At 71.1% G+C, this 57,016-nt stretch carries 50 protein-coding genes (1 of these 50 cut by a window edge); 28 read left to right on the top strand and 22 right to left on the bottom strand.

Annotated elements, in window-relative coordinates; translation table 11 throughout:
- Positions 1-646 carry the 5' portion of a class I SAM-dependent methyltransferase gene (locus B082_RS0112680; protein WP_026249728.1) on the bottom strand. The gene continues 80 nt to the left of window position 1, outside the view, so the window shows 646 of its 726 coding nt (coding positions 1-646); its start codon is at positions 644-646; its stop codon lies off the left edge, out of view.
- A 192-nt stretch (positions 647-838) separates the two neighbouring features.
- Here B082_RS0112680 and B082_RS0112675 point away from each other — a divergent pair, with 192 nt between their 5' ends.
- The 4 genes from B082_RS0112675 (at position 839) to B082_RS0112660 (ending at position 3,908) form a co-directional block, all read left to right on the top strand.
- Complete coding sequence (locus tag B082_RS0112675) at positions 839-1,309, top strand: hypothetical protein (RefSeq protein ID WP_018552172.1); 471 nt, start codon at positions 839-841, stop codon at positions 1,307-1,309.
- An 88-nt stretch (positions 1,310-1,397) separates the two neighbouring features.
- Entirely contained in the window at positions 1,398-2,396 is a 999-nt protein-coding gene (locus B082_RS0112670) for a phosphotransferase (RefSeq protein WP_018552171.1), read from the top strand.
- A gap of 148 nt (positions 2,397-2,544) precedes the next feature.
- Positions 2,545-3,168: an RraA family protein gene (locus tag B082_RS0112665; RefSeq protein WP_018552170.1), complete on the top strand. Its 624-nt coding sequence runs from the start codon at positions 2,545-2,547 to the stop codon at positions 3,166-3,168.
- A gap of 119 nt (positions 3,169-3,287) precedes the next feature.
- Complete coding sequence (locus tag B082_RS0112660; RefSeq protein WP_018552169.1) at positions 3,288-3,908, top strand: DUF4333 domain-containing protein; 621 nt, start codon at positions 3,288-3,290, stop codon at positions 3,906-3,908.
- Between the two features lie 51 nt (positions 3,909-3,959).
- Here the strand turns inward: B082_RS0112660 and B082_RS0112655 are convergent, their stop codons facing one another.
- Both B082_RS0112655 and B082_RS0112650 read right to left on the bottom strand, forming a co-directional pair.
- On the bottom strand, positions 3,960-4,205 hold the full coding sequence (locus B082_RS0112655) for a DUF397 domain-containing protein (RefSeq protein ID WP_018552168.1): 246 nt from the start codon (positions 4,203-4,205) through the stop codon (positions 3,960-3,962).
- The gene (locus tag B082_RS0112650; protein WP_026249727.1) at positions 4,202-5,068 is read right to left on the bottom strand and encodes a helix-turn-helix domain-containing protein; all 867 of its coding nucleotides are present in this window, start codon (positions 5,066-5,068) and stop codon (positions 4,202-4,204) included. Before B082_RS0112650 ends, B082_RS0112655 begins: the two co-directional genes overlap by 4 nt.
- A 133-nt stretch (positions 5,069-5,201) precedes the next feature.
- Between B082_RS0112650 and B082_RS0112645 the strand changes: the two genes are divergently transcribed.
- Positions 5,202-5,627, top strand: a complete 426-nt coding sequence (locus tag B082_RS0112645) for an ATP-binding protein (RefSeq protein ID WP_018552166.1) — start codon at positions 5,202-5,204, stop codon at positions 5,625-5,627.
- Positions 5,628-5,688: 61 nt separating this feature from the next.
- Here B082_RS0112645 and B082_RS0112640 read toward each other — a convergent pair whose 3' ends face one another.
- Together B082_RS0112640 and B082_RS36060 are read right to left on the bottom strand one after the other, a co-directional pair.
- Positions 5,689-6,123, bottom strand: a complete 435-nt coding sequence (locus B082_RS0112640) for an NUDIX hydrolase (RefSeq protein WP_018552165.1) — start codon at positions 6,121-6,123, stop codon at positions 5,689-5,691.
- 211 nt (positions 6,124-6,334) lie between these two features.
- The gene (locus tag B082_RS36060; protein WP_018552164.1) at positions 6,335-6,754 is read right to left on the bottom strand and encodes a hypothetical protein; all 420 of its coding nucleotides are present in this window, start codon (positions 6,752-6,754) and stop codon (positions 6,335-6,337) included.
- A 113-nt stretch (positions 6,755-6,867) separates the two neighbouring features.
- Between B082_RS36060 and B082_RS0112630 the strand changes: the two genes are divergently transcribed.
- Genes B082_RS0112630 through B082_RS0112620 form a run of 3 tightly spaced genes read left to right on the top strand, consistent with a single transcriptional unit; the run spans position 6,868 to position 8,277 of the window.
- A complete protein-coding gene (locus tag B082_RS0112630; protein WP_018552163.1) occupies positions 6,868-7,059 on the top strand; it encodes a ribbon-helix-helix protein, CopG family in 192 nt (63 codons plus the stop codon).
- Positions 7,049-7,393: a VOC family protein gene (locus tag B082_RS0112625; RefSeq protein WP_018552162.1), complete on the top strand. Its 345-nt coding sequence runs from the start codon at positions 7,049-7,051 to the stop codon at positions 7,391-7,393. The genes B082_RS0112630 and B082_RS0112625 overlap by 11 nt, the downstream gene beginning before the upstream one ends.
- Positions 7,393-8,277: a class I SAM-dependent methyltransferase gene (locus tag B082_RS0112620; protein ID WP_018552161.1), complete on the top strand. Its 885-nt coding sequence runs from the start codon at positions 7,393-7,395 to the stop codon at positions 8,275-8,277. The genes B082_RS0112625 and B082_RS0112620 overlap by 1 nt, the downstream gene beginning before the upstream one ends.
- A gap of 31 nt (positions 8,278-8,308) precedes the next feature.
- Here the strand turns inward: B082_RS0112620 and B082_RS0112615 are convergent, their stop codons facing one another.
- Complete coding sequence (locus B082_RS0112615) at positions 8,309-10,171, bottom strand: protein kinase domain-containing protein (RefSeq protein WP_018552160.1); 1,863 nt, start codon at positions 10,169-10,171, stop codon at positions 8,309-8,311.
- A 97-nt stretch (positions 10,172-10,268) separates the two neighbouring features.
- Positions 10,269-10,823: an ArsR/SmtB family transcription factor gene (locus tag B082_RS36055; protein ID WP_037710044.1), complete on the bottom strand. Its 555-nt coding sequence runs from the start codon at positions 10,821-10,823 to the stop codon at positions 10,269-10,271.
- 57 nt (positions 10,824-10,880) lie between these two features.
- Here B082_RS36055 and B082_RS0112605 point away from each other — a divergent pair, with 57 nt between their 5' ends.
- Positions 10,881-11,786, top strand: coding sequence for a S41 family peptidase (locus B082_RS0112605; protein WP_018552158.1), 906 nt, complete (start codon positions 10,881-10,883; stop codon positions 11,784-11,786).
- A 179-nt stretch (positions 11,787-11,965) separates the two neighbouring features.
- On the opposite strand, the gene B082_RS0112600 is transcribed toward B082_RS0112605, so the two are convergent.
- Positions 11,966-12,679, bottom strand: coding sequence for an HAD family hydrolase (locus tag B082_RS0112600; protein WP_018552157.1), 714 nt, complete (start codon positions 12,677-12,679; stop codon positions 11,966-11,968).
- 117 nt (positions 12,680-12,796) lie between these two features.
- Here B082_RS0112600 and B082_RS0112595 point away from each other — a divergent pair, with 117 nt between their 5' ends.
- Positions 12,797-15,379, top strand: a complete 2,583-nt coding sequence (locus tag B082_RS0112595; RefSeq protein ID WP_199783792.1) for a bifunctional FO biosynthesis protein CofGH — start codon at positions 12,797-12,799, stop codon at positions 15,377-15,379.
- Positions 15,380-15,496: 117 nt separating this feature from the next.
- Here B082_RS0112595 and B082_RS37930 read toward each other — a convergent pair whose 3' ends face one another.
- From B082_RS37930 to eccE, 3 genes are all read right to left on the bottom strand, one after another.
- A complete protein-coding gene (locus tag B082_RS37930; protein WP_078622562.1) occupies positions 15,497-16,858 on the bottom strand; it encodes a DUF4157 domain-containing protein in 1,362 nt (453 codons plus the stop codon).
- A 254-nt stretch (positions 16,859-17,112) separates the two neighbouring features.
- The gene (locus tag B082_RS0112585) at positions 17,113-17,883 is read right to left on the bottom strand and encodes a hypothetical protein (protein WP_018552155.1); all 771 of its coding nucleotides are present in this window, start codon (positions 17,881-17,883) and stop codon (positions 17,113-17,115) included.
- Entirely contained in the window at positions 17,880-19,058 is a 1,179-nt protein-coding gene (gene eccE / locus B082_RS0112580; RefSeq protein ID WP_018552154.1) for a type VII secretion protein EccE, read from the bottom strand. Before eccE ends, B082_RS0112585 begins: the two co-directional genes overlap by 4 nt.
- 317 nt (positions 19,059-19,375) lie before the next feature.
- Here eccE and eccB point away from each other — a divergent pair, with 317 nt between their 5' ends.
- The 11 genes from eccB to B082_RS0112525 all read left to right on the top strand — a co-directional run bounded on the left by eccB (position 19,376) and on the right by B082_RS0112525 (position 28,815).
- Positions 19,376-20,926: a type VII secretion protein EccB gene (gene eccB, locus B082_RS0112575; RefSeq protein WP_018552153.1), complete on the top strand. Its 1,551-nt coding sequence runs from the start codon at positions 19,376-19,378 to the stop codon at positions 20,924-20,926.
- A gap of 182 nt (positions 20,927-21,108) precedes the next feature.
- The gene (gene mycP / locus B082_RS0112570) at positions 21,109-22,248 is read left to right on the top strand and encodes a type VII secretion-associated serine protease mycosin (RefSeq protein WP_018552152.1); all 1,140 of its coding nucleotides are present in this window, start codon (positions 21,109-21,111) and stop codon (positions 22,246-22,248) included.
- Positions 22,249-22,404: 156 nt separating this feature from the next.
- The gene (locus B082_RS0112565; RefSeq protein ID WP_018552151.1) at positions 22,405-22,755 is read left to right on the top strand and encodes a WXG100 family type VII secretion target; all 351 of its coding nucleotides are present in this window, start codon (positions 22,405-22,407) and stop codon (positions 22,753-22,755) included.
- Positions 22,756-22,839: 84 nt separating this feature from the next.
- Positions 22,840-23,121, top strand: coding sequence for a WXG100 family type VII secretion target (locus B082_RS0112560; RefSeq protein WP_018552150.1), 282 nt, complete (start codon positions 22,840-22,842; stop codon positions 23,119-23,121).
- Positions 23,122-23,232: 111 nt separating this feature from the next.
- Positions 23,233-23,727 carry a hypothetical protein gene (locus B082_RS0112555; protein ID WP_018552149.1) on the top strand — a complete coding sequence of 165 codons (495 nt, stop codon included), beginning with the start codon at positions 23,233-23,235 and terminating at the stop codon, positions 23,725-23,727.
- Between the two features lie 31 nt (positions 23,728-23,758).
- Positions 23,759-25,216: a WXG100 family type VII secretion target gene (locus tag B082_RS0112550; protein WP_018552148.1), complete on the top strand. Its 1,458-nt coding sequence runs from the start codon at positions 23,759-23,761 to the stop codon at positions 25,214-25,216.
- Between the two features lie 53 nt (positions 25,217-25,269).
- Entirely contained in the window at positions 25,270-26,511 is a 1,242-nt protein-coding gene (locus B082_RS0112545) for a S8 family serine peptidase (protein WP_202454255.1), read from the top strand.
- Between the two features lie 54 nt (positions 26,512-26,565).
- Positions 26,566-27,321 carry a hypothetical protein gene (locus B082_RS0112540; protein WP_018552146.1) on the top strand — a complete coding sequence of 252 codons (756 nt, stop codon included), beginning with the start codon at positions 26,566-26,568 and terminating at the stop codon, positions 27,319-27,321.
- A 38-nt stretch (positions 27,322-27,359) separates the two neighbouring features.
- Positions 27,360-27,659, top strand: coding sequence for a hypothetical protein (locus B082_RS0112535; protein ID WP_018552145.1), 300 nt, complete (start codon positions 27,360-27,362; stop codon positions 27,657-27,659).
- 15 nt (positions 27,660-27,674) lie between these two features.
- Positions 27,675-28,412, top strand: coding sequence for a hypothetical protein (locus B082_RS0112530; protein WP_026249724.1), 738 nt, complete (start codon positions 27,675-27,677; stop codon positions 28,410-28,412).
- Positions 28,413-28,479: 67 nt separating this feature from the next.
- A complete protein-coding gene (locus tag B082_RS0112525) occupies positions 28,480-28,815 on the top strand; it encodes a hypothetical protein (protein ID WP_202454254.1) in 336 nt (111 codons plus the stop codon).
- Positions 28,816-28,929: 114 nt separating this feature from the next.
- On the opposite strand, the gene B082_RS0112520 is transcribed toward B082_RS0112525, so the two are convergent.
- Positions 28,930-32,898 (bottom strand): type VII secretion protein EccC, encoded by a 3,969-nt coding sequence (locus B082_RS0112520; RefSeq protein ID WP_018552142.1) that lies wholly within the window; start codon positions 32,896-32,898, stop codon positions 28,930-28,932.
- A 201-nt stretch (positions 32,899-33,099) separates the two neighbouring features.
- Between B082_RS0112520 and eccD the strand changes: the two genes are divergently transcribed.
- Complete coding sequence (eccD, locus tag B082_RS0112515; protein ID WP_037710041.1) at positions 33,100-34,569, top strand: type VII secretion integral membrane protein EccD; 1,470 nt, start codon at positions 33,100-33,102, stop codon at positions 34,567-34,569.
- An 11-nt stretch (positions 34,570-34,580) separates the two neighbouring features.
- Here eccD and B082_RS0112510 read toward each other — a convergent pair whose 3' ends face one another.
- Positions 34,581-35,489 (bottom strand): aminoglycoside phosphotransferase family protein, encoded by a 909-nt coding sequence (locus B082_RS0112510; protein ID WP_018552140.1) that lies wholly within the window; start codon positions 35,487-35,489, stop codon positions 34,581-34,583.
- Between the two features lie 345 nt (positions 35,490-35,834).
- On the opposite strand from B082_RS0112510, the gene B082_RS0112505 reads away from it, so the two are divergent.
- Positions 35,835-36,947, top strand: a complete 1,113-nt coding sequence (locus B082_RS0112505; protein WP_026249721.1) for an ADP-ribosylglycohydrolase family protein — start codon at positions 35,835-35,837, stop codon at positions 36,945-36,947.
- On the opposite strand, the gene B082_RS0112500 is transcribed toward B082_RS0112505, so the two are convergent.
- The 4 genes from B082_RS0112500 to B082_RS0112485 all read right to left on the bottom strand — a co-directional run bounded on the left by B082_RS0112500 (position 36,935) and on the right by B082_RS0112485 (position 41,316).
- A complete protein-coding gene (locus B082_RS0112500) occupies positions 36,935-38,524 on the bottom strand; it encodes a sodium:solute symporter family protein (RefSeq protein WP_018552138.1) in 1,590 nt (529 codons plus the stop codon). The two genes, B082_RS0112505 and B082_RS0112500, sit on opposite strands and share 13 nt — an antisense overlap.
- Before the next feature lie 504 nt (positions 38,525-39,028).
- The gene (locus B082_RS0112495; RefSeq protein ID WP_026249720.1) at positions 39,029-39,235 is read right to left on the bottom strand and encodes a DUF397 domain-containing protein; all 207 of its coding nucleotides are present in this window, start codon (positions 39,233-39,235) and stop codon (positions 39,029-39,031) included.
- A gap of 241 nt (positions 39,236-39,476) precedes the next feature.
- Positions 39,477-40,346, bottom strand: a complete 870-nt coding sequence (locus tag B082_RS0112490; RefSeq protein ID WP_026249719.1) for a helix-turn-helix domain-containing protein — start codon at positions 40,344-40,346, stop codon at positions 39,477-39,479.
- 247 nt (positions 40,347-40,593) lie between these two features.
- On the bottom strand, positions 40,594-41,316 hold the full coding sequence (locus B082_RS0112485; RefSeq protein ID WP_018552135.1) for a GOLPH3/VPS74 family protein: 723 nt from the start codon (positions 41,314-41,316) through the stop codon (positions 40,594-40,596).
- Between the two features lie 193 nt (positions 41,317-41,509).
- Here B082_RS0112485 and B082_RS0112480 point away from each other — a divergent pair, with 193 nt between their 5' ends.
- The 3 genes from B082_RS0112480 (at position 41,510) to B082_RS37450 (ending at position 47,175) form a co-directional block, all read left to right on the top strand.
- Complete coding sequence (locus tag B082_RS0112480; protein WP_018552134.1) at positions 41,510-44,299, top strand: serine hydrolase; 2,790 nt, start codon at positions 41,510-41,512, stop codon at positions 44,297-44,299.
- A 225-nt stretch (positions 44,300-44,524) separates the two neighbouring features.
- Positions 44,525-46,429 carry an MFS transporter gene (locus B082_RS0112475; protein WP_018552133.1) on the top strand — a complete coding sequence of 635 codons (1,905 nt, stop codon included), beginning with the start codon at positions 44,525-44,527 and terminating at the stop codon, positions 46,427-46,429.
- The gene (locus B082_RS37450) at positions 46,426-47,175 is read left to right on the top strand and encodes a hypothetical protein (protein ID WP_018552132.1); all 750 of its coding nucleotides are present in this window, start codon (positions 46,426-46,428) and stop codon (positions 47,173-47,175) included. Before B082_RS0112475 ends, B082_RS37450 begins: the two co-directional genes overlap by 4 nt.
- Before the next feature lie 54 nt (positions 47,176-47,229).
- Here B082_RS37450 and B082_RS0112465 read toward each other — a convergent pair whose 3' ends face one another.
- The 3 genes from B082_RS0112465 to B082_RS0112455 form a co-directional block, all read right to left on the bottom strand.
- Positions 47,230-48,144 carry a GNAT family N-acetyltransferase gene (locus tag B082_RS0112465; protein ID WP_018552131.1) on the bottom strand — a complete coding sequence of 305 codons (915 nt, stop codon included), beginning with the start codon at positions 48,142-48,144 and terminating at the stop codon, positions 47,230-47,232.
- A 71-nt stretch (positions 48,145-48,215) separates the two neighbouring features.
- Positions 48,216-50,303 (bottom strand): restriction endonuclease, encoded by a 2,088-nt coding sequence (locus B082_RS0112460; RefSeq protein ID WP_199783791.1) that lies wholly within the window; start codon positions 50,301-50,303, stop codon positions 48,216-48,218.
- A 216-nt stretch (positions 50,304-50,519) separates the two neighbouring features.
- The gene (locus B082_RS0112455; RefSeq protein ID WP_026249717.1) at positions 50,520-51,977 is read right to left on the bottom strand and encodes an MFS transporter; all 1,458 of its coding nucleotides are present in this window, start codon (positions 51,975-51,977) and stop codon (positions 50,520-50,522) included.
- Between the two features lie 143 nt (positions 51,978-52,120).
- Between B082_RS0112455 and B082_RS0112450 the strand changes: the two genes are divergently transcribed.
- Positions 52,121-53,092 carry a LysR family transcriptional regulator gene (locus tag B082_RS0112450; RefSeq protein ID WP_018552128.1) on the top strand — a complete coding sequence of 324 codons (972 nt, stop codon included), beginning with the start codon at positions 52,121-52,123 and terminating at the stop codon, positions 53,090-53,092.
- A gap of 307 nt (positions 53,093-53,399) precedes the next feature.
- Here the strand turns inward: B082_RS0112450 and B082_RS0112445 are convergent, their stop codons facing one another.
- Positions 53,400-54,350 carry a hypothetical protein gene (locus tag B082_RS0112445; protein ID WP_018552127.1) on the bottom strand — a complete coding sequence of 317 codons (951 nt, stop codon included), beginning with the start codon at positions 54,348-54,350 and terminating at the stop codon, positions 53,400-53,402.
- A gap of 556 nt (positions 54,351-54,906) precedes the next feature.
- Positions 54,907-55,623 (bottom strand): hypothetical protein, encoded by a 717-nt coding sequence (locus B082_RS39170; RefSeq protein ID WP_158688869.1) that lies wholly within the window; start codon positions 55,621-55,623, stop codon positions 54,907-54,909.
- Positions 55,624-56,347: 724 nt separating this feature from the next.
- On the opposite strand from B082_RS39170, the gene B082_RS0112430 reads away from it, so the two are divergent.
- Positions 56,348-57,016, top strand: a 669-nt coding sequence (locus B082_RS0112430) for an IS481 family transposase (RefSeq protein WP_026249598.1), incomplete at its 3' end; no start/stop codon positions are given.

Raw genomic sequence — 57,016 nt, 5'->3', positions numbered from 1 at the left:
GGGCGCGCAGGTCCCGTTCGACCTCGTCCCGCTCGCGGAAGCGCAGCGTCGAGTCCGAGGTCAGTACGTCTCCGTCCGCCGCGAACCGGTAGGTCCAGCGGAACGTGACCAGGGGCCCGGCCACCTCGGTCACCTCGACCCAGGACTCGACCGGGCCGGTGCCCGGGACCTCGGTCACGCTGCGGGAGTTCTCGGGGGTCCACTCCTCCCAGGCGCGCCGCGCCGGATCGCGCGTCTCGAAGACCAGGCGCCCGCCGGGGCGTAGCGCCTCATGGGCTCCCCGCAGGGACGCGTGCCAGGCGTCGGGGGCGGCGATGGCCTGGGCGACGTTCGCGGTCATCGTCGCGAGGTCGACGCGCAGCGGGGGGAGGGCCGTCGCGTCGCCGTGGAGCCAGCGGACGCGCTCGGCGCCCGGCTTGGCCCGCGCCACGTCGATGGACGCGAGGGCGGGATCGACGCCGACGACGTCCTTGCCGCGGCCGGCCAGGAGAAGGGCGAACACGCCTGTGCCGCAGCCGATGTCCAGGACGCGTTGCGCCTCGAACTCCTCCGCCATGCGCAGATAGGCGTCGAGGTCGCCGCGGTCCGGGTCGAGCGGATCGTAGAGCGCGGCCAGTCGTGGATGCGTGAAGCCTTCGTCAGCCATGGCGTCGAACGTAGGCGGCGTGCGGCCGGGCCGCGACCGGGTTTCGGGGGCGTACCCGGACGCGACGCCCGTACACCGCATGCTCGTTGGTCACAATAGGATCACTCCCTCTCCCCAATTCCCACACATCTCGTCCGAAGTAATACCGTCATTCCACTCGAAGTGGCGTATGCCGAGACGTGGGGGGACCACATGGCCAAGGTGTTGAGCCGGCGCAAGCGGATCTGGATAGGCGGCATCGCCCTGTTCGCCTTCGGGGCGGTGGGCTGTACGCAGTCCGGCGACGACCCGGCGACCGTGGCGGCGACGAGCGCCGCGCCGGCGCCCACGGTCACGGTGACCGTCACGGCCACGGCGACCGAGACCGCCACACCCGCCCCGGCGCCCACGGTGACCGAGACGAAGACCGTGAAGGTGCCGGGCCCGACCGTCACGGCGACCGTCACGAGGGCGACGTCCTCCGGGTCCGGCGGCTCGGGCGGCTCCGGCGGCGGGGGTTCCACGGCGACCAGCACGTGTTCCATCCGCTCCAACGCGGGGAACTGCTACAGCGCCGGCCAGTTCTGCCGGAACAGCGACCACGGCGCCCTGACGACGAACGCGGCCGGTACGCGCATCAAGTGCGCCTACAGCGGGAACGCCTGGCGCTGGACGTACGCCTGAGCCCTGGCGCTGCGGCACCGGCACGTGTCCGCCGCCGCTCGGTGAAACTCCGTGGTGGCTCGGCTGGGCCCGGTGGTGGAATGGCGCGATGCACGGTGAGACGTCGGTGGACCGCGGGCAGTACCCGGACGCGGTGGCCCCCTGGGACGACCTGGCGTGGCGGCAGTCGGCCCTCGCCTGGGCGGAACGCGCCCTGGCCGCTCGCGGACGGCCCCGGGCGCGGCTGCTCGCCGTGCGGGTGCGGCCCTGGTCCGTGCTGGTGCGCATGTCGGCAGCCGGCGGGCCCGACGTGTGGTTGAAGGCGAACCCACCCGCGAGCGCCTTCGAGGCCGGGCTGACCGAGGCGCTCGCCCGCTGGGTTCCGGGCCACGTACTGGAACCCCTCGCTGTGGACGTGGAGCGCGGCTGGTCCCTGTTTCCGCACGGCGGCACGCTCTTCAGAGAGGTCCACCCGGACGGCACGGGCGAACGGGCCTGGGCGGAGGCGCTCCACCAGTACGCGGTTGTCCAGCGCGCTCTCGTCTCCCGTGTCGAGGAGATCACACGGCTCGGTGTCCCCGACGCGCGCACCGCGGTCCTCCCGGCCGTCTTCGACCGGGTTGTCGGGAGGAACACGGTCCTGGACACCGGCACCCGCACGGCGCTGCACGCGCTGCGCCCGCGCCTCGTGCGGTGGTGCGAGGAACTCGACGCGCTCGGCGTACCGGACTCGCTCGACCACTCCGACCTGCACGACGGGCAGCTCTTCACCCCGGCACCGGGCCGCTTCACGTTCTTCGACTGGGGTGACGCGTCGGTCTCCCATCCCTTCTGCAGCCTGTTCGTTCCGCTGAACAACGCGCGTGAACGGTACGGGCCGCAGGCGCTGCCGAGGCTGCGTGACGCCTATCTGGACGCGTGGACCGGGACGGGGCCGACGACCGCCGAATTGCGGCGCGGGGCGGCACTGGCCCGGCACTTGGGCGCGATCGGCCGGGCCTGCTCCTGGGACCGGCTCTTCCCCGAGGCCTCGCGGGGGCTGACCGCCATGACGGAGGCGGGGGCCGCGCGGTCGCTCCGTCAGCTGCTGGCCGACCCGGCGCTGTGACCATCCGCCGTGTGGCGGTCGGACGACGACACGTGGGACCGTGACCGCGCGGCCCGGCACGGGCATGGCACCGAGGTGTGCGGCACGCCGTCTTCCCTATGTGTCCGCTCCCCTGCGGCCATCACATCCAGTGGAGGAGACGAACCGTATGGACGACATCAGCGGCTTCAAGGACATCTCGCCGACCACGCTCGCCGACCTTTTGGGGCGCGGGCAGGTCATGGACGCCGGTATCCGCCCGCTCTGGCCCTCAGGCCGGCGGGTCGCCGGGCCGGCGTTCACCGTGCGGTGCCCGCCCGGTGACAACCTCATGCTGCACGCCGCCATTCACCGCGCCGGCCCCGGCTCCGTCATTGTCATCGAGGCGGGCGACGCGGACTACGCGCTGGCCGGCGGGAACGTGTGCGCGGTGGCCCAGCGCCGGGGCGTCGCCGCGTTCGTCACCAACGGGGTGATCCGGGACCTGGCCGAGGTACGGGACATGGGCTTCCCCGTCTTCGCGACCGGCGTCGTCCCCTTTCCGGGTACGAAGAAGGCCGTGACGCCCCTCAACGAACCGGTGCGGTGCGGCGGGGTCACGGTGAACGCCGGGGACATCGTCGTCGCCGACGAGGAGGGCATCGTCGTCACGCCGGCCGCACTGCGGGAGCAGGTGCTGAGCGACGCACGGGCCAAGGCCGCCAAGGAGGACGCGGAGCCCCTCGACGCCTGGGAGGCCGCGCACCGCGCCCGTATCGACAAGATCCTGGCCGAAAACGGCTACGCGGGCTGACCGTTCCGGGGACTGGTCGGGTCGGTCGGGTGTTCGGGGGCCGGTGATAGCTTGGCACGCCAGTTCTGACGTGAACGCTTTGCCAAGGGGGAACCATGCAGCAGTCGGTGCGAGGTCGGATGGTGGCCGGAGCCGTGGCCGGAACGGTGGCCATGATGTTCGCCGCGGGCTGTTCGTTCAGCGTGGGTGGCGAAAAGGTGGTCAAGAAGGCCGAGGTCGCCAAGCAGGCGTCGGCGGGCCTCGGTAAAGAGGTCGGCCGCGAGCCCGAGGACGTGACCTGCGAGGACGACCTCAAGGCCAAGGTCGGCGAAAGCGTGCGCTGCACGCTGACCGATGGTGGCAAGAAGCTCGGCATGACGGTCACCGTGAAGTCCGTCGACGGCAAGGACGTCAAGATGGACTACAAGATCGACGGCGCGGCCGACACCGGCGCCTCCGCCGACCCCCAGCCCAGCGACTCCGCCCAGCCCACCGACACGACGACCGGCGGCGCGGGCGGCGAGCAGTCCGTGGACAAGGCCGAGGTCGCCCGCCAGGGCAAGGCCGCCCTCGCGGCCCAGGTCGGCAAGGAGCCCGACTCCTTCTCCTGCCCCGAGAACCTCCCGGCCCGCGTGGGCGCCACGATCCGCTGCCAGCTCGCGGACGGCGGCCAGCAGTACGGAGTGACGGTCACCGCGAAGTCCGTCGTCGGCGGTCAGGTGAACATGGACTTCAAGGTGGACCAGACCCCGGCGGGCTGAGCCGCCCCGGACGGACGGCGAGCGTCGGGCCCGTGCTCGCCGTCCGGCTGGTCAGCGCTGACGTGCGTACGTGACGAACGCGGCCCAGGCCGTGGGTGCCACGTCGAAGTGGGGGCCCGGGAGGTTCTTCGAGTCACGGACGTGGACGGCGGAGGCGCAGGAGGCGACCTCGATGCACTGCCCGCCCTCGGCGTCGCTGTAGCTGGACTTGCGCCAGTCGTAGGCGACCTCGATGCAGTTGCCGCCCTCCCCCGTGCTGTAGCTGCTCTTGAACCAGTGCAGTTGCTCGGTGTTCATAGCTCTCCCAACATCTTTTCGATCAGCGCCAGGGACTCCCTCGGGGAGAGAGCCTGCGCCCGGATAATCCCATAGCGCTCGCTGTAGACGCGTACCTCTTCCGGGTCCGTGATCAGCCGCGCATGCCCGTACAGCTCCGTGTAGGCGACTTGGGAGCGCCCTTTGGGGGTGATCAAAGTGAACGTGCCGTCAAGTGCGGGATGTTCATCGCGGTCCGTGGGCATGACCTGGATCTCTACGTTACGCAGGCATCCGACCCGCAAGAGTTGCCGCAACTGGCCCACGTGTACATCGCGCCCTCCGAGAGGGCGTCGCAAGGCGGTCTCTTCCAGTACGTAGCTGAAGGTTGGCGCAGGCCAGCGTTCGAAGACCTGCTGTCGTGCTAGCCGGTCGGCAACTCGCCTCTCGATGGTTTCCTCGCTCAGCAGCGGGCGGCGCTGGGTGAATGTGGCCCGCGCGTATGCCTCCGTCTGAAGCAGGCCGGGCACCACCTGCGCGCTGTACTCATGCAACGCAACCGCCTCCGCCTCCGTCCGGGCGAAGTCGCGGAACCAGCCCGGATGGCGTGTACGAGCCCGCTTGATCGCGTCCCGTACCTCCTCCAGGGCCGCCTGAAGCAGGCCGCCCGTGTTGAGGGCGCGGTCGGCGAGGATCAGGAACTCCGGCTGCGGGGTGCGGACGCCCCGTTCGATCGCGGAGATCAGGTCCTCGCCGCAGTGGGTGGCCGTGGCCAGGTCCTTCTGGCTCATGCCCGCGCGTTCGCGCAGGAACTTCAGCTGCTTGCCCAGCGCCCTGAACAGGTGCGCGGTGCCGTCCGATTCGGTCGGTCGCTCCGGCCGCTCTTCACGTGGTGTGTTCGTCATCATCCCCGTACCGCCTCTGTCCGTCCGGTCACGGCCGACATCCCGTACAGCCGGTCGGGCGGGCCCGTACAGCTTTCTGGAGTCGTGTGGTCACTGCTGGTCAGCGTACGAGCGGACGGCCACGCTGGGTCACATGAACGCCGAAATCACTCTTGTGAGTACCGAGTTCGTCCAGCGCTTCAGCGCCTCGCGCCGAGGAGCCCGGCTCGCGCGCCGGCTCGCTGTGCAGCAACTGGACGCGTGGGGTGCGCCGTACGGAAGCGAGCTGTCCGACGACGTGGCGGTGGTCGTGGCCGAGCTGGCGGCCAACGCGGTGCTCCACGGTCATGTGACGGGGCGTGACTTCGAGCTGCGCCTGCTCCCTGTGGCGGAGGGCTTCCGCATCGAGGTGTCGGACGCGCGAGGGGAGCGACGTCCGGAGCTGTGCGCGGGCGGGGCCGACACTGCCGAGCACGGCCATGGGCTGCGGCTGGTCGAGGCGCTGGCGGCGGAGTGGGGCGTGGCCGAACGGGTGGTCGGCAAGACGGTGTGGGCGCGGGTGGGCCCCGGGGGGAGTTGAGGGCGGCCCGCCCCTCGTCTCTGGGAGGGACGGGCCGAAGGGGAAGGGGCGGCCGCGGTTCCTACGCGCCGGCCAAGACCTTCCGTACGCCGTCGGTGACGCCCGGTAGGTCACCGGTCGCCGCCCACTGATGCAGGTCGTGTTCGGTCAGGATGACCGGCCCGGTCTCGGCAACGGTGACGGCGAAGTTGAACTGGCGGGTGGTGGTGCCGCGGCTGTTCTCGTAGTCGAAGTGCCCGAGGTAGCGGTCCACGGAGGAGACGGCCAGGCCGGTCTCCTCCCGTGTCTCGCGGCGGGCCGCGTCCAGGATGGTCTCCCCTGCGTCCACGTGTCCGGAGGGGATCTCCCACAGGCCGCCCATGAAGTCGTCCGGCTTGCGGCGGACCAGGAGGACGCGGTCGGCGTCGGTGACGACGGCCGCTGCCACGAAGGTGGTGATGCCTTCGGCTTCGGCCTCCTCTGCCAGGGTTCGGGCGAGGTCGGAGGGCACGGTCACAGAAGCTCCTTGTGGTGTTCGCTGACCTTCCTGGCCGCGCTTACGTACTGCTCGGCCAGTTCCAGATCCTGTTCACGGTGCCAGACGGGCAGCTTGATCGTGTGCTTGTGCGCCTTCTCGGCGATGGGGAAGCCGCCCCGAGATCTCCTTCCTGGCCCGCTTGTTGTAGTGCGCGAACGTCAGGATCCGGTAGTAAGTGGCTCGCCGCTCGTTAAAGGCGCCCCACGTGGAGTGGTGGTGACGCGGTGCCCGCCGGCCCCATCGGGTCGCGTCGGCCGTCCCGTTCGAGCGCTTCCGCAGCGCTGAGAGCCGCGTCAACATCGTTCTCGTAGGCGACGATGTGCGGCCATTCGCCATCCGCGTCGATGGTGGGGCAGCTCCCGATCTCCTCACGTCGCGACCACGTGAGATGGAGGATGGAGTAGCGCGCGGGTGTATCGAGGTGGTGGCAGAGGACGTCATCGTTCCACCGCCGGTGCGCGATCACCTCCAGTGCTGCCCCGAAGAACGGATGCGCGGGGTGCACCTCGGTCTTGAGCTCGCGCGGCAGCGCCGTGTGGTCGAGGTCGCAGCCCTCGCTCATGTCGCACCAGTCGTCACCGAGCCTTGCGACCCTGCCCGTGTCCTTCATCGGCGGATGCCCACCCCTCTGTCACCGCTTCCGGGCGCGGTGTCCGCGCCGGGTGCATTATCGCCGTGCCGTGGGCATCGGCGACTAGCTTGCTAGGATGCTAGCATCACCTCGTGGCTGATGTGGGAGTCAAGCAGTTCAATGTGTACCTGCCGATCGAACTGATCAAGCAGGTCAAGTACCACGCCGTCGAGTCGGGCATGTCGTTGTCGGCGATAGTCGCCGACGCGCTGCGCGCCTATCTCGATGACGCTCGACGGAACGCACAGCAGTCGACGGAGAAGGAGAATCGACATGGGGACTGAAGGCATCGAGGCCGTGTTCCTGACGACCCACAACTGGGGCAAGGCGGCGCAGTTCTTCCAGGGGCTGGGCTACGAGCTGGAGTTCGAGACGGACCACAGCTCCGGCCGGCTGCGCAACGGTGACGGGCCCTACGTGTTCATCGCCGAGGTCCCCGAGGACCAGGAGCCCCGGACGCGGATGGTACTGAGCGTGCCGGACGAGGACGCGTTCCGGGCCGGGCCCGCCGTCGAGGTGGTCACGCCGTTCGAGGACACCCATTACGGGACCAGGGAGATGACGGTCCGCGACCCCGACGGGCGCCTGTGGAGCCTTCAGGCGCCCGTGAAGAACTGATGGCCGCCGAGAGGGAGCACGACACGATGGCGCACGAACCGATGCGGGAACCGGACAGCACCGCCGTGCGGACCGCCCTCTGGCGGGCGATGCACGTCCAGGTCGACCCGCCCCCGCATGTGGTCGAGGACGAGATCGGCCTGCGGCTGGCAGCCCCCGGCGACGACTGGCGCGGCCGCCCCGACATGGACCCGCAGGGCACCAGCGGGTTCCGGGCGGCCATCGTCGCGCGCGCCCGTTTCATCGAGGACCTGATCGCTGAGCAGGCCGACCGGGGTGTGGCCCAGTACGTCATCCTGGGGGCCGGCCTGGACACCTTCGCCCAGCGCAAGCCGGAACTCGCCTCCCGCCTGCGGATCTTCGAGGTCGACCAGCCCGGCACCCAGAAGTGGAAGCGCCGCCGCCTGGCCGAACTCGGCTACGGCATCCCGGACCGGCTGCGCCTCGTGCCGGTCGACTTCGAGGCGAACGAGGACTGGCTGGCGAATCTGACGGCGGCCGGCTTCGATACGGGCAGGCCGGCGGTCATCGTCTCCACCGGCGTCAGCATGTACCTCAGCAAGGACACCAACACGGCCACCCTGCGCCGGATCACCGGGCTCGCGTCCGGCACCACGTTCGTCATGACCTTCCTGCTGCCGGTCGAACTGCTCGACGCTGCCGACCGCCCCGGCCTCCGGATGAGCAGCGCAGGCGCGCAGGCGTCCGGAACGCCGTTCGTCAGCTTCTACACCCCGTCCGAGATTCTGGCGCTGGCCCGCGAAGCCGGCTTCGCCGACGCCCGGCACGTGTCGGGCGGTCAGCTGGCCGAGCGCTACTTCGCCGGCCGCACGGACGGTCTTCGTCCGTCGAGCGGAGAGGACCTGCTGCTGGCCACCATCTGACCGGCGGGCCGAGTCTCGTCGGGCGCGGGGGTCAGTTCGCCTTACTGCGTCTGAGGATCTCACCGTCGAACGTGGCGATGAGCAGTGACGAGGTCTGGTATTCGCCGTTGGCGTAGATCAGCAGGGCAGCCTGTCCCTCGTACCAGTCGGTGATCACGTAGCTTTCCGTGGGGTCCGCCTTCCGTACGCCCAGTTCCGTCTGGGCGATGCGTAGAAGGCGGGGCAGGCCGTCCCAGTCGACCTGGGTGAGGTCGATCAGGTGCTGACCGTTGACCAGCCCTTCGTTGTGATGGCGTTTGCCCTTGCCGTCCCGGTATTCGAAGCCGTCGAACACCTTCTCGTCGGGCATCTTCTCGTCGTTCACGACCACGTTGCCCGTGGCATTGTCCGGGTACAGGACGAAGCCGGGGAACACCGTGGTTCCGCCCGTCACCGCCTTCAACTCCTTCACGACTCTGTGGGCGCCGGAGGGGGTGAGGAGATCGGTTTCCTTCGTGGGCGAGGGCGAGGGGCTGGAGGTGCGCGAGGGGGACGGGGTGGGTGTGGGGGAGTGGGTGACGGAGGGGGTGGTCGAGGCGTGGGCCGATGGTTTGTCGTCGTCGCCGGAGCCGGGTATGAACTCCTTGGCCAGCAGCCCGCCCACCAGTACGGCCGCCAGGACCGCCGGGAGTATCAGCCATCGGCGCGGCCGGTTGCCGCCGGCGCCGCGTACGGGCGTCCGGCTCGTCTCCGCGCCGGGGTTCCCCCGGCCGTCGGTGTCGTCGGCCGGTGAGGGGTCGGGTGACGGCTTCGGTTCCGGTGCCGCGTCCCGCCCGGCGCCCGGCCCCGGCTCCGCGCCCGGGTCCGCTTCGGCCTCGTCCTGCTTCCGCGCGGGCGGGTCGGAGGCGGCGGAAACAGGGGCCGACGACTCCGTGGGCGTGTACCCGACCGGGGCCGCGTCGTCCGCGTCGGCCTCAGCCTTCCCCTCCGGCTCCGCCTGACCCGTCGCCTCCGCCTCCGTGGGGGTGGTCGTCCGTACGGGAGGCGCTGCCACGCTGTCGATGACCGTCATGGCGTGGTCTCCGGCGGCTTGTGCGAGGAGTTGGTCGAGGTGGTTCGCGTCGGGCCGGGAAGCCACGTCCTTGACGAGGACGGAGCGCAGTACGGGGCCGAGGGTGTCCGCCCGCCGGGGCGGTGGGACGTCCTCCTCCAGGATCGCGGCCAGGGTGGCGAGGGTGGACGAGCGGCGCATCGGATTGTGTCCCTCGACCGCGACGTACAGCATCATCGCCAGTGACCAGAGGTCGGAGGAGGGGTCGTCGTCGTGGCCGCGCAGTCGTTCGGGGGCCATGTAGTCGGGGGAGCCGACGAGTTCGCCGGTGTTGGTGAGGCTGGTGGCTTCGCGTACGGCGGCGATCCCGAAGTCGGTGAGCAGGGGTGTGCCGTCGGTGCGCAGCAGTACGTTGCCGGGTTTCACGTCGCGGTGGAGGATGTCCGCCTCGTGCGCGGCCCGTAGTCCGGCGAGCACACCGCGGCCCAGGCGTGCCGCCTCGGTGGGGGTGCACAGGCCGCGCTCCAGCCGGTCCTGGAGCGAGCCGCCCGCGACCAGCTCCATCACCAGCCAGGGGTGCTCCACCTCCGGCGAACTCACGATGTGGTAGATCGTCACCACGTTCGGATGAGTGATCCGTGCCAGCGAGACGGCCTCGCGCAGTACCCGCTTGCGCAGCATCTCCGCGGCGTCGGGGCGCAGCCGCAGCAGTTCCGGATCCGGTGGCCGGACCTCCTTCAGCGCCACCTCCCGGTGCAGGACGATGTCGCGTGCCCGCCAGACGAGCCCCATCCCGCCGCCGCCGAGCCGCTCCAGCAGTTCGAAGCGCCCGTCGATCACGCTTCCCTCGAAACCCGCAGTCATGGGCCGAACAGTACGGCACGGGTTGATCACGCTCCGGCGGAATCCATTCCTCCTGAACTGCCTTACGGATGAGTCCTGTTGAGGCGTCAGGAGGTCGTCAGGCGGGGTCCCGGTCCGTCCCGGGACCGCCGGTCGGCGCCGCCTGCTCGTAGAGCGCCACCAGCACGCCGTGCACGGGTCGGCCCTCCGCTTCCTCCTCGGCCTCGTCCACCAGCCGGGTGAGGGTGTCCCCGAGCTCCTTCGCCTTCGCGGGGCTCAGGCGCAGGTGGCGCAGGGTGAGGTGGGGATCGACGGGCGCGCGGTCCAGTTCCTGGGCGACCGCGGCGAGCATCGCGGCGGTGCCGGCGGCTTGGGGCTCCGCGACGACCATCCGGCGGGCGGTGCGCTGGTAGTACTGCTCGGTGCCGCCGCGGACCTGGCGGGTCTCGGCGATGTGGACCAGCCCGGCTTCGCGGAGCACTTTGAGGTGGTGGGCCACGTTGCCCTTCTTCGCGTCGAGCCGCGCCGCCAGTTGGCTGGTGGTGGCGGGCCGCTGGCCCAGGGCGAAGAGCAGCCGCTGACGCAACGGGTGGGAGAGCGCCGCGAACTGCTCCGGCGCCCCGATCTCCATGACGTCCTCGGGAGGCCGCGGGAGGGGAGGCTGATCAGGCATGGGGAAAGTGTCTAATCTTCTTGACGCTTTCGCAAGGGCGGTGCTCTACTCCCTGCCATGACGACCCCGACGAAGCTCACGCCGGCCCCTGTCATCAACGAGATGGTCCGGCTGCTGACCGAGCAGTACGTATTCCCCGGGACAGCCGACCAGCTGGCCGCCCTGCTGACACGGCGCCTCGACGAGGGCGCGTACGACGTGGACGACGCCGAGGAGCTGGCCCGCCTGGTCACCTCGGACCTGCAGTCCGTCAACGGCGACCGGCACCTGAGACTGAAACACCACGCCATCCCGGTCCCCCCGGAGCAGGGCGCCGCCACCCTGGACGCCATGCGCCGGGAGTTCGACTCCTCCCTGGGCGGTGTGCCCCGGGTGCAACTGCTCGACGGAGGGGTCGCCGTGGTGGAGCCGGCACCGATGCTGTTCCCGCTGGAGTGGGCCGCCGAACCGCTGGGCGCCGCGCTCACCCTGGCCTCCCGCGCCCAGGCGCTGATCGTGGACCTGCGCGCCAACCGGGGCGGGGACCCCGACACGGTCGCCTTCGTCTGCGGCTACCTGCTCGACGAGCGCACCCACCTCAACACCATGCACTGGCGCGGCGGCGAGCGCGGCGAGCAGTCGTGGAGCCCGCCGCACGTCCCCGGCGCGCGCTTCGGCGGCAGCAAGCCGTTGTACGTGCTGTGCGGCGGGAGCACGTTCTCCGCCGCCGAGGAGCTGGCGTACGACCTCCAGCAGCTCGGCCGCGCCGTTGTCGTCGGCGAACCCACCCGCGGCGGCGCGCACCCGTGCCGGGGCTGGACCCTGACCCCGCATCTGGAAGCCACCGTGCCCGTCGGCCGCGCCGTGAACCCCGTCTCCGGGGCGAACTGGGAGGGCACCGGTGTGCGGCCGGACAGCCCCTGCGCCGCAGCCGACGCCCTCGACCACGCGCACGCCCTGGCCCTCGCCCGTCTGGCGGCCTGACCCGCCCTCGTGCCCGCGCCGTCCTGCAACGGGCCCGCACGTCCACGCCGCCCGCGCTCCCCTGCAACGCCCGCAGCGCCCGCGCCCTACAACGGGCCCGCAGCGCCCGCAACGCCCGCAGCGCCCGCGCCCTGCAACCGGCCCGCAGCTACATACCGGCCCGCAGCGCCCGCGCCGCCCTACAACGCCCGCAGCGTCCGGGGCCGCGGCTGTCCCGGCGCCTCGCCCTCCGGCTCCGTCGGTTTCGCCGGCTCCTTCTTCTCCACCAGCCCCGGCAGCTCCGTCAGCGCGTCCACGCGGAAGTCCGCCGTCTCGATCACGTCCGGGTGGTCCGCCCACCAGTAGCCGGACGCCCCGCGCCGCAGGTGCGCCGCCCGCAGGCCGGACGACTTCGCGGGGAACAGGCCGTGCGCCGGGTGGGCGCTCACGTACAGCGTCGCGCGCGGGTCGGCGCCCGACGCCTCCAGGACGCGGGCGAAGAACTCCGGGTCGGGCGTCGCCGCGCCCCACTCCCCGGAGGTCGCCACCAGGTCCGCCGGGAGGTCGAGGGCGCGCAGCAGCTCGCCGGCCTTCGCCGTGCCGTTGCCCGCGACCACCACCCGTACGCCCAGCTCCCGCAGCCGGGCCAGGGCCGGGCGTACGTCCGGGTAGAGGTCGGACTCGTCGAGGTGTTCGCCGCGCCCGGCGGCCGCGCGGGCGTGGGCCGCCTCGGTGACGTCCATGCCGGGGCGGAGCATGGTCAGCGCGTCGGAGCTGTCGCGGCCCTGGACGACCGCCGCCCCGACCAGGGCGCTCAGCGTGTGCGGCGGGACGCCGAGCCAGTCGGCCCAGGACGCCCAGTACCGGTCGTCGCGGATGAGTGTTTCGCCGATGTCGAGGACGATCGTTTCCATCACCGGGCCGAGCCTACGGGGCATGGCCCCGCGTACGGCCGAGGCACAAGGGGCGCGTGTGACCTGCGGGAGAACCGCACAGTCGGCGGTCACCCGCTCGCTCGTATGCTCGTTGGCATGACCGATCCTCAGCGCGGACGCCCCACCACCAATTCGATGCGGCGTGCGCTCAGGCGTGCCCGTGACGGTGTCGCCCTCGACAGCGCGGAGGCCGCCGTCCTGCTCCAGGCGCGCGGCGACGATCTGACGGATCTCGCCGCGTCCGCCGCCCGGGTGCGGGACGCGGGCCTGGACGCGGCGGGGCGGCCGGGAGTCATCACGTACTCCCGCAAGGTCTTCATCCCGCTGACCCGGCTCTGCCGCGACAAGTGCCACTACTGCACCTTCGTCACCGTGCCCGGCAAGCTGCGGCGGGCCGGGCACGGCATGTTCCTGTCGCCGGACGAGGTGCTGGCCATCGCCCGCGAGGGTGCGGCGATGGGCTGCAAGGAGGCGCTGTTCACGCTCGGGGACCGGCCGGAGGACCGCTGGCCCGAGGCGCGGGAGTGGCTGGAGGCGGAGGGCTACGACGACACCCTCGCCTACGTACGAGCCATGGCGATCCGGGTCCTCGAAGAGACCGGGCTGCTGCCGCACCTCAACCCCGGGGTGCTGACCTGGACCGACCTCCAGCGCCTCAAGCCCGTCGCGCCCTCCATGGGGATGATGCTGGAGACGACGGCGACCCGGCTCTGGTCCGAACCGGGCGGCCCGCACCACGGCTCACCCGACAAGGAACCCGCCGTACGGCTGCGCGTGCTCGAAGACGCCGGCCGGTCCAACGTCCCGTTCACCACCGGCGTCCTCATCGGCATCGGCGAGACGTACGAGGAGCGCGCCGACGCGCTGTTCGAGCTGCGCCGCACCGCCCGCGCCTACCACGGCATCCAGGAAGTCATCGTCCAGAACTTCCGGGCCAAGCCCGACACCGCGATGCGCGGCATGCCGGACGCGGAGCTGGAGGAGCTGGCCGCCGCCATCGCCGTCGCCCGCCACATCCTCGGCCCGTCCGCCCGCATCCAGGCTCCGCCGAACCTGGTCGACGCGGAGTACGCCCTGCTCATCGGGGCCGGCATCGACGACTGGGGCGGGGTCTCGCCGCTCACCCCGGACCACGTCAACCCCGAGCGCCCCTGGCCGCACATCGAGGAGCTGGCCGCCCGCACCGCCGAATCCGGCTTCGCGCTGCGGGAACGGCTGACGATCTACCCGGAGTTCATCCAGCGCGGCGAACCCTGGCTCGACCCCCGGCTGCTCCCGCACGTCCGCGCGCTCGCCGACCCGGAGACGGGCCTCGCCCGCGAGGGCGCGATCCCCGCCGGGCTGCCCTGGCAGGAGCCCGACGAGGGCTTCAACGCCTCCGGCCGCACCGACCTGCACCGCACCATCGACACCGAGGGCCGCACCGGCGACCGCCGCGACGACTTCGACGTGGTGTACGGGGACTGGGAGGCGCTGCGCGAGGCGGCGGCCCCCGGGATGGTGCCCTCGCGGATCGACGGTGACATCCGCGCTGCGCTGAGCCAGGCCGCCGACGACCCGACGAAGCTCACCGACGACCAGGCGCTCACCCTGCTCCACGCGGACGGGCCGGCCCTGGACGAGCTGTGCCGGATCGCGGACATGCTGCGCCGTGACGTCGTCGGGGACGACGTCACGTACATCGTCACGCGCAACATCAACTTCACCAACGTCTGCTACACCGGCTGCCGCTTCTGCGCCTTCGCCCAGCGCCGCACCGACGCCGACGCGTACACCCTCTCCCTGGACCAGGTCGCCGACCGGGCCGCCCAGGCGTGGGACGTCGGCGCGGTCGAGGTCTGCATGCAGGGCGGCATCCACCCGGACCTGCCCGGCACGGCGTACTTCGACATCGCGCGGGCGGTGAAGGAGCGCGTGCCCGGCATGCACGTCCACGCGTTCTCCCCGATGGAGGTCGTCAACGGGGCGACCCGTACGGGAATGTCCATCCGGGACTGGCTCGTCGCCGCGAAGGAGGCCGGGCTCGGCTCGATCCCCGGCACGGCCGCCGAGATCCTGGACGACGAGGTCCGCTGGGTCCTCACCAAGGGCAAGCTGCCCACCGCGACCTGGCTGGAGGTCATCAGGACCGCCCACGAGGTCGGCCTGCGCTCGTCCTCGACCATGATGTACGGGCACGTCGACCAGCCCCGCCACTGGCTGGGCCACTTGCGCACCCTGGCCGCGCTCCAGCAGGAGACCGGCGGCTTCACGGAGTTCGTGACGCTGCCCTTCATCCACACCAACGCGCCCGTCTACCTCGCCGGCATCGCCCGCCCCGGCCCGACCGACCGCGACAACCGGGCCGTCACCGCGATGGCCCGCCTGCTGCTGCACCCGCACATCACCAACATCCAGACCAGCTGGGTCAAGCTCGGTACGGAGGGCGCGGCGGAGATGCTCCGCTCCGGCGCGAACGACCTGGGCGGCACACTGATGGAGGAGACGATCTCCCGTATGGCCGGGTCGGGTTACGGCTCGTACCGCTCGGTCCAGGATCTCGTCGCCATCGCGGATCTCGCCGGACGCCCGGCGAAGCCGCGTACCACGCTGTACGGGGAGGTGCCCGAGGAGCGGGTCGCGGCGGCCGCCGCCTCGGACGGGCACCTGCCGGAGCTGCTGCCGGTGCTGCCCGACTGACGGCCGGGGGCGTGCGGTCGGCCCGCCCGCTGTTCAGGCGGCGCGGGCCGGTCCGGGAGGGCAAGGCAGGGGCGGCCGAGGCTGCCCGGACGTGTCGTTGACGGGTGGGACATCAGCTCAGTAGTAGTAGGGCCCGAGTTCCGTTCTGGCCTGCGTCTCGGCGTCCTGCCGGCTCATCGAGCGCATCAGGTGTGCCGTTCGCTGTTCCAGTAGTTCCTCCCACGAGACCTGTACGTTCTGGACGACGTTCTGCCCGCCGGCCCTGGTGGCCATGTCGACGCCCCGCTGCCCCTGCGCGTAGATCATTTGAAGCTGCGAGTCGTTCATCGCCTGAACGTCGGGGTCGTTGAGGTCCAGCCACTGCCCGTTCTGGTTGTGGACGTACCCGATCGTGTTCAGCTGACCGGCCGCACCGGCTTGATGTGCCGAAAGCAGGCTGTGGGTGTCGTCCCGGTACGTCACCGCGTTGAACCCCGAGGGGCCCACCTTCTTCGAGGTGCCGGTTCCCGGGTGGGCGCGATGCGCCCCATGCAGTTCCTGGTAGGCCAGGGCGTTGTTGTCCAGGCTCTTCGCCTCATTCGATTTACCACGCGTCAAAGAGCTGTCCCCCTGGAGAACCCGGTATGCGAAGAGATGCTCCGACTGATGGGTCGTGCCGTTCACCGTGGTGTTGTACCGCGCACTCAGGCGCGCCTGTTCCTTCTCCTTGATGCCGTGCTGGCCGAGCATGTAGGAGGGCGTCGCGCGGGAGCATCGTTCTCCGGCAGTGCAGTACGGGTCGGTGCAGGGGCAGGTCTTGACCCGCTGGATCGACTCCTTGCCGGAGGTGCCGGAGCGCTTGGACTGCCGGGCGGAGGCGGAGGCCCGTTGGAGCGGGGCACGGGCGCTGCCCATCGCCCGCTTCGCGTTGGCTTCGGCTTCCCGTTCGAACCGGTCGGACGGGTCGGAGACCTTCAGCCCACTGCCGTTGTCGGTGCCGGCGACGGGGCCGTGTCGCTGCTGGATGACATGGATCAGCTCATGGGCCAGCGTGTGCCTGTCTGCGCCTCCCCGGCCGAGGACGACGTGGCTGCCGGACATGTAGGCACGGGCGCCGACTTCGGCTGCTGAGGCTTTCGCGGCGGCGTCGTTGTGGACGCGTACGTCGGAGAAGTCGGCGCCGAGCCTGGCCTCCATGTCGGTGCGGGTCGCCTCGTCCATGGGCCGCCCGGGACGGCGGAGCACGTCATGGACCGTGGACCGCTGCACCGGACGGGGTTCCCGCCCGGTCCCCTCGTGGCCGCACCCCGGGACATGGCGGTGCTCCTCCGGCTCCCGGAGCCGGTCCGCCCGGCGCAGCATCTGGACGACGACCTCGTTGCCGACCGTGGCCTGGAGGCTGAGCAGGCCCTCCTGCTGGATGGCCGGGGGCGGGACCGACACGGCCCTGCGCGCGGCGGCCCCGGCCCCGGTCTCCCTGACGTTCTTGTGATCGGGCAAGGCCGGCTCCTCCACGTGCGGCAGTGCGGGTTTCCTGGATACAGGGTGGGAGTCACGGTGACCAGGTCGCAGCGGACACTGTGCGAGGGCCGAGGGGGGCAGGTCGCAGCGGACACTGTGCGAGGGCCCGAGGAGGCAGCACGCCGCCGGGCAGGACTTCCCCCGCCAGATACGCGCCCGGCGCGTGTGTGCCGGGCGCGTGTGTGCCGGGCGCGTGTGTGCCGGGCGCGTTGTGCCCGCCGTCCGGGACCCCGTCAGTCCAGGCGGCGCGGGCCGCCGAGGAGGCCCGCCTCGATGTCCGTCGGCTGGACCTTGACCAGCTTGCGGTGCTGGGGCGTGCACCACAGGACCATGTCGTCGCCCAGCTGCGACAGCGCCTCCGCGTTCGCCTGGGGCAGGCGCAGGATGCGGCCCAGGACCGCCGCCTCCTCCGGGGAGACCCGCTGGATGCCGACCAGGCCCGCGTGCTCCACCAGCTTCGGGGCCGCCGGGCCCAGGAACGGCAGCAGCGTCAGCACGGACTGCCAGGGGCCGGGTGCCAGCCGGCTGCGCGGGGGGCGCATGCCGCAGTCCCGGACCACCAGGACCGGGTTGGTGACCGACGCGCCCTGCGGCCCCACCTGCTTGACGTCGTGCACCGTCATGCACTGCTGGCCGCCGCCCGCGGCCTGCGCGAGACCCGTCCACGCCTGCGGCCTCGCCGTCTCGACGGCGACGCGGGCCCCGGTGCCGGCCGTGCGCAGCGCCAGGACCTGCGCCGTCCACACACTGCCGATGACCACGACGTCGAGCTGCACGGGCCGGAAGAGGCCGAGCACCGCGGGCTGCCCCTTCGCGTCGGTGCCCGCCACCACCCCGTCGTCGCCGAGCGGCAGTCGCAGCGCGGCGAGCTGCTCCACGGGCAGTGCGTGGCGGCCGCGGCGCGGGCCGAGCAGCCCGCGCCCGGCCCGGCCCCGCCCGGCCGCCGCCGGCGGAGCGGAAACGGCGGGGCCGGTGGCGGCGGGGCTCCTGCGGTGGGCGGTCAACGGGTACCTCCGAGCGGCAGGGTGGCGAGCACACCGGGCAGTTGTTCGCGGTCCAGCCGTACCAGGCCGACCTTCACTCCACGTGCGGCACGCTCCAACTGCCTCCGTACCGCGACCAGTTCCTCCGCGCCCCGCGCGGTGAGCCGGACGTGCCCGCTGACGGCCGGCGTATTGCCCGTACCGCGCGACACCGTCAGGCTGAACGTGCTGACCGGGGCCGGCATCGACGTCAGCAGCGCCACCACCTGAGCCGACGCCGCCGCCCCCGAGCCCAGGTGCGGCCAGCGGCCGACCCAGTACGTCGTGTGCCAGCGGTCGTCGCAGCGCCAGGTGCGGCTGGACTCCGCGGTGCGCCGCACCGAGGTGTCCGAGCGCACCGCCAGCGCGCTGGCCTGCGGGTTCACCCCGGCCGACGTCGCGAGCGCGGACGTCACCTGCGCCTCGGTCAGGATCGACGTGTCGAACCCGGCCGCCGTCAGCCGGCTCGCCAGCTGGTCCGCCGTACGCAACAGCGCGCGCTGCGCCCCGCCGAGCCCGCCGCCGCGCGCCTGCACGGCCTCCGGGCACAGCTTCGGGTCGAGCTTCAGGGCGATCCACGTCAGCCGGACCGCGGGCGTGCCGGCCTGCGCCTGGAGCGGCGCGTACGAGCGGGCGGCGGCGGCCTGTTCGGGCAGGTGCGGGCCGGGCGCGGGCTGCGTGTGCTGCACGACCTGCACCGACTCCAGCCGGATGCCGTCCACCTCCAGGGCGTCGTGCAGCAGACCGAGCTCCAGCGGCCGCGCCTCACGGGCCGTGCGCAGCGGTTCGTCGCGCGGCTGCACGAGGAGCACGGCCGTCAGGAACGTCCCGTCGCCCACCATCCCGACACCGCGCTCGCGCTGCCGGTCGGTGTAGCTGTACGTGCGCAGCGCGCCCTCGCACTCCAGGACCGGGGCCAGCGCCGGGTCGACGCCCTCGGCGGACCACGGCCGCCGCGCCGCCCTCAGCCGCCCGCGCAGCGCCAGGAACGTCTTGAGCCACTCCAGGACCGGCCGCCCCCGCCACCGCAGCGCCGCCAGCAGCACCAGCACCGCCGCGACCAGGGCCATCGGTACCAGCAGGACCCTGTTCGTCACCCAGCCGATCAGCATCAGCGCGCCGGCGATCTCCAGCAGCACCACCTGATGCAGCCGCACCCCACCGATCCGTCCAGGCTGCGGATGCAACCTCGTCACTGCGGTCGTCGTGCTGCTCATCCCCCGGTATGTCCCTCCGTGTCACGGCACTAAGGCGTGTGCGAGCCGGACCCACGCTATCGGCACACCGGCCCGCGACCGCCCACTGTCCCACGCCCGGCGGCGAGCGCTTCGAACGGGGCCAGCACCTGTCACCGCTGGGCAGGGGCGCGGGCGGGCCGTGCGCAGCCCGCACCCGGACAGCGGCGTGCCGGGACCGGCGGGCATAGTGGGGGCGGTTCGCGAGGCGTCCACAATCACGGGGAGAAGTCGGGCAGATGGCATCACGGCGTGACGAACTCAATGCCTACACCTTCGCGAAGAAGCGGTTGGTCGCCGCCTTCCTGCAACCGTCGGCGGTCAGTACGGACGAGGCGGCGCCTCGCCCGCTGCGCGCCGTCGTGCCGGGGGTGATCGTGGGTGCCCTGCTGCTGGCGGGCTTCGGCGCCTGGGGCATCTTCAAGCCCAAGGTGCCGGACGGCTGGACGGACCCCGGCGCCCACGTCATCGTCGGCTCCGAATCGACCACCCGTTACGTGGTCCTGGAGACCAAGGGCGTCAAGCGCCTGCACCCGGTGCTGAACTTCGCCTCGGCCAAGCTGCTCCTTGACCCGGACAACTCCTCGGTGATGCAGGTGCCCGAGTCCGAACTCGACAGCGGGAAGCTCCAGCGGGGCCCGATGCTCGGCATCCCGTACGCCCCCGACCGGCTGCCCAGCGCGCAGGAGGCGGGCAGCAGCAGTCTGTGGGCGGTCTGCGAGCAGCCCGGCGCCGGTTCGGGCAACACCGTGCAGAAGGCGGTCTTCCTGCTCGCCGAGCGGGAGGCGGACAAGGTCGGCGGCAAGCGGAAGCTCCACGACGGGCAGGCCCTGTACGTCGAGGCGGACGGCGGCGACGGCACCCGCTACCTGGTGGACGCGGACGGTACGCGGCACGTCATAGGGACGACCGGCGGCGACAAGCCGTCGGCCCGCGACGAGGTGCTGCGGCGGTCGTTGTTCAGCGAGGGCGCCCAGCCCCAGAAGGTCACCAAGGACTGGCTCGGCACCCTGCACGCCGGTTCGCCCATCGACTTCCCGAAGCTGCCGGGCAAGGCCGGCGACCCGGCGGGCGTCGACGGCCTGGAACCCCGCCTGAACAAGGTCGGCACGGTACTCAAGGCCGTCGCCGGTACGGGGATGCAGCACTACGTCGTCCTGCCGGGCGCGGTCTCGCCCGTCTCCGACCTCGTCGCCAGGCTGCTCCTGACGAGCCCGGAGGCGGAGGCGCTGGGCCAGAAGGCACAGGCCATCGAAGTCGCACCGCAGTCCTTCACCTCCTCGCCGGAGGAGTTCTACGCCAAGCAGGGCTGGCCCGCGAGCGTTCCGACCCAGGCCAACGACACCTCGGCCCGCACCGGAACCGTCTGCAACGTGCTGCACGGTGTCAGCTCCAAGGGCGTGCCCGAACTGACCACCTGGGCCGGGCCCGGCTTTCCGGTGAGCTTCCTGGACGGCGCCACCAGCGCGTACGTCACCCCGGGCAGCGGCGTGCTGTACCGGCAGTTCAGCGGGGCGTCGCCGACCACCGGTTCGATCTTCCTGGTGACGGACACCGGGCTGCGGTACGCCGTGCAGACCAACAGCGACAGCAGCGCGGACCCCTCGAAGATCGGTGAGACCGCGAAGCCCGGGACGGCGGAGGAGCTGGCGGCCGAGGTGAACCAGGCGCAGATCAGGCTCGGTTACAAGGACGTGAAGCCGCTGCCGGTGCCGGAGAACTGGTCTGGCCTGCTTCCCAAGGGCCCCCGTCTCGATACCAACAGCGCCAAACAGCCGCAGAGTTCCTGACGACGGAAGAAGGGGGGAAGCGCGAAATGATCACCCGCAATGCATTCCGTTCCTCGGCCGTCGTGCTGCTTTTGACGTGTGCGGCGGGCGTCGGTCTGCCGGCGTTTTCGTCGGTGCCCGCGGCGGCTGAGGATTCCGTTCCGCAAACGGGTTCCGAGGGCAGCGGCGAGTGCACATTTCCGATGAAGAAGCAGATCCAGGGCCGTCCCTGGGCCCTCCAGCGGCTGGTCTTCGACCAGCTCTGGCAGGACACCAAGGGCAAGGGCGTCCGCGTCGCGGTGATCGACACCGGGGTCGACGCCGTCAACCCGCAGCTGAAGGACGCCGTCGACCGCGGCGCCGGGACCGATCTGCTTCCGGCGCCGAAGAAGGGGTCGGCGGAGGCCGAGGCGGAGGCCAGGGCGGCGGCCGACGGCAAGGGCAGGAGCAAGGGCGGCGGTGACGGTACGACCGATGTCGTCGGCCACGGCACCAAGGTCGCCGGCATCATCGCGGCCCGCCCGCGCGCGGGCACGGGGTTCGTCGGTCTCGCCCCGGAAGCGACGATCATCCCGATCCGGCAGAACGACGACAAGGGCAGCGGCACCGCCGCGTCGATGGCCGCGGCCATCCGCCACGCCATCAAGAAGCACGCCCGGGTCATCAACATCTCGCAGGACACCACCAAGCCCCTGCGCGCCGACTCGGACCTGGCGCTCGCGGTGCGCGAGGCACTGAAGGCCGACATCGTGGTCGTCGCGTCCGCGGGCAACGACGGGCTTTCGGCCCAGGTCAAGGAGACATATCCGGCGGCCTATCCGGGGGTCCTGGCGGTGGCCGCCTCCGACCGCAACGACGAGCGGGCGCCGTTCTCGCAGACCGGTGACTTCGTCGGGGTCGCGGCTCCGGGCGTCGACATGGTGTCCACCGTTCCGAAGGGCGGCCAGTGCGTCGACAACGGCACCAGCTTCTCGGCGCCGTACGTCGCCGGGGTCGCCGCCCTCATCCGGGCCAAGCACCCGCGGTGGACGCAGGCCCAGGTGGTGGCCCAGATCGAGCAGACCGCCGAGCGCGCGGTGAACGGCCGGGACGACTTCATCGGGTGGGGGGTGGTCGACCCGGTGCGCGCCCTCAACGACGACGAGCATCCGGTGAACGCCCCCACTCCGGACCGCGCGGTGTCGGACGGGCCCGTGGGACCGGAACCGGTGGCGCTCCAGCTGCGTGAAACCAGGCAGGAGCGGATGACCCGGATCTCGACCTACGTGCTGGCCACGACGGGGCTCCTCGTCGCGGTGATCGCGGGAGCCGCGATCATGGTGCGGGACCGGCGTCGCCCGTGAATAGATGAATGTCCAACAACTTGCAGCAAACATAAGTGTGTTGGAATCGTTGGCCTTCGCAGCTAAAGTGGCAACCGCAAAAATGCGTTCGATGTAGATGTGGCGCGCGAGGGTCCGGCGGTCCGCAACATCCAAATTCATGGGGGAAGGTGCGTTATGGGAGACAAGCTCAAGCTTTCAGCCGAACAGATCGACAAGCTCATCCTGGAGCTCGGCAACATGCACGACACGCTCGAAAGCAGGATCACCCACCTCAACGGGGTCATCGACGCCGTCGAGGGCCACTGGAAGGGCGTCGCGGCCAACGCGTACAACGGCCTCCAGACGCAGGTCAACCTCGACGTGCGCAACCTGAAGGAGCTCCTGGCCTTCACGAAGGAAGCCGTCCAGATGAGCCGCGACGGCTTCGACGCCGAGGAGATCGAGCGCCTCAACAGCTTCAAGGGCGTCGACGGCGGCAACCTGGGCAGCAACGGCATCCTGGACCGGTTCCAGGTCTCTTCGTAGCCCGTCGCCCGGCTCGTCCTCGTCACCCGTCCTCGTTCCGCACCTTCGCGTACCTTCGCGACCTTCGCGTCAGGAGACCGCTCCATGGAGATCACGTACTCCGGCGTCGTCGAGGCCTCTAACCAGGTCAAGACCACCGCCAACACCATCAAGACCCAGCTCGACGAGCTGAACACCAAGGTCAAGGCCGTCGTCGCCACCTGGGACGGCGAGACCCAGCGCGCGTTCCACGACCGCCACAGCGGCTGGGACGTCAAGGTGAACCACATGCACGAGACGCTGCTGACGATCTCGACCAAGCTCATGGAAGCCACCGAGGGCTACCGCGCGAACGACCTCGCGCAGTCCCGCCGCTTCCACGGCTGATCCAGGCCCGGATGAACCACGACGGAACCGGCACGCGGGGGGTGCGGGACGCGGACACCGCGGCCCGCACCCACGCCTGCGGGACCACGGCACGTTAGGGGAGGCGCTTCCATGGGATCCCATCTTCCGGACGACCCGCCGCTGTACGGCCCGTACGCCCCCGGCAAGGGACCGAGCGCGCCGGACCTGGACACGCCGAGCGAGTCGCTGAAGAGCTTCAAGACCCGCGTGGACAAGCTCCTCGTGGCGCTCGACGGATCACCGGCCGCCCACAGCCGCATCACCGAACAGAAGGTCACCGCCGCCGCGTACGGCACGGGCTTTCCGGAGGCGATGGGACTGCACGGCGCCTATGAGGTGGTGCACGCCCGCCTGACGCAGCTCTCCAAGACGCTCGGCGATCAGCTGGAGGCGATGGGCATCACCGTCGACCTGGCCGACCGCGGCTACCAGAACGTCGACCAGGAGTACGCCGACCGCCTGCACACCATCCAGAAGCAGGTCGAGGTCAACTACCGCAAGCCGGGGACCGACACGGACCCCGGAGCGCACAAGGACAACGGCGGCACGGGCGATGGCTCGTCCAGCGGGTCCGAAGGCTTGTAGGACGTGAAGTGAACGGGGGAGAGGGATAACCATGGGGGACAAGGGCAAGCTGCCGCCGCTCAATGCCTGCTACGTCACGACCGACTTCGAGAACGCGTCGTTCGAGGACATGCTCAGCATGATCCGTGGCGTGGACCCCACGGCGATCATGAGCCGGGGCACCGCTCTGATCGATGCGCAGACCGAGATCGAGAAGATCGGCACCGAGCTCAAGGAGCACGTCAGCCGCACCACGTGGAAGGGCAAGGGCGGCGACGCCTTCCGCGAGTGGGGCGACGACTTCGCCAAGGAGACCCTGAAGCTGGCCGACTACGCCGGCGCCGCGGGCACCTCGCTCCAGACGGCCGGCCAGGCCCTCAGCGAGGTCTCCACGGTGATCCAGGGCCACCCCGACGCCACGACGATGTGCTACGCGGACGAGGCGAAGGAGAAGGCCCGCCTGGAGGCGGTCGAGAAGGCGCGGAACGAGGCGATTCCGCAGATGAACAAGCTCGCCTCGTACTACATGATGGCGCAGCAGACGATCGGCTCGCAGGAGGAGCCGAACTTCAAGCCGCTGCCGGGTGAGGTGCTGCCAGGCGAGTCGTATGACAACTCGAAGTCCAGCTACGGCACCCCGGGCAGCAGTTCCGGAACACACGCGGTGTCGAGTGTGCCGGGCGTCGGCTCGTCGGCGGGCGGCACTCATTACTCCGTCAACCAGCCCGCAGACGGCAGCACGTCGTCCATCAGCAGCGTCTCCACCCACACGCCGCAGCACGTCAACGTGGTGCCCGGAGCGCCGGACACCACCGGCACGAACATCGACACGGTGACGATGCCGGACGCTCCGCCGGTCACGACGACCCCGCCCACGGGCGGGCTCCCGCCCGTGAACCCGGGCGGCGGCGGAAACCAGAATCCGGTTCCGCCCGTGGTCCTGCCGCCGCAGACGGGGCCGATCGGCCCCGGTGGCGGGGGAGACCGACGGACGAATCCCGTCGGGCCGATGGGCAGGAGCGTCGAAAGCGTCAGGCCCCCCGCGATCACCCGGACCGACACGGGCATCCACGGCGGTACGGCGGAGCGGACCGTGACCGGGACGCCGGCAGGGAAGACACCGCGCACAGCTGTGATCGGTGGCGAGCGGCAGGTGACCGGCCACGGAATGATGGGCGGTCATGGCGGCGGGGCCGTCGGGGCTCCCGGCGGACGCGGCGGTGCCGGCGGCTACGGCGGCGCGCAGCGCCTGGTCACCCAGCCCGGCGGCACGGTGCGGACACCGCGCGGTACCGGGGCGGGCGGGGAGTTCACACCCGGCGGCAGCGGCCTCGTCCGCGAATCGGCGCGCACGGGTGGGATGGGCCCCATGGGCGGTGCGATGGGCGGATCCCAGGGCACACGCCGGCGTCCGAAGCGACGAGACGGCGAGGCCCCGGACTATCTCGCCGAGGACGAGGAGACCTGGGCCACGGGGGACGACGGAGTGGTCCCGCCCGTGATCGACTAGAGCCCGTATCCGAGCAGCGACGCCGGTGGGCGGACAGAACACGAGTGGGTGGCATGAGGTCAACGGTCTGGCGACGGCGTGGGCGGGCTTCGGCGGTGGTGTCGGCGCTGGGGGCTCTCCTCCTTCTCGGGGGCGCCGTCGCCCCGGCCGCGACCGCGGACACCATGCGCGACCGCGAGTGGTACCTGGACCGGATGCAGGCCCCACAGATGTGGAAGGTCAGCACCGGCAAGGGGATCACCGTTGCTGTCCTCGACACCGGAGTCATCCCTTCCGTCTCTGAGCTGACGGGGAAAGTGCTCCCGGGCAAGAACTTCGTGGAGCCCGAACGAGGCGCACACAAGGACAAGGACGGGCACGGCACCGCGATGGCGATGCTGATCGCCGGCAACGGAGTGAACGATCAGGGCGTGAAGGGCCTTGCGCCCGACGCGCGCATCCTCCCGCTGACGGTCTTCGGGTCCTCGAAGGAGTCGGGTACCAACAGCGTCCCGGCTCTGATCGCAGCGATCCGCTACGCCGCCGACAGCGAAGCCATGATCCTCAACATGTCGTTGGGCTTCGAGGATTACATGCTCGATGACGGCGAGCGGGAGCAGATTCAACAGGCAGTGGATTACGCGGTGAAGCGCGGCAAGCTGCTTCTGGCGGCTACCGGCAACCGGGGCGATAAGGGAAATGGTGCTGCGTACCCCTCGGCAAGCCTCGGCGTCGCGGGCATCGCGGCCGTCGACAAGACATCCTCGGTGACGAAGTTCTCGGTGTCGGGGCCACAGGTGGCGCTCGCCGCTCCGGGGGACGAAATCCCGATCCTGTGCGGCGGTGACATGGCCGGGTACTGCAAGAGCAATGGCACCAGCCAAGCCACCGCCATCGCCTCCGCGTCCGCCGCCCTCATCTGGTCCATGCACCCGGACTGGACCGGCAACCAGGTGCTGCGCGTCCTGATGAACACCGCGGGCAAGCCCACCGAAGGCACCGTCCCCAGCCGTTACATCGGCTACGGCACGGTCCGCCCCCGCATGGCCGTCCTCGGCGACCCGGGCGATCCGGGTCCTGCCGACGTGAACCCCCTGGTGGCGGCCCGCGCGTCCGCGTCGCCGTCCGCGTCCGCGAGCCCCTCGGCCTCCTCGGAGCAGTCGGCACCGCCCGCGGCCTCGGGGGCGGAGGGCGAGGACGGCGAGGACGGTGTGGGCGCGACCGTCTGGATCATCGCCGGAGCGGGCGTGGTCGTGGTCGTCGGTGTCGGTGCGGTCTTCCTGCTGCGCCGGAGGAGCACCGGCCCCCGGTTCTGATCCCCGCACCCCCATCGAACACACCCGTACGCGTACAGGCCAGGAGGAGGCACCATGGACGATGAATTCATCAAGGGCCTACAGCAGTTCCAGCAACACGCGCTGGGCCTTCAGAACATGCTGACGGACATGCAGTCCCGGATGTCCCAGGGCGGTGAGGGAACGGACGCCCAGGGCGCCGTGACCGTACGGCTGGCACCGGACGGGCTTCCGGAATCCATCACGGCCGCTTCGGACTGGCAGCGCAGGCAGGGGCCGGAAGCCATCGGGGCGGCCGTCGGAGAGGCCTACGGCGCGGCCATGAGCGAGCAGATGGCGGGATGGGCCCAGGCCTTCGAGGACAGCGACTGGCAGGCCAAGGCGGAGCAGCTGGACGGCCCCATAGGCAAGTCCGGCCCCGCCTCCGCCCCCGCGGCTCCCCCCGAGATCCCCGAGCGGGACCTGCGTTACGTCGTCGCCCGCCCCCTCGACGAGCTCGCCGAGGACGTGCTCTCGGCCTTCGACGCGGTGGACCGGCTGGAGGAAGCCGCGTCCGAACCGGCGGTGGTCGAGGGAACGTGCTCCGGCCGCTACGTGACCCTGGTGGTGACCAAGGGCGCGCTGCGTTCCTGCGAGGTGGACCGGTCCTGGGCGACCGGGCAGTCGTACCTCAGGCTGAACCAGGCCTTCGAGGAGGCGCTCGGCGACGCCAGGGCCAAGTTGGGCAGTGCCGAGGCCGTCGCCATGGAGGGCCTCGCGGGGCTGCGGATGGACAGTCTGCTGGACGAGGCCCTGGCCGTGATCCGCGATCCGAAGCGTTTCATCGACTGAAGCGTTTCATTGACTGAGATTCGAAGGGGCAGGTCGATATGGCAGACCTCAAGCACATAACCGATGCGCTGCGGGCCGAAGCGAAGATGTGGGACGAGCAGAGCGATTCCATGGGGCAGGTGGCCGGTGCGGTCCAGGGAATGAGGATGACGCGCCTTGAGGCGGGCCTCTTCCAGATGATCGTCTCCTCCTACAGCGAGGCCATCGATCAGATATCCACGCGCTGTCTTGAGGGGCAGGTGTGCATGGCGGATGTCGCGGACGCGCTGATCAAGAACGCCAACGCTTATGACAATCAAGAAGTGGACACCACGAAGTCCGTCGAAGACGCCTACTGAAGCAAGGGAACTGACGTGGCAATCAATATCGCTCAAGCCGAGGCGACGATAGAGAAGCTCAATGAGGGCATCGTGAAGCTCTCGGCCAAGATCCTGGAAATCGGTCCGCGTGCCGAGGGGGCGGTGAACCACTGGTATGTGCCGGATGCCATCGCGAAGCCCCTGATCTGGTTCGCGAACAAGATGATCGAGGTCGGGTGCTGGATCCGCGACAAGATCATCGAGTGCCTCAAGGGTGCTGCCGCGCCGGTCTTCATGTACCTGGACTCGCAGGACTGGGAGGGTCCCGAGATCCGCGGCAAGGTGTCGGGCGTCGCGGGAAACACCACCGCGGACGCGCTCAGGGCGCCCCTCAGCTGGAAGGGCGACGGCGCCGACGCGTACACGAAGGCCGTGGCGGGGCAGACCGGTGCAGCGACCCAGATCGAAACGAGTTCCGACAAGCTCGCCACGGCGCTGGTGCTGTGCGCGGTGGCCGGGGTGGCGTTCTACCTGGCGCTGGCGGCTGTTCTGATCAAGGCGATCGTTGTCATGGTCGCGGCAGCCGTTGCCGCGGGCTCCGTGGTGTTCTCGTGGGCCGGTCTGCTCGCCGGTATCGGTGAGGCCCTGTCGGACGCCGGTATCATCACCGGGCTCGTGGTGGCGCTGGTGGGTGTGGTCACGGCCCAGGCCGGTCAAATGACCGTCGCCAAGGGCGAAGCGAACGACAACAGTGCTTTCCGGGGCGGCAAGTGGCCGGTCGCGACCGCCTGACGGGCTCGCGGCGCCCACCAGGGTGCCGGGGCGGCGGGAACTCCGAAATGGCAGGTGAAGAGCTCGTATGGTCTGGATTCGAGTAACGTGCTGGTGCGTCGGCCTGGCCTGTCTCTATGTGGCGATCTTCCATACGCCGCACAACGTCGCGTTGATGGCTCCCCTTTACTTCTTGGGCGTCTTCCTCCCGGGCAGCGGCGAGAGCTACATCCAACGGCGGCGCCGGAAGGGCTGGTACGCACAGTTCTCGTCGCCCGAAGCCATGCGGTCGATCGTCAAGGACGAGGCGGAACTCCGGCGCGTCCGCGACGAGAAGGGCGTGCTGGTGGCCGCACGCCGGTTCAGGCGCGAATTCCCGCTGTGCCCGCTGCCCGAAGCCCTGAAGATGGTCCAGTCGCTGTGACCGACGAGGGGAAGCGCAGCGCCCGGCCCCGGTCGTAGCGGAGCAGGCGCCCCGGGGCGTGCAGGAGGGGGCGGCCCGCATCGGGCCGCCCCCTCCCGCACGCCGTCGTGACGGTCAGTCCACCTCCGGCGGCAGCCACCCCGTCTGGATCAGGGCGGGGCCGCCCCGGCGGGCGACGAACATGCCCCGGCCCGGAGGCAGCGGGCGGCCCTTCACGTCGCCGAGGAGCTCGCCCTCGTTGGGGTGGCCGGACAGGATGACGCCCTGCGCGCCCAGCTCCTTGAAGCGCTGGATGAACGGCTCGTACGAGGAACGGCCGGCGCCCGCGCTGCTGCGGGCGACGATGAAGTTGACGCCGACGTCCCGGGCGAACGGCAGGTTGTCGACCAGCTGAGCCAGGGGGTTGCCGGAGGACGTGGCGACCAGGTCGTAGTCGTCCACGATGATGAACGCCCGCGGCCCGCGCCACCAGCTGCGGGTGCGCAGCTGCTGCGGGGTCACGTCCGGCCCCGGGATGCGACTGCTCATGAGGGTGTTCATGTCGCCCAGGTACGACTCGAACGTGTTCTGCGTCGTCGCGTAGCCGACCAGGTACGGCTCGGGCACGCACTCCAGCAGGCTGCGCCGGTAGTCACCGACGCAGATCAGCGCCTCCTCCGGCGTGTAGCGGGCGGTGATCTGCTTGATGAGCAGCCGCAGCAGGGCCGTCTTCCCGGACTCCGACTCGCCGAACACCGCGAACAGCGGATCGGTGTCGAAGTCGATGTACACCGGGGCGAGGTTCATCTCGTCGATGCCGATCGCGACCCCGCCGCGTCCGGTGTCGGGCCCGCTCGGCAGCTCGCGGGCCGACAGCATCCTGGGCAGCATCCGGACGTTCGGGGCGTGCGGGCCCGGCCAGTTGTCGTTCATGGCCTTGACGAAGGCCTCGGTGGCCTCGGACAGGTCGTCGCCGCCGCCCGCCGAGTCGTCGATGCGCGGCAGCGCGCCCATGAAGTGGAGCTTCTCCGCCGTCAGACCGCGGCCAGGGGTGCCGACAGGGACGTTCACCGCGATCTTGCGGTCCAGCTCGGAGTCGGTCGGGTCGCCGAGGCGCAGCTCCAGGCGGTTGAGCAGCTGGTCTTTGAGCGCCGCCCGCATCTCCATGTACCGGGAGACGGTGGCGATCAGGTGGACGCCGAGGCCGAGACCCCGGGCGGCGATGTCGGCGACGACGGGCTCCAGGAACTCGTAGTCCGTCTTGAAGGACTGCCAGCCGTCGATGACCAGGAAGACGTCGCCCCACGGCTCGCCCGGCAGCCGGCCGGCCGCGCGCAGCCGGCGGTAGGTGGCGATCGAGTCGATGTTGTTGTCCCGGAAGAACGCCTCGCGCCGGTTGAGGATGCCGGCGACCTCGGCGACCGTACGGCGGATCTTCTCCGGGTCGAGCCGGGACGCGACCCCGCCGACGTGCGGCAGGCCGTCGATGGCGATCATCCCGCCGCCGCCGAAGTCCATCCCGTAGAACTGCACTTCGTGCGGGGTGTGGGTGAGGGCGAAGGAGCCGATGAGGGCCCGCAGGAGGGTGGACTTGCCGGAGCGCGGGCCGCCCACGATCAGCATGTGGCCCGCGGCGCCCGAGAAGTCCCGTATCAGGGTGTCGCGCCGCTGCTCGAACGGCTTGTCCACCAGGCCGAAGGGGACGACCAGCGCGCCGTTGTGCGCGTACTCCGGGGAGTGCAGCCCGCGCTCGGGTGTGACCGCCAGTTGGGGCAGCATCTGGTCGAGCGACGGCGCCTCGGTGAGCGGCGGCAGCCACACCTGGTGCGCGAGGGGCCCCTGACCCTCCAGGCGGCGTGCGATGACGTCGAGGACGGTGTCCGCCAGGGCGTCGGGCGTCGCGTGGCCGCCGGGCGCGAAGGAGACGTGCGGATCGGGCTCGGGGTAGTGGACCGCGACCGGGGCGGCGGTGAACAGGACGGGGCGCCGGTCGATGGCGAGTTCCCCGTTGGCGGCGACCGGCGCGACGCCGGGCCGGTAGGTCCCCGACACGTAGGCGGCCTTGAAGCGGGTCATCCCCTCCGTGCCGAACTTCAGGAACCCGGAACCGGGCACCGACGGCAGGTGGTAGGCGTCCGGCACGCCCAGCGCCGTACGGGACTCGGCGGCGGAGAACGTACGCAGACCGATCCGGTACGAGAGGTAGGTGTCCAGGCCGCGCAGGCGGCCCTCCTCCAGGCGCTGCGACGCCAGCAGCAGGTGCACGCCCAGGGAGCGGCCGATGCGGCCGATCTGGATGAACATGTCGATGAAGTCGGGCTTGGCGGAGAGGAGTTCGCTGAACTCGTCGATCACCAGGACCAGCGAGGCCAGCGGCTCCAGCGGGGCCCCGGCGGCGCGCGCCTTCTCGTAGTCGGTGAGGTTGGCGTAGTTGCCCGCCGACCGCAGCAGCTCCTGGCGGCGCTGGAGCTCACCCGTTATGGAGTCCCGCATGCGGTCGACCAGGGTGAGGTCGTCCGCCAGGTTGGTGATGACCGCGGCGACGTGCGGCAGCTCCGACATCCCGGCGAACGTGGCGCCGCCCTTGAAGTCGGCGAGGACGAAGTTGAGGGTCTCGGAGGAGTGCGTGACCGCGAGGCCCAGCACCAGGGTGCGCAGCAGCTCCGACTTGCCGGAACCGGTCGCGCCCACGCACAGTCCGTGCGGGCCCATGCCCTCCTGCGCGGCCTCCTTGAGGTCGAGCATGACGGGGGAGCCGTCCTCGCCGACCCCGATCGGCACCCGCAGCCGGTCGGCCGTCGAGCGGGGCCGCCACACCGTGCTGGTGTCGACCGCGGCCGGGTCGCCGATGCCCAGCAGGTCCGTGAAGTCCAGGTTGGCGAGCAGCGGCTCGTCGTCCTCCGCGCCGCTGCCCATCCGGAACGGGGCGAGCTGGCGGCCCAGCGCCTCCGCGGCCTCGACCGGCAGGAGGTCGGGCGTGCCGTGGTACGAGACGCTCGCCGAGTCCAGCCGCAGCCGGCCCGGCCGCACCGCTATGTGCAGCCCACCGCGCGGCTCGTCCAGCTCCTCCGGGACGACCTCCAGGACGGTCACTCCCTGGAGGCCCTCCGCCGAGGCGAACAGTGAGTTGGCCGGGACGACGCCGCCGTCCAGCACCAGGACGACGTGCGGCTGGTCCAGGAGGGGCGTGCCCTCGCGGTTGAACCGGGAGCGGCCGTCCAGGGTGCTGTGGAGCAGCGTCTCGACCTCGGACAGGTCGTCGCTGAACAGCCGCTTGGTGCCCGCCCCGTCGGACGAGCCGGGGACCTGTGTGTGCGGCAGCCACTTCGTCCAGTCCCACTGGTCCGTCACGTCCGTGGACGCCACGACGGCGACCACGAGGTCCTCGGGGGAGTGGAGGGCGGCCAGGCCGGCCACCGTCGCGCGGGCGGAGCCGCGTACGGACACCGGGTCGCCGGAGACCACGACGTGGTAGAAGGCGCGCAGCGACACCGCCATCGGGAGCCGGTCCAGCGAGCCGTGGGTCGCCAGGAACCGGTGCATCGCGCCGGCCGACAACGGCTCCAGCTCCTCCACCGGAGCGGTGTTCGGCGCCACCAGCGGTGTCCACAGCTGCTGCGGGCCCAGACCGACGCGGACCTGCGCGAAGTCGTCGTCGGCGATGCGCCGCTCCCAGAGCCGCTCGCCCTCGGCGACCAGCGACCACAACTGGTCCGGGTCCGGGTGCAGATAGAACTGCGCGTCGCGCTGGGCGCGCGCGGTGCGGCGCACCTTGCGGCGGGTCTGCGCGAGGTACTTCAGATAGTCCCGGCGGCCCTCGGCGGCCTCGCCCTGGCTGCCCTTGCGGTGCCGCATGATCTGCGCCACCGCCATCGCGGCCGTGGACAGCAGCATCATGACGCCCATGATCTTCATGAACGGCTGGGAGCCGGGCATGAAGAAGAACACCACCGACGAGCCCATCCCGAGCATGGGCAGCAGCTGCATGGCCATGCCCTCCTGCTGCCCGCGCGGCAGTTCAGGAGGGGATTCGAGCCGCAGCTCCGTCGTGGACGTCTCGGGCGGCATCGCGCGAGGCGGGCGCTTGACGACGATCTGGGTCACCGGCGAATCAGTCCCTCAGTGCGGCCCGGAGAGTTGTGGGCCGGCACCCCCGTGGCAGCGACCTACCTCCGCGCGCCGATCATCCTAATGGAGGCACGGGAAGGGGCCCCGATAGGGTGACGCCCTGCGGCCGTACGACGGGACTTTGCCGACACGGCCGTGCCCAGAGCGCGGCGTGCAGCGAACGAGGGGACCCAACAGGTGAGTTCGACCCTGACAACCACCGGCTTTTGCCGCATAACGGTCGTGGCGCCGGACAGTCGTATCGACGTCGCCCTGCCGGACGACGTCGCCGTCGCCGATCTCCTCCCGGAGATCCTGCGGCTGACCGGCCAGGAGACACCCCCGGGGGCGCCTCCCGGCTACCACCTGGCCCGCCGCGACAACACCGTTCTGGACGCCACCCACACGCTCGCCGTCCAGCGCGTCCTGGACGGTGACGTCCTGCGGCTGCGGCCCTTCACGGAATCGCTGCCCCCGGCCGTCTTCGACGACGTCGCCGACGCGGTCGCCTCCTCCGTCCGCCGCGACCGCGCCCTGTGGAGCGACCAGCTGCTCGGCGTCGCCGGTCTCTTCGGCGGGGCGCTCCTGCTCGTCCTCATGGGCTTCGTGGTCTGGTTCGCCGACCCGGTCCAGCACGACATGCACGGACTGCCGGGCATCGTCGCCGCCGCCGTCGGCACCCTGCTCGCCGTCCTCGCCGGCATCCGGGCCCGCCGCTACGCCGACCGGGCATCCGCCATCGCGCTCGGCCTCGCGGCCCTGCCCCACCTCATGATCGCCGGGTCCGGCATCCTCGCCCTCGACCCAGGCACCGGGATCGGGCGCCTCCAGTTCATGCTGGGCTGCGCCACGGTGCTGCTGGTCTCCGCCGGGCTCGTCGTCGCGATGCCGACCGGCGACGCCCCGTTCGTCGCCGTCGTCTTCGCCTCGGCGGTCGGCACCCTCGCCACGTTCTTCTCGATCGTCACCGAGGCCCGCCCCCGCGACACCGCCGCCGTCTGCGCGGTCGTCGCGATCGGCGCCATCGCCTTCCTGCCCGGACTCTCCGCGCGGGTGGCCCAGCTGCCGATCGGCTACGCGGCGCCGCGCCCCGCCACGGACGCGGACCTCGACCACGAGCCCGGCCTCGGCGACCCCGACCCCGTCGACACCGACCGCATCGCGGCCCAGGCCCGGCGCGGGCACGAACTGCTGCTCGGCCTCGTCGGCGGGTGCTGCGTCGTGGTGGTCGCGTCGGCCGCAGTCCTGGGCTTCTCCTCCGACGTCTGGGGCCAGACCCTGGCCCTGGTCGCCGGGCTGGCCATGCTGCTGCGCGCCCGGCTCTTCCGCTACACCGCCCAGGTCGCGTCCGTACTGAGCGCGGGCCTCGCCGCCCTCGGCCTCCTGGTGCTCGGTCTCGCCCTCAACCCGCCGGCCGAGGCCGTCCTCAAGCTCCTGATGGAGCACGACCGGGGGCCGCTCGACATCCGTACGCTCTGGCTCGCCGCCGCCGTCACGGCCGGCGCCGCCCTGCTCACCGGCATCGCCCTGGTCATCCCGAAGAAGGGCCTCTCCCCCTTCTGGGGCCGCCTCTCCGACCTGGCCGAGGTGCTCCTGCTCCTCGCCCTCGTCCCGCTGTGCCTGGCCGTCCTCGACGTCTACTCCAAGGCGCGCGGCATGACCAGCTGAGCGGCGGTCCCTCAGCGGAAGGCGTCGTGGTCGGCCAGGACCGCGTCGACCACGCGCCTTTCGCCCGCCGCCCGCACCGGGTCCGCCCCCGCGTCCCCCGTCAGATTCAGCAGCGCCTTCCACAGCGCCCAGCCCCGCGCCCGCGCCCAGGTCCCGGCATCCTGGCCGACCGCCTCCCGGAAGGCCTCCCGGCCCGCGCCCTCGAACATCCCCCAGGCGATCACCAGATCACAGGCCGGGTCGCCCACCCCCGAGGTCCCGAAGTCGATGACGGCCGACAACTCGCCACCGTCGACCAGCAGGTTGCCGGACGCGATGTCGCCGTGGAACCACACGGGAGCCCCGCGCCACTCGGCGGCGAGGGCCGCCTCCCAGACCGCCCGCGCCCTCTCCGTGTCGACAACGCCCTCCAGCGCGGCCAGACAGCGCCGGGTCTCCTCGTCGTAGTACGCGGGCGAGGCGCCCCGGTACCAGCTGTGCTCACCGGCCGCCGGACCGCCCGCCGCGTCGCAGCGCTGGAGGGCACGCACGAACTCCGCCACGCCGGCCGCGAACCGGGGCAGGTCGTCGATCCGCCCGCGCGCCGCCGTCTCGCCCGGCAGCCAGCGCCGGACCGACCAGGGGAAGGGATAGCCCTCACCCGGTGCGCCCAGGGCCAGCACCGGAGGCACCGGGACCGGCAGCGAAGGGGCCAGCCGGGGCAGCCAGTGGTGCTCCTTCTCCACGGCGGGGACGTAGCCGGCCGCGGTCGGCAGCCGGGCCGTCATGGCGTCGCCGACGCGGTACGTGCGGTTGTCCCAGCCGTCGATCTCGACGGGGACCACGGGCAGTCGGCTCCACTGCGGGAACTGGGCGGCGAGCAGACGCTTCACCAGCGCGGCGTCGATACCCGCGCGGCCGTCGGGGTGGGAAGAGGGCATCGGGCGATCATCGTGCCCGAGCCCGCCCGCCGCAACGGATTTCGAAGCCCGCCAGGGCCTGTCGTCACATTCCCGCCTGTCGGCCGACGCCATGCACGCACTCTCGCCGCACCGGCCCCAGACCCAAGTACATCCAGTACGAGGGTCTGGGGCCGGCACGCCGAGAGCACGCACCTGACGCCGGCCGACCCGCCCTCCGGGCGGACGACGGGAATGTGACGACAGGCCCTAGGAGCCGTACAAACCGTTCATGCCGCTCGGGCGCCGAGGCTGTTCGATTACAGTGCTGCGCAGTTACCGCACAGTCGCACAGAGGAACGAGCCACGGCGGACGGGGAGGTGCGCGTGAGCACAGGGGTCACAGCCGTCTGGGGCCGTGCCGAGCAACAGGACTTCCGCAGCCGGGTACGCGGCGCCCTGCTCGGCGGCGCCATCGGGGACGCCCTCGGGGCCGGCGTCAGCGCCCTCTCGCTGGAGGAGATACGCGCCGCCCACGGGCCCGACGCCGTCACCGACTTCGTCCCCGCCCACGGCGCACGCGGCACCGTCACCGCCGCCACCCAGCTCACCCTGTTCACCGTCGACGGACTGATCCGCGCCCAGGTCCGCCGCGACACCGGCGCCTGGCACCCGCCCACCGACGTGCACCGCGCCCACCTGCGCTGGGCCGCCACCCAGCACGACTGGGGGCCCGACGAACGCCGCAAGGACAACGGCTGGCTCGCCGCGCAGGAGTGGCTCTACGCCCGCCGCGCCCCCACCCGGGAATGCCTCGGCGGCCTCGGCGACGCCGTCATGGGCACCCTGGACCACCCCAAGAACCCCGCCGCCCACGACGCCGCCGCCGTCACCCGCTCCGCGCCCTTCGGACTGCTCGTCGGCTGGGAGCCGCAACTCGTGCTCCAGCTCGCCGTCGAGTGCGCCGCGCACACCCACGGCCACCCCACCGCCCTGCTCTCCGCCGGGGCCTTCGCCGTCCTCGTGCACGGCCTGGCGCGCGGCGAGACACTGGACGGCTCCGTGCAGCGCGTCCTTGCGCTGCTCGCCGAACGGCCGGGCCACGAACCCGTCACCGAGGCGCTGCGCCAGGCCCTCGGCACCGTACGCCAGGGCATTCCCGGTCCCGCGCTCGTCGAGTCCCTGGGCGCCACCGGTTCCGCCGACGAGGTCCTGGCGGGGGCCGTGTACTGCGCGCTGGTCGGGGAGGACGTACGGCACGGGCTGCGGCTGGCCGTGAACCACGGCGGCCCGTCATCGGCCACGGGCGCGCTGTGCGGGGCGCTGCTCGGCGCGATGCACGGCGAGACCGCGCTGCCGCCGGGCTGGCTCGCCGAACTGGAGGGGCGGGCCACCCTCCTCGAACTCGCCGACGACTTCGCCATGGAGATGACGCAGGGGCCCGCCCTGCACGGCCCGGCCACCGCGGCCCCCGGCTGGCTGGCCCGCTACCCGCGCTGATCCGGCGCCTCCGCGCCCTCCGCCACGGCGACGCCTTCCGGGCCGCCCTGCGCCGGTACGGCGGCCGCACCGGTCCCCGGACCGTCGCCGTCGGAGTTGATCCGCTCGATGAGCGCGTCCCGCTCCGGGGTGTCCTCGGGTTTGACGAAGCCGATGACGACGTAGAGCACCAGCGAGATCGCCAGCGGCAGCGCCACCTGGTACTGGAGCGCGACCCCGTCCTTGACCGAACCGTCCAGGTCGTAGTTGGTGAAGTAGAACGCCAGCAGCCCCGCCGCCCAGCTGACGAGCGCCGCCGTCGGACCCGACCGGCGGAAACGCCGCAGCAGACCCAGCATGAACGGGATGGCGATCGGGCCCATCAGACCCGCGACCCACTTGATGACGACGGAGATGATGTCCTTGAACGTCGGCGAGTTGATCTGGGTCGCCAGCGCCATGGACAGGGCGAGGAAGCCCAGCGTGGAGACGCGCGCGGCCAGCAGCCCGGCCCGGCTGCTCCAGTTGCGGGCGGCCTTGGAGAACACCGGGGCGATGTCCCGGGTGAAGACGGCCGAGATGGCGTTGGCGTCCGACGAGCACATGGCCATCGTGTGCGAGAAGAAGCCGACGACGACCAGGCCCAGCAGACCGTGCGGCAGCAGCTGCTCAGTCATCAGCGCGTAGCTGTCCGACGCGTCCGGCTTCTGCGCGTCGACCAGCAGCGGGGCGCACCACATCGGGAAGAACAGCACCGTCGGCCACACCAGCCACAGAACGGCCGAGAGCCGCGCGGAACGGGTCGCGGAGGCGGCAGAGTCCGTGGCCATGTAGCGCTGGGCCTGGTTCCACATGCCGCCGTTGTACTCGAAGGTCTTGATGAACAGGTACGCCAGCAGGAACGTCACGGTGTACGGGCCGGCCGTCGGGTCCGTGTGGCCCTCGGGCAGCTTGTCCCAGACGGTCCACAGGGTGCTGAAGCCGTCCAGCTCGCGCATGGCGATGACGAGCATCGCGAGGCCGGCGAACAACTGGATGACGAACTGCCCCAGCTCGGTGAGCGCGTCCGCCCACAGGCCGCCGACCGTGCAGTAGACGGCCGTGATGATCCCGGTGATGAAGATGCCCTGGGTGAGGGTGATCCCGGTGAAGACGGAGAGCAGGGTGGCGATGGCCGCCCACTTGGCGCCGACGTCCACGATCTTCAGCAGCAGCCCGGACCAGGCGAGCGCCTGCTGGGTCGGGATGTTGTAGCGGTTCTTCAGGTATTCGAGCGGTGAGGCCACGTAGAGCCGTGAGCGCAGTCGGTTGAGCCGGGGCGCGAAGAGCTTGGCGCCGATCCCGATACCGATGGCGATCGGCAGCGACCAGGTCACGAAGGACGTGACGCCGTACTGGTACGCGATGCCGGCGTAGCCCGTGAACATCACCGCGCTGTACCCCGACATGTGGTGCGAGATGCCCGACAGCCACCACGGCATCCGGCCGCCGGCCGTGAAGAAGTCGCCGACGTTGTCCACGCGTTTGTGTGACCAGAGTCCGATCGCGATCATCACGCCGAAGTAGCCGATGAGTACGACCCAGTCGAGACTGTTCATATGTCCCCTCCCGGGGTCCGCCTTGTGAACGGGTGCGCACTTCGTCAGTACGGCCGCCCAGCGGTATCCCCGTGCGGGAAGCGGGGACTTCGGGGATTGAACCGTCTGCGCGGCACCCCGGTCAAGGACCTCATCGGTCAGAGATGTGAACGCAGATCAGCAAGGCGAACGATTTTGCCCGTTCTTGACGTACGGGGACGTTGTCGTGAACGTGACGGCGGCCACACGATGAGCGGGCACTTCGTCAGGCCGTGCATTCGGGCCGCGCGTACGGAGAAAAGTGGAGGAAACGCGAAAAGACCGCACGGGATGCGGGTCCCGTGCGGCCGGTGAGGAGGAGGGCCGCCGAAGGGCGGTGGGCCGGCGCTACGTCGGTCGGCTGTGGTGACCGGGGCTCGGCGGATGTGGTGCGGGGAGCCCCCTCGGCCAGGACGGCGGGCCGGACGAGAGGGCTACCGGCGGCACCGGAACCGGTGCGGCGATACGGCGTAAAGGAAGCATCGGTCAGGCGGTGACGGCACCCTCGGCGACATCGCGCACGAACGCGTTCCAGGCGCCGGGCACGAAGGTGATCGAGGGGCCCTCGGGGGCCTTCGAATCGCGCACGGCGATTGCCTGTACGAGAGGGGACTTGACTTCGACGCAGGCGCCGTTGCCCCCGGAATACGAAGACTTCGTCCAGTTTTCCGTAGCACCCTGACGAATGGCCATGTTCACTCCGGTTCAGAGAGTTGTGTGAGGCGCCAACGACGTTCCCGCTGGCGTGATCGACGCTACTCGCCAAGCTGCTTGAGTGAAGGGGCGGTTCACTCGACCGGGTGATCTATTCCGGCCGGATCTTCCGTGTGATGGTGGCGGCGGTGTATATTGCCGCCGCCCCATCTGCGGCATTACGCATTTCTCGCACAACGGGCTTTATCGCCCAGGGTGTTCGAGCGGGTTCGGCCGGATCTCACTCCGTGTTCAGCCGGGTGTACTCCTTCGCGATTCCATCGATGAAATTCCGGGTCTGTTCCACGTTGTGCGCCTGTGCCCGCAGGTGTTCGTACATGACGCTGTACCGCTGAACGTCATTGGCCTTCTCCAGATAGAGATCGCTGGTGACGCCCTCGATGTAGACGACGCTCGAATCCGCCGCGTCCGGGAATTCCAGAATGGCGTACTGGCCGTTGATGCCCGGGTGCGCGCCCATCTCGAACGGCAGCACCTGCACGGTCACATGCGGCAGGTGCGACAGCTCCACCAGGTGTTCCAGCTGTTCGATCATCACCTGCTTGCCGCCGACCTGCCGGCGCAGCGCGGACTCGTCGATCACCACCCAGAGCCGCAGCGGGTGTTCCGGGTCGGAGATCCGCTCCTGGCGCCGCGAGCGGACGCTCACCCGCTTGTCGATGTCGGACTGAGGCGCCTCCGGCAGGGCCCCGCTGATCACCGCCTCGGCGTAACTCCGGGTCTGGAGCAGCCCGGGAACCACCTGCGGCTCGTAGACCCGGAGCGATTCGGCGTCGGTCTCCAGCCCGATGTAGACGCTGTACGGGATGTCGCCGAAGGCGTGCCACCAGCCCTGCTGGCGGGAGTCCTTGGCCATCTGCATCAGCGAGTCCACGACGCGGTGGTCCTCGACCTCGTACACCCCGCAGAGGTCGCGCACATCGCGCTGGCTGATGGAGCGGCGGCCGTTCTCCAGGCGGCTGATCTTCGACTGCGAGACCAGCAGCCGCTCCGCCACCTCCTCGGCCGTCATGCCCTTGACCTCGCGCAGTCGGCGCAATTCCTGACCCAACCGGCGTCGCCTGACGGTGGGATTGACGTTGGACGGCACGGAAACGGCACCTCCGGCTATGTAGCTGTGCGTATCTACTGCTGAGCAGATTGCCACCCCTGCCCCCGGCCGCGCTGGGAAATGGCCACACGCAGCGGCGCGGGGCAGCCGGTGGTATCCGACTGCCCCGCGCCTGGTGCGGCTCCCGAACCGGGTCTTGAGGACGACGGTGCGGCGGTATTCGGTTGTTGACGCGGCGGGGGTTGAGGCCGCGCGTCGTGGTGCTGCGAGCGACGCGTGCGCGGTCCTAGTGGACCGCGGTGGGCGCCATGCTGCCGCGACGTGACTGCGACTGCGCTTGCGGTTGCAACGGAACACCGGCCGCCTGATTGCGGCGCGGCTGCGCGACCGCCCCGTTCTGGACGTCCATCACGGCATGCGCCACGAGACCGCCCATCGGGTCGTGTCTGATCAGGTCCCGGAGCCGGGAGCGCGATGAACGCCCCTCGTTCCCGGGGTACAGGTGCTTGCCGAGTCCGACCGCGTGGGCCAGTGCGGCGAGCGCCGCGGTCCGCGGGTCCGGCGGTACGCCGGTGCGGATCGCACTGTCCAGCCGGGCTCTGATGTCCCGGCTGATCGCCGTGTCCGTCGCCTGGTAGCGAGTCGTCGGCAGCACTCCGCACATCTGGCCCGCCACGGCATGCACCATGCCGCACCGCTCCAGATGAGCGAGGTAAATCTGGCGGAGCCCCAGCCGGGGTCCGCCGATCCAGTGGACGGCCCGGACCGGGCTGCCGCGCCTGCGCAGCAGTTCCAGTGCGGAGTCCAGAGTCGGATCTCCTGTCGGCCGTGGCATCACCACGGCGATACGATCCCCGTCAGGGGCTATCCGTCCTGCCAGGGCCAGCTCTACTAGCTGGGCTCCGGCGAGGCCGAGGTCGAGCGACTGCGGCTGCGCTGTGGTACCCGTGGTCGGGTCCAGAGCGAGCAACAGAAGCTCCTCCGGAATTGTTCTGCGGCTCCTGCCCATCCATGCCTCCCCGCGTGGATGAATGACAGGGTGACCCCTCTCACATCCGTCTGTCGAGGGTGCCTGGGGGCTTTGTACGGGAACCAGTAGGTATGTCGTTCTCGTCTAGCAGCCCGGCCAAGGGTTCACACGGGACACTGGTAGACGGTTCGGACAGCGCGCGGGTTCCCCGCGCCGCACGGAGGAGGCATCGGTGGCGGGCGAGTCCCCCGACAGGTCGAAGCAGCAGAAGTCGTCGGGAACGACTCGGACCGAGCGCGATCCGCGGCTCGACATCTTCCGCGAACCCGCCGCGCGCCCCACAGAGGACGCGGAGACGGCCCCCGACGCCCAGGACACCCTCCCGGACGCCCCGGCTGCCCTTCCGGACGCTCCGGACGCTCCGGACACCCCTGAGGCCGCGGAGACGGCCGGGGAGCCCGGGAAGCCGGAGAACGGCGCCGCCGAGCCGGCGGAGGGCGATGCGCGGCTCCGTGCGGCGGTGGCGGCGTGGGTATCGACGCCGGACGACGACGGGGTGTCCGGTGACGCGGGTGTCTCTGGTGGTGGCGGGGCGTCGGGTGACGCGGGTGCTTCCGGTGGTGGCGGGGCGTCCGGTGACGCGGGTGCTTCCGGTGGTGGGGCGTCCGGTGACGCGGCGGTGGAGGAACCGGTTGCCCGGGTGCCTCGGTCCCGGGGGGAGGCGGCCGAGCCGGAGGCCGCGGCTTCGTCCGATGAGGCGGAGTCCGATGCCGGGGCCGGCGCCGACGAGGCCGCCGAGCCGAAGCCCGACGCGGTGACCGCCGAGCCCGAGGCGGACGAGGCAGAAGACGCCGACGAGCCCGAGGCGGCCTCGGGGAAGCCGGAGACGGCCGCACCGGGGAAGGCGGAGGGCGAGCCGGCGGCCGACGAGAAGGCTTCCGCGTCCACCGCCGGGGCCGATGAGAAGGCGTCTGCGTCTGCGGCCGGGGCCGATGAGGAGGCGTCTGCCGCCGTCGAGGCGAAGACCGATGAGCCCGCGCCCGGCGACGAGCCGGAGCGGCCCGCCGCCAAGGCGCCCGCCGCCGAGCCCGTGTCGGACGCCGACAAGCCCGCGCCCGCCGCCGAGCCGGAGGCGGAGAAGGCCGGAGGCGCCGCCCGGCCCGAGGCGGACGAGCCCGCGCCCGCCGCCCAGGCGGAGACCGATGCGCCGGAGCGGCCCGCCGCCCAGGCGTCGGCCGACGAGCCCGTGTCGGACGCCGACAAGCCCGCGCCCGCCGCCCTGGCGGAGGCGGAGCACGACGCAGACGGGCCCGAACGCAGCGCCGGCAAGCCCGCGCACGACGCCGACGAGCCCGAGCGGCCCGCCGCCCAGGCGCCCGCCGACGAACCCGCGCCCGACGCGGGCAAGGAGCCCAACGCCCCCGCGGCCGAGGCGGATGCCGGCAAGGCCCCCGTAGTCGATCAGCCGACCGCCGTTTTCAAGGCGCCCCGGCTGCCGCGCGTCGATCAGCCGACCACCGCGCTGAAGATCACGCGGTCGCCCTCGGGCAAGCCCGAGAGCGTGTCCGCGCCGGAGTCACTCACCGAGCGGACCAGCACGTTCGTACCGCTGCGCTCCGACGACGTACGGCCGGCGCCCGTGCCGCGCAGGCCGGGGGCGCCCGGAGACGGGGCGGACGCGCGTCTGTCCGCCGCCTCGCTCGGGGAGGCCGAGCGGACCCGGCAGCAGCCGATGCCGCCCAGGCCGCCGCTCGACCTGCTCGCCGAGCTGACGAACACCCCGCCGCCGCCGGAGACCCCGGTCCGCACCGCCGTGCGCCGGGTCAAGATCTGGACGCCGCTGGTCCTCCTCCTGCTCATCGTGTTTGCGATCGTGCAGATGGTGCGCCCGCTGCCGGACCCGTCGCTGACGATGACGGCGAAGTCGACGTACAGCTTCGACGGCGACGCCCCGAAGCTGCCGTGGCCCGACCAGGGCCAGGGCTACATGGCGGCCACCGGCCTCGGCAAGGTCGACTCGTTCGGCGAGCAGAAGCCGGTGCCGATCGCGAGCGTCGCCAAGGCGATGACCGCGTATCTCGTGCTCAAGAGCCACCCGCTCAAGCGCGGCGAGGACGGACCGGGCATCAAGATCGACGCCAAGGCCGAGGCGGACGGCAAGCTCAACACCGAGGGCGAGTCGACGCTCGACACCGTGCACGAGGGCGACACCCTCACCGAACGGGACGCGCTCGCCGCGCTCATGATCCCGTCGGCCAACAACATCGCCCGGCTGCTGGCGCGCTGGGAGGCGGGCTCGGAGAAGGCGTTCGTGGCGAAGATGAACGCGACCGCCGACGAGCTGGGCATGAAGAACACCACGTACACCGACCCCTCCGGGCTCACCGCCTCGACGGTCAGCACGGCGGAGGACCTGGTGAAGCTGGGCGAGAAGCTCGTGGAGTTCCCGGCGCTGATGGACATCACGAAGCTGCCGGAGTGGGAGGACCCCTCGGGCAAGAAATGGCGCAACTACAACACGCTCGTGCCGTTCGACGGCGCCCTGGGCATCAAGACCGGCTCCACCACCAAGGCGGGCGGCAACCTGCTCTTCGCCGCGCACAAGATGATCGACGGCACGGACCAGCTGATCGTCGGGGCGGTGCTCGGGCAGTACGACGACGTGTCGATCATCGACGAGGTGAACGCGGTCAGCAAGAAGGTGATGCTGGCCACGCTGGACCTGCTGGAAGGCTCCAGGATCGTCAAGAAGGGGGATGTGGTCGGCGAGGTCGACGACGGTCTGGGCCACACCACGCCCGTCGTCGCGACGAAGGACGTGAAGGCGGTCGGCTGGTCCGGTCTCACGGTCAAGCTGGAGCTGACGGACGACGGCAAGACCATCCCGCACGAGGCGGCGGCCGGGACGCACGTGGGCACGCTCACCGTGGGCGAGGGCGCCAGCCAGGTGAAGGTGGCGGTCGCGCTCAGTAGCGACCTGGAGAAGCCGTCGGCCGGGTCCAAGCTGACCCGCCTGGGCTGAGGGAAACGGGCCGCCCCCGCCGACCACGCGGGGGCGGCCCGCGAACCCCCGTGACCGGCCCGTTCCCGGATCCGGCCGGGGCCGTTATTCCGCACGGCGGAAGACACCGCGTGTTAGCGTCCCGGGGGCAACGCGTGAACCCTGGAACGCGTCTTCCGGCCCATGAGACCCGAGCAGGAAAGCCGGCGGAAACCACGCGTCCGGGGAGGGACGGGGAGAGACGCAGTGACGACTGCCGAGCCGACACGGGCGGACGACGACGCCGCGGACTCCACGGGCGCCGCGGATTCCACGGGCTCCACGGGCTTCGCGAAGGCCGGAGCGGACGCGAGCGCGGACGAAGGTGCGGACCCCGGAGCCGAGCCCGGACCCGCCGCCGACCGCACCCCGCAGGTGTCCGCGCCCGGCCGGTTCGGCGCCCTCAAGGAGCAGTGCCTGCGCCACCCGGTCCTGCTGACGACCGCCGTCGCCGCAGTCGTCCACATCCTGTGGTTCTTCTTCTTCGCGAACAGCGGGGGCGACATCGCCGCCCAGGACGCCTGGGCCGAATTCGTCGGCCGGCACCCGGGCACCGCGTACAACCTCGCCTGGTACGGGGGCATGCACCCCGTCTCGTACAGCGTCGTCTCGCCGTATCTGATGTCGCTGCTCGGCGTGCGGACGACGATGATGATCGCCGGCACGGTCTCGGCCGGGCTGACCTCGCTGATCCTTTACCGGGTGAAGGCGGTCCGTAACCCGCTGGCCTGCTCGATGGCGGGCGTCTTCGCGTATCTGTGCAACGCGCTGTCGGGCCGGGTGACGTTCGGGCTCGGCATGATGTTCGCGATCGGCGCCGCCGCCGCGGTGTTCTGCTGGCCGTACCGCTGGCGGTACCGGCGCTGGGCGAAGGCGGCCGTCGCCGCGCCCCTCGCGGGCCTCGCGACGGCCGGGAGCCCGGTGGCGGGCCTCTTCCTCGGGGTGGTCGCGGCCGCGCTGTTCCTGAACAAGCGGCGTCCGGGTGCGTACGCGCTGGGGCTCGCGCCGGTCGCGGTGGTCGCGCTGTCCGCGTGGCTGTTCCCGTTCTCCGGTACGCAGCCGATGTCGGTCGCCACGCTGTCGGGGCCGTTCATCTTCGCGTGGCTCGTCTTCTTCCTCGTACCGCGCGACTGGAAGACCGTGCGCACGGCCTCGGCCGTGTACGGCGTCGGGACGCTGCTCACGTACGTCGTCGACTCGCAGATCGGCTCGAACGTGTCGCGCATGGCGATGCTGTTCGCGGGGATCGTCCTGCTGGCCGCGCTGCCGTACACCGCGCCCCGATCCCGCCGCTGGTACGCGCTGGTCCTCTCCTTCGCCGCGCTGAACTTCTGGATCGGCTTCAAGGGCGTCGACGACATCGTCAGGACCGCCCCCACCGCCTCCTGGACCCGCTCGCTGGCCCCGCTGGTCGACCAGCTCCAGCAGGTCGGCGCGGAGAGGGGCCGCGTCGAGGTGGTGCCGCCGAGCAGCCACCGCGAGGCGTCCGCGCTGCCGCGGTCCGTCAACCTGGCGCGCGGCTGGAACCGCCAGGCCGACATGAAGCGCAACCCCCTCTTCTACGACGACACCCTGGACGCCATCAACTACCGCCAGTGGCTCGACCGCTGGGCCGTGCACTACGTGGTGCTGCCGCAGGGCGACCCCGACTCCAGCGGCGCCCGCCAGGAAGCCGAACTGGTCGGCAAGGGGCTGCCGTACCTGAAGGCGATCTGGTCCAACGCCGACTGGAGGCTCTTCGAGGTCGACAGCCCGGTGCCGCTCGCCGATCCGCCGGCGATCGTGGAGCGCGCGAGCGAGGGCGAGCTGACCATCCACGTCAAGAAGGCGGGCCGGGTGCTGATCCGTATCCCGTACTCGCGCTGGCTGGCCGTCGTGGACGAGGACGGCAAGGGGATGGAACGCCCGCAGGAGACCGAGGCGTCCAAGAACCGCACCGACGACGACGTCCCGAAGTCCTTCGTCAACACCAACGGCTGCCTGATCAAGGTGGACGAGGACGAGGACGGCGACGAGTGGACGGAACTCCTGGCCCCCCGCCCCGGCGTCTACCGCCTGGGCGCGCCCTACCAGCTCCCGCCCGGCACCCCGTGCCCGGACGAGCTGCGATGAGCGACGGGCCCGTCGACGGCGGCCCGGACGCCGTACGGGCCGGCTGGCGCAACACCACCCACGACTGGGCGGGCACGGTCGACCACGCCCACCTGGCGGGCATCCGCCGAGCTCCCGCCACGTACGCCCCCGGCGGCGTCCGGCACCTGGTCCTGGAGGTCCTCGCCTACGCGGCGGACGAGGCGGAGTGCACCGGCCGGGGCCGCGCCGTGGTCACGGCGCACGCGGACGGCTCGGTGTCCGTGGCGGATGACGGCAGGGGCACCGACACCCGGCTCGACGCGAGCGGCCGGCCGGTGAAGAAACCGGTCATGGCCACGAAGGACCTCCGCTTCTTCGACGCACCGGACGCGACGGGCATATCCGACATGTCCAATGAGTCCGGCGCACCCGGCGCACCCGGCGCACCCGGCGCACCCGGCGCACCCGACACATCCGGCGCGTCCGGCGTACCCGACACATCCGGCGCGCAGACCCTCCCCGACGGCCACCCCCGCCGGGGCATGTCCGTCGTCGCCGCGCTCAGCGACTGGCTCGTCCACACCAACCGCCGGGCCGGCGGAGCCTGGACCCAGCGCTACGAGCACGGCATCCCGGTGACGGACCTGACCCCCGTCCCGGACGACGGCACCACGGGCACGACCATCCGCTTCCGCCCGTCCGCCGCCCTGCGCGGCACCGTCGACGCGTCCGGGGCGGCCGGATGGCCGCCGTACCTCACGGTCGAGGTACGGACGGCGGACTGACGGAGCCGCCGCGCCCCTGCTCCGACGCCTCACGCACAGAGGCCCACGGGACGCTCAGGAACGACCCGTCCCGCCCCCGGCCCCGCCCGCAGGGAAGTCGTACATGGCGAAGTCCGTCACCGGCCGGTAGCCGATGCGTTGGTAGAGGCCGTTGCTGGTGGGGTTGGCGAGATCCGCGAAGAGCAGCACTTCGTCCGCCCCCTCGGCCAGCGCGGCGCGGCCGGCCTCGAAGGCCGCGGCCCCGGCGTACCCGCGCCCACGCAGGTGGGCCGGGGTGTAGACGGGCGCCAGCCGGATCTGCCCGGCGACCAGGGACGTCAGCCCCGCCATGGACACGGGGACGCCGTCCGGGGTCTCCCAGAGAGTGATGCGGCGCTCGGCGACATGTGTATCGGCCCAGGCGCGGGCGTCCTTGGTGCCCACCCCGTTGATGGCCGCGACGAACTCCCCGTACCAGCGCGCCAGCAGCTCACGGTCCCGCTCGTCGGCGATCCGGCCGCTCCCCTCGGGCATCGGCTCGGGCGGGGTGAGGGCGCGGAGCCGGTAGAGCCGCATGCGCTCGTGGAGCCGGGGTTCCGCCCCCGTACGCAGCCGCCACACCTCGGCCAGCGCGGCGGCGGTCCCGTTGTCCGCGGTGACGCCGGGGACGGTGTGGCCGACGGCGTCCAGATGAGCGGCCAGCGAACCGGTCTCCTCGGGGGTCAGGGGCGTGACGACCAGCGGGTGGGGCGGCGTACGGAAGTACGCGGCACGCACCTCACCGGCCTGCTCCAGCACCCCGAAGACGGGCGCCCCGTCCCCGTAGGCGGCGTCCCCGCGCGTACGCAGGCCCTCGGTCACCGTCAGGAGGATGGTGTGCAGATCGGGCCGGGAGCGGAGGAAGCCGCCGGCGCGGGCGAGGAAGGCGTGGACGTCGGGGAGGAGGTGCCAGGTGGGGATGCCGGTGCTCGCGTCCGTTTCGGTGTCCATGGCTCATCCTGGCGCGGGGGAGGGCCGCGGCGCCCGCGATTTACGCAGCGGCGCACCCGCCCGCACCGCCGCTATTCCACCTCGATGCCGTAGTCCTGGACCAGTTCCTCCAGGCCGCCCCGGTATCCCCGGCCGCCCGTGACGAACTCCCAGTCACCGTTGGCGCGGCGGCGGAAGGAGCCGAGGACGAGCGCGGTCTCGCCGGGGCGGCCGTCGGAGACGTCCAGCTGGTCCAGAGGGGTCCGCTCGGCGTCGAGCAGCCGGATGCCGGCGTCGGTGAAACCGGACAGGTCGGCGCCGGGATTGGCGACGGGGTCGATGGCCGCGATGACGACCAGCCGGTCGGCGCCGGCCGGAAGGGCATCGAAGTCGACCTGGATCGCGGCCTTGTCGGGCGCGACGGGTATGAGCGCGCGGACCGTGCCGTCGGGGGTGCGCGGGTTGTTGTAGAAGACGAAGTGGTCGTCGTCCAGCACCCGGTTGCCCCGGCAGACCAGCGCGCAGACGTCCAGGGCGACACCGCCCGACCAGTACATGCCCAGCACATTGTGGTCGTCGCCGCGGCCCTCGCTCTCCGGCGCCGTCCGCTGGGCCGGCACCGGCTGCTGCTGCTCGCCACTGCCCAGCCGCCCGCGCAAGCCGTGCCGGTGCAGCAGGTCGACGAGCTCACCGCCCGGCACCAGCTCCAGCGGCTTGCCGTTGGCGAAGGTGTGCGAGCCGGGGCCGAACTTGGACGTGGTGACCAGGACGCCCTTGTTGGCACCGGCGTCCTGCACCGTGCCGTAGAGGTCGCGGACGGCCGTGGGCGGCACGGTGTTGCGGTAGCGCTTCACCTGGACGACGATCTTGCCGCCCCGGATCGGGGTCGGGTCCAGCGCGTCGACGTCGACGCCCCCGTCGTTGGAACGCTGCGTGGTCACGGCCTGCATGCCCATGGCCCGGAAGAGTTCGGCGACGAGCGACTCGAAGGCCAGCGGGTCCATCGCGTACAGATCGGGCTCCTCGTCGCCGCCATGGGTGACGACGCCGTTGCCGACCTCCTCGGGCACCCGGCCGGGACGTACCGCCGCGTACTGGTCGGGGCGCGCGGACAGCTGCCCGCGCAACCCGTCCACCAGGCAGTTGACCGCGTTCACCTGCTCCAGGTGCAGTTCGGCGAAGTCGGCGCGCGAGGCCATGACCGTACCGAGGAACATGGGCGTCCGCCGCCCGGTCGCCGGATCGTGGTCGTCCACGAACCCGTTCAGCGCGACCGACTCCAGCGCCCCGAACTCGTCGGCCGCGAAGAGATCACGCAGGACGAGCAGCAGGCACTGGGCGAGGACGTCCCGGTACAGGGCCCGGCGCTGCGTGACCGGACGCGGCGACTCCTTCTCCTCGTCCGCGTTGATCATGTACCGCACGGACTTCGCCTCCGGGACGACGTCGTACTTGGGCAGCTCCCAGTTCAGCACCAGCTGCCGCGCCCCCGAGTCGTACGCCGCCGACACCTGGCGCGGCAGCTCGTCGGGCCAGCCCGTCGAGGCGTACAGCGCGGCCGAGAAGTACGCCACAGCCGCCTCCGCGTCCCCGTTGCGCAGTCCGGCCGTCATCTCCTCGATTCCGGCGTTGTGCCGCCGGATCTCACCCAACTGCGCGTCGGCCCACTGCTGGTACTGCCGCTGGTACGTCGCGAACTGCGCCTGCCGCTGCGCCTCGGCCGCCTGCGCGGACTGCCAGTCCCGCTCGAACCTGGCCCGCGCCTCCGCCTCCGCCTGGGCCCGCCGTCCGGCGGTCCACCCGCCACCCTGCGCCTGGTACCGCGCCGGGTCCGGCATGGGCACGGGCTGCGCGAGCGGCCCCGGCGCGAACGCCTCGACCCGCTCGGCCCGGGTCAGCGCGGAGGCCCGGAACGCCGGAGCCCGGCACCCGGCGGCCAGCAGCCCCTGCAAGGCCTCGACCCGGGCATCCAGCTCCCGCGTACGCCGCCGCGCCTCCGCCTCGCGCTGCTCCCGGTACGCCGCCTTCTGCTCCCGCTGACTGCGCGCGACTTCCCGCTGGTACGCCCGCTGTTGCCGCTCCTGATCCCGCTGATACCTGGCTTGCGCCTCACGTTGACGTTGCTGTTGGCGCTGTGCCTCGGCCCAGATCCCGACCAACCCATTGGAGCGACGACTCATGCCTCGCAGGCCCTCCCCACCAGGACGTCAGATGCGCGTACGCACGGTGAGCCCCGGCCCCATAACCAGCAGTGATGGGACAACTTTAGTGCGCGACGAACGCGGGGCCCATGCACTTGACGGGAGAGAACCTGATGCCGGAGGAGGGAGGGGCCCGTACGGGTACGAGTACGGGTATGGGTACGGATTCGAGTACGGGCATGGGCATGGAGCCGGTCAGCCGGAGACGGGTAGGTCGGTCCGTCCGCCGGAGGCGTCCACCGAGGGCGCCGGCGCCGGCTCGCCGCCCCGCCGGGTGCGCAGGCCGAAGGCGCTGATGAAGGCGGCGAGGACCGCCGCGGCGAACGGGACGAGCAGACCGGCCCGGTAGCCGTCCAGCAGCGCGGCGGTGCTCCGCCCGTGCGTGGCGGCCACGCTGACGGCGGTGACCGCGGAGAGCCCGAGCGCGGCACCGAACTGGAAGGCGGTGTAGAGGAGTCCGCCCGCGAGCCCCTGCTCCTCCTCCGCGATCCCGTCCGTGGCCACGATGGTGAGCGGGCCGTACGCCAGGGAGAACGCCAGGCCGAGGATGAGCAGGCCCGGGAACATCGCCGCGTAGCTCCAGTCCGCACCCAGCGGCAGGAACAGCCCGTACGAGACCACCGCGAGCAGCAGCCCCCCGAAGATCACCCTCGCCGTGCCGAAACGGTCCACCAGCCGTGGGGTGAGGGTCGGCGAGAGAACCGCGTCGACCCCGATGACCAGCATCGCGAAGCTCGTCCGCAACGTCGACCAGTCGCGCAGTTCCTGGAGGTAGAGCACGAGCAGGAACTGGAAGCCGAAGAACCCGGCGGCGAAGAGCATCGCCGAGAGGTTCGCCCGGAGCAGGGAACCGTTGCGGAAGATCCCGAGGCGCACCAGGGGTTCGGCGGAGCGCCGTTCGATGAGGAGGAAGGCCGCGAGGAACGCCGCCCCGGCCAGCGACGTACCGATGCCGGCGGCGAACCCGGCGTGGGCCGCGCGCTCGACGGCCAGCACGATCAGCACGAGTGCGGCGGTGACGGTGAGCGCGCCGGCGGCGTCCACGCGCTGCCCCGACCTGTCCGGGCGCGCGTACTCGGGGATGAACGCGAGGGCCGCGACCAGGATGAGGAAGGAGAGCGCGACCGGCGCGAAGAAGACCCACCGCCAGCCGACTGCGGTGAGCAGCCCTCCGGCGACCAGCCCGACCGTGAAGCCTCCGGCGGCGGTGCCCGAGTAGACGAGCAGGGCCTTGTTCCGCTCCGGCCCCTCGGCGAAGCCGGTGGTGATCACGGAAAGCCCGGCCGGGGTCATGAAGGCGGCGGCGACGCCCGTGACGAACCGCGCGACGATCAGCACCCACCCCGCGTCGGCGAACCCGCCGAGCCCGGAGAACACCAGGAAGACACCGAGCCAGAACACGAACATCCGCCGCCGCCCGAACAGGTCGGCCGCCCGCCCGCCGAGGAGCATGAAGCCGCCGTAACCGAGTACGTAGGCGCTCATGACCCACTGCAACTCACCCGTGGACAGGCCGAGGTCGGCGCGGATCGACGGCAACGCCACGTTGAGCATGGCGACATCGATGCCTTCGAGGAAGATCGCGCCGCACAGTACGAGCAGGATGCCCCACTTGCGTGCGCTCAGCCCGCTCGAATTACTCAAGGCACTCATGACGAAGAACCCCTCCCGGAGGGACGGCTGCTGATGGAGCCTCCAGCCTTCGCCGGTTCCGGGAGGGGGAACAACAGCGAAGACCGCAACGTTCGGTAAGCCAGGCTTACCGAACCGCATCCACGTCCCACGCGATCCCGGAGATGTACGTGGACCAGACCGAACTCGAATGCTTCCTCGTACTGGCCGAGGAACTGCACTTCGGCCGCACCGCCGCCCGACTGCGCCTCTCCCGCGCCCGCGTGAGCCAGCTCATCCAGAAACTGGAACGCCGCGTGGGAGCCCCCCTCTTCACGCGCACGAGCCGACGGGTGACCCTCACCCCCTTGGGCACCCGCCTCCGCGACGACCTCGCACCACACCACCGCGGCATCGAGGACGCCCTCGCGCGGGCCGTGGCCGCGGCACGCGCCATCGAAGGAGTGCTGCACGTCGGCTTCTCCACACCCTTGGCGGGTGAACTGGTGATGAGGACGATCGAGGAGCTACGCACCACCCACCCCGAACTCGCGGTCGAGGTGTGCGAGGTCCCCCTCGCCGATCCGTACGGGATGCTGCGACGGGGCGACTTCGACCTCCAGCTGACGGACTTCCCCGTACACGAGCCCGACCTGACCCGCGGCCCCACCCTCCTGGTCGAAAACAGGGTCCTGGCAGTGGCATCCGCACACCCCCTGGCCGCACGCGGCACCCTGACCCTTGAGGACCTGGCCCAGGTGCCCCTCCTGACCATCGCGGGCGACATCCCGGACTACTGGTCGGAGCACCACCTGCCGACCCACACCCCCCGCGGCACCCCGATCGAACCGGGCCCGTCCGTCACCAACCACCAGGAGGCCCTGACTCTGGTCGCCGCCGGCCGGGGAGCGCTGCTCTCAGGGGCCCGCACAGCGCTCTACCACGGCCGCCCCGGCATCGCGTACATCCCACTGAAGGACGGCAACCCCCTCGCCTACGGCCTGACGCGACGCTCCGCCGCCACCGGCAACCGGGCCCTGGAACTCTTCGGCCGGGTGGCGCGCGAGGTGGCGGGGGCATGGCCCCGGCGGTTCCCGGGAGGGCGGCATGAGGAAAGGGCCAGTCCTGGCAACCGGATGGCGATTTCAGCGCACTGAATCGTGGAGGGTGCGATACAGGAACTCGGGCACGTGTGCGGTCAACAGATGATGGCCGCCGGTGGCGCCCGAGGCGGTCCGGGCCCAGGCACCGAGGGGGAGCGAGTGATCACGAACCGGAAGGGAAGGGGCTCAACGCTCTCTCAGGCGATCACATGCCCAACAACGTGACGCCGCCGCGCGCAGGGCGACAGTCATGCCGGCCGGTGAACGATGTCGGAAAGCCGTATGCGGGAGAACCGTACCTATGGTTCGAAGCGGCGGGAACTGGACAGGGGGGCGGCAGTCACCGCGCCAGTCCCCGATGCTAAGGGGCTCGGTTCTGGGCAAGCGCCGGGTTCTGGGTGGGGGTGTCGGTCGGGGCCGGGACGTCCTTCCCTGCGTTCTCCGGCGCGCCGAACCAGGCCACCGCGACCGCGCCCGAGACCGCCAGGACGAATCCGGTCACCGCCAGCCAGGCGAAGCCGGGGCGTGAGGCGTCCCCCAGCCACCAGACGCCGATCATGCCGGGCAGTACGGTCTCGCCGACCACCAGCGCCGCCGTCGCCCCGTTCACCGAGCCGATCTGCAGCGCGACGGTGTGCAGGTACATGCCGCCGATGCCGGCGACCAGAATGGCGTACAGGGCCGGGTCGGTGAGCAGCGCGGCCAGGGCGAATGGATCGATCCCATTCAGCACTCGCACGCCCACGCCCAGCGCCCCGAAGCCGAGCCCGGAGAGCAGACCGGCCAGGATCGCGGCCCGTGCGCCGAGCATCCGGACCAGGACCGTGCCGCCCGCCGTCAGCAGCAGTGAGATCGTGAGGAGCCACCAGTGGGTGGCGATCGGCGTGTGCCCGCTGCCCTCGGAACCCGCCGCGCTCGCGAGCAGCACCAGCGCCGAGCAGACGACTGCGATCGAGGTCCACTCCGCCCGGGTCAGCCGGATGCCGAGCAGCTTGACGCTCAGGACGGCCGTGACGACGAGGTTGGCGCTGATGACCGTCTGGGAGAGGAACAGCGGCAGCAGGCGGGCGGCGAGCGCGCCGAGTCCGAAGCCGACGAAGTCCAGGACCGTGCCGACGATGAATTCCCAGGTCATCGCGGCCTGGGCAGTGGAGGCGAGACTGGGGCCGCCATGCGCGGTGACCTGTCCGGCGGTAGGCCCGGCGGCGGCCGCCTCGCGGCGGGCCGACTTGCGGGAGCCGACGGCCTGGAGGACGGAGCCCGTGCCGTAACAGATCGAGGCCGCAACGGCGGTCAGGAGTCCTATGAGCACCGGGCGCTCCGTTCAGGGGGATGGTTCCTGGCTGTTCTCCCTGCCAGACGCGGGATCGGCCGCCCGCGTTGCGTGAACCGGGTCTGCGTCGAGATGGACCTGAAGGAGTCCGTCCGGTACCCCGCAGGGGACGCGCGATCAAGCGGAGATGCCCGCTGCGTGCTCGGTCGCAGCAGGCCACGGGCTGCGACCGCCAGCAGCGGAGACACCACCACTGCGGCCGAACAGGACCACCGGCTGGTGCCGCCCTTGAACGCCGGATCCGTTGGATGCGGACTCTCCGAACGGGCTTGAGGCCGGTGTTCGCCATGCTGATGGCCACGGCCACGGCCACGACGAACAGCGCACCCACCCGAGAGAGGTGGACGCGCTGCTCAGACACTGTGCCCCCGGCAGGATTCGAACCTGCGACACCCGCTTTAGGAGTGGGATCGAATCCTTGCCGGGGGGTTCCAAACCGTGCCACGCGGTGCTGCTCTGCCTGATCAGCGCCGCGCGGAACGGTGCCCGATCCTGCACGTGTTGCCTGGTGCTGGCCTGTCCGCTCACGCATCGCTCACGCAAGTTCGCCGCGATCAGCAGACACAGCCTTCCGGCGCGCCTGGATCTTGCGGTACACCTGCTCCAGAGGCTCGCTAAGGCCCAAGCAGTGGATCGTGACTCCATCGACCTCTTCAGTCTCGGCGTATCGAAACGGAACCAGTTCCTCGATCGTTGGTGGCGCATCCTCGAAGTAGGCCCCAAGCATTCTCAACCGATCGAAGCCCGGTGCTTCGTCTCGGGCTAGCCTGGCGATGACCTGACCAATATCGATGGCGGGCGCATCATCACTCCAGGTCTCCGTGTAGCCGCCTTGCGGGAAGTCCCGCTCTGCGCAGTCGCTGGGATAGTCACGGACAGCACGGAGCACGGTGTCCTCCACCGTCCGTGCAGCCTCCCTATTCGGCACCTCATGCTGCTCGATCGGTCTGCCGCCGTGTGCTACGTGAGAGGCGATCCTGTCGTTTCGGACTTCGGTGCTGGTCAAGCCGATTTTGTATGCACGGAGGCTGGGGAAGTGGATCAGATAGACGATGTGAACGGCATCGGGGTCAACGGCTTCGGCGCAGTTGAGGCAAGGGGCAACACCGCTCTTGAGCTCGGAGATCGAGATGCTGCGCTTGAACCCACAAGCTCCGCAATGGGCGGCGACTCGTTGACCGAGTGGGGCATGCCCGTCGTGCTCACGCACCAGCCCATGACGCTGAAAGAACTCGTTCTGCCAGGGTGCCAAGGGCAGGGAGTAGCAGTACCAACATCGGCTGCGACCTACCACTCCAGGGGTACTGAGGTCCCTCGACGCACTCCATCGGGTGGTGGTTGCGCACACAGCGCACTCGACGTCCACAAGTGACCAGACATGCTCCATCTGCCGGGCGAGATCCGTAGCAGCGAGTACTACGCCATCCGGTCCTCGCGCCAGAAAGTCGTCCCCGAGGACGATCTGAGCAGCCTGCTCCAGCGTGATGTCCCACCGTGACGGCTCCGCCGCTAGGCCGTGTTCGTACACCTGACGGCTGGTACACCAGTCGCAGTACCGGCTGCCTCTGGCACGGATTTCGGCATAGGCAACCTCATCGGGGCGCCCGCACTTGCCACAGACGCACAATCGCATGTGTTTGGGGGAAACGTAGGGCTCGCGAGGTTCCCAGCCAGTGCGCGTGTAGCGATTATCGATGCATGCAGCACATCTTCCGGGCTTCCCGTTGCGGTTGGCGCTGTCCCGCACCCTGCATTCAGGGCACTTCCGCTCCGTCGCCATGTGGCCCTCCCCGTGTTGCCTACTCCCTCAAAAGCGTAGCTACGGTCACTGACAAGCAGCCAGATATGGGGGCTAGGTGTTCTGTCCGAGGAGGTTGTGGACGGGTGAGCCATATCTCGGCTGAGGGATCTTGAACGTGTGAGGGCCTTCCGGGTTCGGTGTGGATTGCGACGTCGACACCGACCGAAAGGCCCTCGTGCCCCACCGTAATGCACCCCTGACCGAGACCGGACGCCTGCGTCTGGCCCGCTGCGTCGTCGAGGACAACTGGCCCCTGCGGCGGGCCGCCGAACGCTTCCAGGTCTCGCCGACCACGGCCCAGCGATGGGCCGACCGCTACCGCCGGTCCGGCGAGGCCGGCATGACCGACCACTCCTCCCGTCCGCACACCAGCCCCCGGCAGACCCCGACCCGCACCGAACGCCGGATCATCAAGGTCCGCGTCCTGCGCCGGTGGGGACCGGCCCGCATCGCGCACCTGCTCGGGCTGGTGCCCTCCACCGTCCACCGCGTCCTGACCCGCTACCGCCTGGCCCGCCTCACCCACCTGGACCGGGCCACCGGCCGTGTCATACGCCGCTACGAACGCGACCGGCCCGGCGAACTCGTCCACGTCGACATCAAGAAACTCGGCAACATCCCCGACGGCGGCGGCCACAAGGCCCTCGGCCNGCAAGCAGGCCGCAAGACCCGCTCGAACGCCGGCTACAGCTACATCCACACCGCCGTCGACGACCACTCCCGCCTCGCCTACAGCGAGATCCACACGGACGAGAAGAAGGAGACCGCCACCGCGTTCTGGACCCGCGCCCAGACGTTCTACGCGGCCCACGGGATCACCGTCGAACGGGTCCTGACCGACAAC

Source organism: Streptomyces sp. ATexAB-D23 (genome assembly GCF_000373645.1).
In the GTDB taxonomy this organism is placed as follows: Bacteria; Actinomycetota; Actinomycetes; order Streptomycetales; family Streptomycetaceae; genus Streptomyces; species Streptomyces castrisilvae.
The sequence above is the reverse complement of the archived record's forward strand: the minus strand, read 5'-3'. Positions and strand labels throughout refer to the sequence as shown.

Coding starts and splice junctions, on each gene's coding strand:
- B082_RS0112675 (WP_018552172.1), top strand. CDS start 839: ATGGCCAAGGTGTTGAGCCGGCGCAAGCGGATCTGGATAGGCGGCATC.
- B082_RS0112670 (WP_018552171.1), top strand. CDS start 1,398: ATGCACGGTGAGACGTCGGTGGACCGCGGGCAGTACCCGGACGCGGTG.
- B082_RS0112665 (WP_018552170.1), top strand. CDS start 2,545: ATGGACGACATCAGCGGCTTCAAGGACATCTCGCCGACCACGCTCGCC.
- B082_RS0112660 (WP_018552169.1), top strand. CDS start 3,288: ATGGTGGCCGGAGCCGTGGCCGGAACGGTGGCCATGATGTTCGCCGCG.
- B082_RS0112655 (WP_018552168.1), bottom strand. CDS start 4,205: ATGAACACCGAGCAACTGCACTGGTTCAAGAGCAGCTACAGCACGGGG.
- B082_RS0112650 (WP_026249727.1), bottom strand. CDS start 5,068: ATGACGAACACACCACGTGAAGAGCGGCCGGAGCGACCGACCGAATCG.
- B082_RS0112645 (WP_018552166.1), top strand. CDS start 5,202: ATGAACGCCGAAATCACTCTTGTGAGTACCGAGTTCGTCCAGCGCTTC.
- B082_RS36060 (WP_018552164.1), bottom strand. CDS start 6,754: ATGAAGGACACGGGCAGGGTCGCAAGGCTCGGTGACGACTGGTGCGAC.
- B082_RS0112625 (WP_018552162.1), top strand. CDS start 7,049: ATGGGGACTGAAGGCATCGAGGCCGTGTTCCTGACGACCCACAACTGG.
- B082_RS0112620 (WP_018552161.1), top strand. CDS start 7,393: ATGGCCGCCGAGAGGGAGCACGACACGATGGCGCACGAACCGATGCGG.
- B082_RS0112615 (WP_018552160.1), bottom strand. CDS start 10,171: ATGACTGCGGGTTTCGAGGGAAGCGTGATCGACGGGCGCTTCGAACTG.
- B082_RS36055 (WP_037710044.1), bottom strand. CDS start 10,823: ATGCCTGATCAGCCTCCCCTCCCGCGGCCTCCCGAGGACGTCATGGAG.
- B082_RS0112605 (WP_018552158.1), top strand. CDS start 10,881: ATGACGACCCCGACGAAGCTCACGCCGGCCCCTGTCATCAACGAGATG.
- B082_RS0112600 (WP_018552157.1), bottom strand. CDS start 12,679: ATGGAAACGATCGTCCTCGACATCGGCGAAACACTCATCCGCGACGAC.
- B082_RS0112595 (WP_199783792.1), top strand. CDS start 12,797: ATGACCGATCCTCAGCGCGGACGCCCCACCACCAATTCGATGCGGCGT.
- eccB (WP_018552153.1), top strand. CDS start 19,376: ATGGCATCACGGCGTGACGAACTCAATGCCTACACCTTCGCGAAGAAG.
- mycP (WP_018552152.1), top strand. CDS start 21,109: ATGAAGAAGCAGATCCAGGGCCGTCCCTGGGCCCTCCAGCGGCTGGTC.
- B082_RS0112565 (WP_018552151.1), top strand. CDS start 22,405: ATGGGAGACAAGCTCAAGCTTTCAGCCGAACAGATCGACAAGCTCATC.
- B082_RS0112560 (WP_018552150.1), top strand. CDS start 22,840: ATGGAGATCACGTACTCCGGCGTCGTCGAGGCCTCTAACCAGGTCAAG.
- B082_RS0112555 (WP_018552149.1), top strand. CDS start 23,233: ATGGGATCCCATCTTCCGGACGACCCGCCGCTGTACGGCCCGTACGCC.
- B082_RS0112550 (WP_018552148.1), top strand. CDS start 23,759: ATGGGGGACAAGGGCAAGCTGCCGCCGCTCAATGCCTGCTACGTCACG.
- B082_RS0112545 (WP_202454255.1), top strand. CDS start 25,270: ATGAGGTCAACGGTCTGGCGACGGCGTGGGCGGGCTTCGGCGGTGGTG.
- B082_RS0112540 (WP_018552146.1), top strand. CDS start 26,566: ATGGACGATGAATTCATCAAGGGCCTACAGCAGTTCCAGCAACACGCG.
- B082_RS0112535 (WP_018552145.1), top strand. CDS start 27,360: ATGGCAGACCTCAAGCACATAACCGATGCGCTGCGGGCCGAAGCGAAG.
- B082_RS0112525 (WP_202454254.1), top strand. CDS start 28,480: ATGGTCTGGATTCGAGTAACGTGCTGGTGCGTCGGCCTGGCCTGTCTC.
- B082_RS0112510 (WP_018552140.1), bottom strand. CDS start 35,489: ATGCCCTCTTCCCACCCCGACGGCCGCGCGGGTATCGACGCCGCGCTG.
- B082_RS0112500 (WP_018552138.1), bottom strand. CDS start 38,524: ATGAACAGTCTCGACTGGGTCGTACTCATCGGCTACTTCGGCGTGATG.
- B082_RS0112495 (WP_026249720.1), bottom strand. CDS start 39,235: ATGGCCATTCGTCAGGGTGCTACGGAAAACTGGACGAAGTCTTCGTAT.
- B082_RS0112485 (WP_018552135.1), bottom strand. CDS start 41,316: ATGGGCAGGAGCCGCAGAACAATTCCGGAGGAGCTTCTGTTGCTCGCT.
- B082_RS37450 (WP_018552132.1), top strand. CDS start 46,426: ATGAGCGACGGGCCCGTCGACGGCGGCCCGGACGCCGTACGGGCCGGC.
- B082_RS0112465 (WP_018552131.1), bottom strand. CDS start 48,144: ATGGACACCGAAACGGACGCGAGCACCGGCATCCCCACCTGGCACCTC.
- B082_RS0112460 (WP_199783791.1), bottom strand. CDS start 50,303: ATGAGTCGTCGCTCCAATGGGTTGGTCGGGATCTGGGCCGAGGCACAG.
- B082_RS0112455 (WP_026249717.1), bottom strand. CDS start 51,977: ATGAGTGCCTTGAGTAATTCGAGCGGGCTGAGCGCACGCAAGTGGGGC.
- B082_RS0112450 (WP_018552128.1), top strand. CDS start 52,121: ATGTACGTGGACCAGACCGAACTCGAATGCTTCCTCGTACTGGCCGAG.